Annotated in this window: 50 protein-coding genes; 34 read left to right on the top strand and 16 right to left on the bottom strand. The window is 48.5% G+C overall.

The features are described from left to right. Positions 1–604 precede the first annotated feature (604 nt). Positions 605–1,543 carry an ABC transporter substrate-binding protein gene (locus PMI05_RS24145; protein ID WP_007727533.1) on the bottom strand — a complete coding sequence of 313 codons (939 nt, stop codon included), beginning with the start codon at positions 1,541–1,543 and terminating at the stop codon, positions 605–607. A gap of 219 nt (positions 1,544–1,762) precedes the next feature. Between PMI05_RS24145 and PMI05_RS24140 the strand changes: the two genes are divergently transcribed. Beyond that, positions 1,763–2,305: an RNA polymerase sigma factor gene (locus PMI05_RS24140; RefSeq protein ID WP_007727532.1), complete on the top strand. Its 543-nt coding sequence runs from the start codon at positions 1,763–1,765 to the stop codon at positions 2,303–2,305. Then, on the top strand, positions 2,289–3,671 hold the full coding sequence (locus tag PMI05_RS24135) for a hypothetical protein (RefSeq protein ID WP_007727531.1): 1,383 nt from the start codon (positions 2,289–2,291) through the stop codon (positions 3,669–3,671). The genes PMI05_RS24140 and PMI05_RS24135 overlap by 17 nt, the downstream gene beginning before the upstream one ends. Before the next feature lie 49 nt (positions 3,672–3,720). Here the strand turns inward: PMI05_RS24135 and PMI05_RS24130 are convergent, their stop codons facing one another. Together PMI05_RS24130 and PMI05_RS24125 are read right to left on the bottom strand one after the other, a co-directional pair. Continuing rightward, the gene (locus PMI05_RS24130; protein WP_007727529.1) at positions 3,721–4,212 is read right to left on the bottom strand and encodes a GyrI-like domain-containing protein; all 492 of its coding nucleotides are present in this window, start codon (positions 4,210–4,212) and stop codon (positions 3,721–3,723) included. A 51-nt stretch (positions 4,213–4,263) separates the two neighbouring features. Then, positions 4,264–5,523: a hypothetical protein gene (locus PMI05_RS24125; RefSeq protein ID WP_039961293.1), complete on the bottom strand. Its 1,260-nt coding sequence runs from the start codon at positions 5,521–5,523 to the stop codon at positions 4,264–4,266. A gap of 249 nt (positions 5,524–5,772) precedes the next feature. Between PMI05_RS24125 and PMI05_RS24120 the strand changes: the two genes are divergently transcribed. Further along, positions 5,773–6,189, top strand: a complete 417-nt coding sequence (locus tag PMI05_RS24120) for a VOC family protein (protein ID WP_007727527.1) — start codon at positions 5,773–5,775, stop codon at positions 6,187–6,189. 77 nt (positions 6,190–6,266) lie between these two features. Here PMI05_RS24120 and PMI05_RS24115 read toward each other — a convergent pair whose 3' ends face one another. Next, a complete protein-coding gene (locus PMI05_RS24115) occupies positions 6,267–6,647 on the bottom strand; it encodes a VOC family protein (RefSeq protein ID WP_007727525.1) in 381 nt (126 codons plus the stop codon). 158 nt (positions 6,648–6,805) lie between these two features. Between PMI05_RS24115 and PMI05_RS24110 the strand changes: the two genes are divergently transcribed. Next, the gene (locus PMI05_RS24110; RefSeq protein ID WP_039961291.1) at positions 6,806–8,536 is read left to right on the top strand and encodes an ABC transporter ATP-binding protein; all 1,731 of its coding nucleotides are present in this window, start codon (positions 6,806–6,808) and stop codon (positions 8,534–8,536) included. 1 nt (position 8,537) lies between these two features. After that, positions 8,538–10,379 (top strand): ABC transporter ATP-binding protein, encoded by a 1,842-nt coding sequence (locus tag PMI05_RS24105; protein ID WP_007727522.1) that lies wholly within the window; start codon positions 8,538–8,540, stop codon positions 10,377–10,379. Between the two features lie 57 nt (positions 10,380–10,436). On the opposite strand, the gene PMI05_RS24100 is transcribed toward PMI05_RS24105, so the two are convergent. The 3 genes from PMI05_RS24100 to PMI05_RS24090 all read right to left on the bottom strand — a co-directional run bounded on the left by PMI05_RS24100 (position 10,437) and on the right by PMI05_RS24090 (position 12,279). Continuing rightward, entirely contained in the window at positions 10,437–11,174 is a 738-nt protein-coding gene (locus PMI05_RS24100) for a bifunctional 2-polyprenyl-6-hydroxyphenol methylase/3-demethylubiquinol 3-O-methyltransferase UbiG (protein ID WP_007727520.1), read from the bottom strand. Continuing rightward, positions 11,171–11,929: an MBL fold metallo-hydrolase gene (locus tag PMI05_RS24095; protein ID WP_007727519.1), complete on the bottom strand. Its 759-nt coding sequence runs from the start codon at positions 11,927–11,929 to the stop codon at positions 11,171–11,173. The genes PMI05_RS24100 and PMI05_RS24095 overlap by 4 nt, the downstream gene beginning before the upstream one ends. Before the next feature lie 83 nt (positions 11,930–12,012). After that, the gene (locus tag PMI05_RS24090; RefSeq protein ID WP_007727518.1) at positions 12,013–12,279 is read right to left on the bottom strand and encodes a CD3324 family protein; all 267 of its coding nucleotides are present in this window, start codon (positions 12,277–12,279) and stop codon (positions 12,013–12,015) included. A 273-nt stretch (positions 12,280–12,552) separates the two neighbouring features. On the opposite strand from PMI05_RS24090, the gene PMI05_RS31685 reads away from it, so the two are divergent. The 4 genes from PMI05_RS31685 to PMI05_RS24080 all read left to right on the top strand — a co-directional run bounded on the left by PMI05_RS31685 (position 12,553) and on the right by PMI05_RS24080 (position 14,003). Next, on the top strand, positions 12,553–12,675 hold the full coding sequence (locus PMI05_RS31685; protein WP_255344521.1) for a hypothetical protein: 123 nt from the start codon (positions 12,553–12,555) through the stop codon (positions 12,673–12,675). Positions 12,676–12,707: 32 nt separating this feature from the next. Continuing rightward, entirely contained in the window at positions 12,708–12,857 is a 150-nt protein-coding gene (locus PMI05_RS31450; protein ID WP_238543350.1) for a zinc ribbon domain-containing protein, read from the top strand. A 13-nt stretch (positions 12,858–12,870) separates the two neighbouring features. Next, complete coding sequence (locus tag PMI05_RS24085) at positions 12,871–13,086, top strand: hypothetical protein (RefSeq protein WP_007727516.1); 216 nt, start codon at positions 12,871–12,873, stop codon at positions 13,084–13,086. 86 nt (positions 13,087–13,172) lie between these two features. Then, positions 13,173–14,003, top strand: a complete 831-nt coding sequence (locus PMI05_RS24080) for a prohibitin family protein (protein WP_007727515.1) — start codon at positions 13,173–13,175, stop codon at positions 14,001–14,003. A 47-nt stretch (positions 14,004–14,050) separates the two neighbouring features. Here PMI05_RS24080 and ahpF read toward each other — a convergent pair whose 3' ends face one another. After that, positions 14,051–15,580 carry an alkyl hydroperoxide reductase subunit F gene (gene ahpF / locus PMI05_RS24075; protein WP_007727514.1) on the bottom strand — a complete coding sequence of 510 codons (1,530 nt, stop codon included), beginning with the start codon at positions 15,578–15,580 and terminating at the stop codon, positions 14,051–14,053. 13 nt (positions 15,581–15,593) lie between these two features. Beyond that, complete coding sequence (gene ahpC, locus PMI05_RS24070; RefSeq protein WP_007727513.1) at positions 15,594–16,157, bottom strand: alkyl hydroperoxide reductase subunit C; 564 nt, start codon at positions 16,155–16,157, stop codon at positions 15,594–15,596. Positions 16,158–16,466: 309 nt separating this feature from the next. Between ahpC and PMI05_RS24065 the strand changes: the two genes are divergently transcribed. Next, a complete protein-coding gene (locus PMI05_RS24065; RefSeq protein WP_007727512.1) occupies positions 16,467–16,958 on the top strand; it encodes a PH domain-containing protein in 492 nt (163 codons plus the stop codon). 2 nt (positions 16,959–16,960) lie between these two features. Continuing rightward, positions 16,961–18,475 carry a PH domain-containing protein gene (locus PMI05_RS24060; RefSeq protein ID WP_007727509.1) on the top strand — a complete coding sequence of 505 codons (1,515 nt, stop codon included), beginning with the start codon at positions 16,961–16,963 and terminating at the stop codon, positions 18,473–18,475. A 41-nt stretch (positions 18,476–18,516) separates the two neighbouring features. Here PMI05_RS24060 and PMI05_RS24055 read toward each other — a convergent pair whose 3' ends face one another. Continuing rightward, on the bottom strand, positions 18,517–18,909 hold the full coding sequence (locus PMI05_RS24055) for a VOC family protein (protein ID WP_007727508.1): 393 nt from the start codon (positions 18,907–18,909) through the stop codon (positions 18,517–18,519). Between the two features lie 155 nt (positions 18,910–19,064). On the opposite strand from PMI05_RS24055, the gene PMI05_RS24050 reads away from it, so the two are divergent. Continuing rightward, positions 19,065–19,775 carry a DUF421 domain-containing protein gene (locus PMI05_RS24050; protein WP_039961286.1) on the top strand — a complete coding sequence of 237 codons (711 nt, stop codon included), beginning with the start codon at positions 19,065–19,067 and terminating at the stop codon, positions 19,773–19,775. A gap of 34 nt (positions 19,776–19,809) precedes the next feature. On the opposite strand, the gene PMI05_RS24045 is transcribed toward PMI05_RS24050, so the two are convergent. Both PMI05_RS24045 and PMI05_RS24040 read right to left on the bottom strand, forming a co-directional pair. Then, positions 19,810–20,670 carry an S-layer homology domain-containing protein gene (locus PMI05_RS24045; RefSeq protein ID WP_007727504.1) on the bottom strand — a complete coding sequence of 287 codons (861 nt, stop codon included), beginning with the start codon at positions 20,668–20,670 and terminating at the stop codon, positions 19,810–19,812. Positions 20,671–20,706: 36 nt separating this feature from the next. Next, complete coding sequence (locus PMI05_RS24040) at positions 20,707–21,537, bottom strand: MBL fold metallo-hydrolase (protein ID WP_007727502.1); 831 nt, start codon at positions 21,535–21,537, stop codon at positions 20,707–20,709. Between the two features lie 139 nt (positions 21,538–21,676). Between PMI05_RS24040 and hrpB the strand changes: the two genes are divergently transcribed. Further along, entirely contained in the window at positions 21,677–24,181 is a 2,505-nt protein-coding gene (gene hrpB, locus PMI05_RS24035) for an ATP-dependent helicase HrpB (RefSeq protein WP_007727499.1), read from the top strand. Between the two features lie 254 nt (positions 24,182–24,435). Here the strand turns inward: hrpB and bluB are convergent, their stop codons facing one another. Beyond that, positions 24,436–25,089 carry a 5,6-dimethylbenzimidazole synthase gene (gene bluB / locus PMI05_RS24030; RefSeq protein WP_007727497.1) on the bottom strand — a complete coding sequence of 218 codons (654 nt, stop codon included), beginning with the start codon at positions 25,087–25,089 and terminating at the stop codon, positions 24,436–24,438. A gap of 137 nt (positions 25,090–25,226) precedes the next feature. Between bluB and PMI05_RS24025 the strand changes: the two genes are divergently transcribed. Beyond that, a complete protein-coding gene (locus PMI05_RS24025; protein ID WP_007727496.1) occupies positions 25,227–25,910 on the top strand; it encodes a response regulator transcription factor in 684 nt (227 codons plus the stop codon). 271 nt (positions 25,911–26,181) lie between these two features. On the opposite strand, the gene PMI05_RS31835 is transcribed toward PMI05_RS24025, so the two are convergent. Then, on the bottom strand, positions 26,182–26,256 hold the full coding sequence (locus tag PMI05_RS31835; protein WP_369751244.1) for a hypothetical protein: 75 nt from the start codon (positions 26,254–26,256) through the stop codon (positions 26,182–26,184). A gap of 108 nt (positions 26,257–26,364) precedes the next feature. On the opposite strand from PMI05_RS31835, the gene PMI05_RS24020 reads away from it, so the two are divergent. The 5 genes from PMI05_RS24020 to PMI05_RS24000 all read left to right on the top strand — a co-directional run bounded on the left by PMI05_RS24020 (position 26,365) and on the right by PMI05_RS24000 (position 31,250). Then, a complete protein-coding gene (locus tag PMI05_RS24020; RefSeq protein WP_369751243.1) occupies positions 26,365–27,309 on the top strand; it encodes an ATP-binding protein in 945 nt (314 codons plus the stop codon). Between the two features lie 143 nt (positions 27,310–27,452). After that, entirely contained in the window at positions 27,453–29,048 is a 1,596-nt protein-coding gene (locus PMI05_RS24015; RefSeq protein WP_007727493.1) for an efflux RND transporter periplasmic adaptor subunit, read from the top strand. A 4-nt stretch (positions 29,049–29,052) separates the two neighbouring features. After that, positions 29,053–29,784, top strand: coding sequence for an ABC transporter ATP-binding protein (locus tag PMI05_RS24010; protein ID WP_007727492.1), 732 nt, complete (start codon positions 29,053–29,055; stop codon positions 29,782–29,784). Further along, positions 29,771–30,982: an ABC transporter permease gene (locus tag PMI05_RS24005; protein WP_007727490.1), complete on the top strand. Its 1,212-nt coding sequence runs from the start codon at positions 29,771–29,773 to the stop codon at positions 30,980–30,982. Before PMI05_RS24010 ends, PMI05_RS24005 begins: the two co-directional genes overlap by 14 nt. A 52-nt stretch (positions 30,983–31,034) precedes the next feature. Beyond that, the gene (locus PMI05_RS24000; protein ID WP_007727488.1) at positions 31,035–31,250 is read left to right on the top strand and encodes a hypothetical protein; all 216 of its coding nucleotides are present in this window, start codon (positions 31,035–31,037) and stop codon (positions 31,248–31,250) included. A gap of 370 nt (positions 31,251–31,620) precedes the next feature. Here PMI05_RS24000 and PMI05_RS23995 read toward each other — a convergent pair whose 3' ends face one another. Next, positions 31,621–31,962: a hypothetical protein gene (locus tag PMI05_RS23995; RefSeq protein WP_007727486.1), complete on the bottom strand. Its 342-nt coding sequence runs from the start codon at positions 31,960–31,962 to the stop codon at positions 31,621–31,623. Between the two features lie 216 nt (positions 31,963–32,178). Here PMI05_RS23995 and PMI05_RS23990 point away from each other — a divergent pair, with 216 nt between their 5' ends. Genes PMI05_RS23990 through mscL form a run of 3 tightly spaced genes read left to right on the top strand, consistent with a single transcriptional unit; the run spans position 32,179 to position 34,442 of the window. After that, positions 32,179–33,027 carry a nucleoside hydrolase gene (locus tag PMI05_RS23990; RefSeq protein WP_007727484.1) on the top strand — a complete coding sequence of 283 codons (849 nt, stop codon included), beginning with the start codon at positions 32,179–32,181 and terminating at the stop codon, positions 33,025–33,027. A 4-nt stretch (positions 33,028–33,031) separates the two neighbouring features. Further along, positions 33,032–33,994, top strand: coding sequence for a nucleoside hydrolase (locus PMI05_RS23985; RefSeq protein WP_007727482.1), 963 nt, complete (start codon positions 33,032–33,034; stop codon positions 33,992–33,994). Next, entirely contained in the window at positions 33,978–34,442 is a 465-nt protein-coding gene (gene mscL, locus PMI05_RS23980) for a large-conductance mechanosensitive channel protein MscL (RefSeq protein WP_007727479.1), read from the top strand. The genes PMI05_RS23985 and mscL overlap by 17 nt, the downstream gene beginning before the upstream one ends. A 36-nt stretch (positions 34,443–34,478) precedes the next feature. Here mscL and PMI05_RS23975 read toward each other — a convergent pair whose 3' ends face one another. Continuing rightward, positions 34,479–35,252 carry a YheC/YheD family protein gene (locus tag PMI05_RS23975; RefSeq protein ID WP_007727477.1) on the bottom strand — a complete coding sequence of 258 codons (774 nt, stop codon included), beginning with the start codon at positions 35,250–35,252 and terminating at the stop codon, positions 34,479–34,481. Between the two features lie 161 nt (positions 35,253–35,413). Between PMI05_RS23975 and PMI05_RS23970 the strand changes: the two genes are divergently transcribed. From PMI05_RS23970 to PMI05_RS23915, 12 genes are all read left to right on the top strand, one after another. Next, complete coding sequence (locus tag PMI05_RS23970) at positions 35,414–36,250, top strand: helix-turn-helix domain-containing protein (RefSeq protein ID WP_039961280.1); 837 nt, start codon at positions 35,414–35,416, stop codon at positions 36,248–36,250. 76 nt (positions 36,251–36,326) lie between these two features. Further along, positions 36,327–36,692: an MmcQ/YjbR family DNA-binding protein gene (locus tag PMI05_RS23965; RefSeq protein ID WP_007727474.1), complete on the top strand. Its 366-nt coding sequence runs from the start codon at positions 36,327–36,329 to the stop codon at positions 36,690–36,692. Between the two features lie 5 nt (positions 36,693–36,697). Next, positions 36,698–37,075, top strand: a complete 378-nt coding sequence (locus PMI05_RS23960) for a VOC family protein (RefSeq protein ID WP_007727472.1) — start codon at positions 36,698–36,700, stop codon at positions 37,073–37,075. Between the two features lie 316 nt (positions 37,076–37,391). After that, positions 37,392–38,612, top strand: coding sequence for an anhydro-N-acetylmuramic acid kinase (locus PMI05_RS23955; protein ID WP_007727470.1), 1,221 nt, complete (start codon positions 37,392–37,394; stop codon positions 38,610–38,612). Positions 38,613–38,639: 27 nt separating this feature from the next. Further along, entirely contained in the window at positions 38,640–40,175 is a 1,536-nt protein-coding gene (locus PMI05_RS23950; protein ID WP_007727468.1) for an ABC transporter substrate-binding protein, read from the top strand. Between the two features lie 72 nt (positions 40,176–40,247). Continuing rightward, positions 40,248–41,189, top strand: a complete 942-nt coding sequence (locus PMI05_RS23945; RefSeq protein WP_007727465.1) for an ABC transporter permease — start codon at positions 40,248–40,250, stop codon at positions 41,187–41,189. Between the two features lie 15 nt (positions 41,190–41,204). After that, entirely contained in the window at positions 41,205–42,038 is an 834-nt protein-coding gene (locus PMI05_RS23940) for an ABC transporter permease (RefSeq protein ID WP_007727463.1), read from the top strand. 25 nt (positions 42,039–42,063) lie between these two features. Further along, positions 42,064–43,284: a serine hydrolase gene (locus PMI05_RS23935; protein ID WP_007727462.1), complete on the top strand. Its 1,221-nt coding sequence runs from the start codon at positions 42,064–42,066 to the stop codon at positions 43,282–43,284. Between the two features lie 18 nt (positions 43,285–43,302). Continuing rightward, positions 43,303–44,277, top strand: a complete 975-nt coding sequence (locus tag PMI05_RS23930; protein ID WP_007727460.1) for an ABC transporter ATP-binding protein — start codon at positions 43,303–43,305, stop codon at positions 44,275–44,277. Then, positions 44,274–45,242: an ABC transporter ATP-binding protein gene (locus PMI05_RS23925; RefSeq protein WP_007727458.1), complete on the top strand. Its 969-nt coding sequence runs from the start codon at positions 44,274–44,276 to the stop codon at positions 45,240–45,242. Before PMI05_RS23930 ends, PMI05_RS23925 begins: the two co-directional genes overlap by 4 nt. Before the next feature lie 44 nt (positions 45,243–45,286). After that, positions 45,287–46,195, top strand: coding sequence for an N-acetylmuramic acid 6-phosphate etherase (murQ, locus tag PMI05_RS23920; protein WP_007727456.1), 909 nt, complete (start codon positions 45,287–45,289; stop codon positions 46,193–46,195). A gap of 27 nt (positions 46,196–46,222) precedes the next feature. Further along, positions 46,223–46,927: FAD-binding oxidoreductase (locus PMI05_RS23915; protein ID WP_007727453.1), on the top strand; the 705-nt coding region annotated here is incomplete at its 3' end.

Here is a 46,927-nt window from a genome sequence, read left to right as displayed (position 1 = left end):
CTCCGCTCGGTAGGACTCCACAAGTCGCTACGTCTGGAAATATTCTTCTCTGTCGTGACTGATTAGATTCTTCCATCTTTTAAGGCTTTTAAAACCCGTCTAACACGGAAAGCTCGTAGAGGAAACAGGAGAAAAAAGCGAAGATCTTTGGTACACCGACCGAGGCGCAATGAAAAAAAGGGAAACAAGCTTTTAGCGTCCACCTCTGAGAAACCTCCTGAATAGACGACTTTGGACGCGGGTTTCGCTTTTTTTCATGGAGCCGGGCAGTGAATCCCCCAGCGGGTGGGACAAGAAGCTGAGCGTTTTCTCCTGTTTCCTCCCCCCACTACAGCCCGATAAACGTGTTTTAAAAGAAATAAAACCGCCTCCATAAAGGAGACGGCATATATCGAGCTCGTTAGTTTTGAGGTGTTACCGATCATCACGTGCGACGCATCTACCTCCAGTATGAAGTTAGAAGCTTAAAGCAGTGTACGGTTTCCCTTACTCACTAGGTGATCGTGTAAATCATCCATGGCACATCGCCTCCGTAAAGGACTACAGCCTGATTGAGAACACACCACCGAGCTCGATGAGTATAGTATGAGCAAAGCCCATCTTTTTATTCACTCATCTTTAGCATCTGTTTTCGAATCGCATTTAAAAACGATTGGTTGCTGTAGGCCGTGCCACCAGCCAATCCTGGTTCAACTGCATTCATGTACATTTGACCTGCTTTGACTGCGCGTAGGTTTGTCCATGCAGGCTGCTCTTGCAACTGCTTGAAAGCGGGCTGGTCTTCTTTGTTGACCATCACAAACAAGTAGTTGGGATCTTCTTTTGCCAAAGCATCCATAGAGAGTGCGGTACGCTCCTGTATATTCGCGACGACATCTGGGACAGGCAGGGCCAAGTCTGTATATAACAGGTAATTGTACCGTTCATCTTTCGGATAGGCGTAGAAGGAGCCTTCTTGGAACCACAACGTTAGCACTTTCTTCTCTGGAAGTGGAGTGAGCTTGTCGCGGAGTTCCAATGCGTTTTGCTTCACTTTACCTACGAAAGTATCCAAATTAGCATCTTTTCCACGAACATCAGCGAGCAGACGCAAGTTTTCTTGCCAATAAGCTCCGTTCGTAGAGACGGGAATGACGGATGCAGCGGTTTGCAATTTAGCCAAGTCTTCCTTGGAGGTCTTGTCGGTTGTCATGATGACGTCAGGTTCGAGGGCAACCAGCTCACCTAGGTTATCTGCAATATTATAAGGGAGATGCTTGGCGTTTCTGGTCATGGCTTGATATTCCGCCGGAAACTTTCCGTTTTTATCCATCGTAGCTGCGACAGGCGGGATTCCCAGCAAGAAAGAGTCTTCATACGAAGCAGGGAAGCCTACGAAAACAATATCTTTGGTTCTGGCCGGAATTGTATAAGTGTTACCCAAGTAATTGATCGATCTGGTCGGTTTCGATGCCGCTGAATCGCCCGTTTGTCCACTATTGCCGCAGGCTGCCAGGACGAGGAGCAAAGCGGCAATCGGGATAGCTAATAGCCGTTTATACATACAGGTCACTCCGTTCTTACGTCTTGTGTTATCAGGAAAGTAGCAGGACTCATGTAAATTATAGGCTACCCGATCCGTCCGTCGCTGTTGCATTCCTGAACATTTTCAAACATTCTGCTGTAACCTTTTTCCTGCTCAAGACACTAATTGGTATCCGAGAAAATTTTCGCTATAGGAAAGTAGTCGATCAGCCGACAGCAAGAGAATGGAGGAGCTTTTTTGTATGAAGAAATGAAACATCAGGTCATGGCCATCTATGAGCGGCATTATCATGATGTGTATCAATTTTTGCTGTACTTTGCCGGCAGTCAGAATGATGCAGAAGATTTGACGCAGGAGGTTTTTTTGCGAGTGATTCGATCGCTTGAACGATTTGAAGAGCGATCTGACGTGAAGACATGGCTGTTTGCGATCGCGAAGCATACAGCGATGAATTACTATCGAAAACGCAAGTGGCAAAAGCTGTTGTCAGGGGACTGGCTGTCTGTCGTGATGCCAGCCTCGGAAGGGAATCCGGCACACGAAGCGGAAAGCCGGGAGGACGAGCAGGAATTGATTGCCGCGATTAAGGGACTGCCACCGCATTACCGCATGGTTGCCATTCTGCGTGGTATTAAAGAGTACAGCGTCAAAGAGACAGCCGAAATACTGGGTTGTTCAGAATCAAATGTGAAAACGACGATGCACCGGGCACTGAAGTTGCTGCATGGCAAACTGACGCATACGAAGAAGGGGGAGTTGTACAGTGGATTGGCAAAATGAACGAGATATGCTGGAACGGTTAGCGACTCTGCAAAAAAGTACACCCCCACGTAAGGAGTTTGTACAGAGTTTACGTACAGTGCTGGAAGAAGAAACAATTCGGGTCGGCAAGAGGAGACGGCTGTTCATGAATCCGTTGAAAGCGGGGATGACAGCAGTCGTGATCGCTTCTGGCTTTGGGCTGTACATCATGGCCGGGTTGGGGCAAAACGAACGCGTGGACCCTCAGGTGACGGCAACAAGTAGTCCGCAGCTTCCCGCTCATCCTGTATACGAACAGGCGAAGAAGCTGCTGCAAGAATTGGCAGGTCGAGATGCAAGCCAATATGCGGTAAACGGCATGCTGTCCAATACAGAAACAGGTCATGTCGTGATGAACAAGACGGTTAACAACATACCGGTTCTGGAAGACCAATACACATTTACGATAGACAAGGCGGGCAGGCATCATATAAAAGAGATACAGACAGACGATACGACACGCATGGTCTTTCCTGATCCCAAAAAGGCAATGCCAGTGAAACAGGCTGAGCAAATTTTTGGGCAAAGTGCCCGGCTCCTCTATTCAGAGGGAGAAGGGCGATTGCAGTACGAGTTTCCATTTTCAGGTTTTATCGATGCCATCACAGGAGAAATTTACCCCACAGAACGCTATCATCCCGATTATAGTCTCGTAGAAATGCCGCCAATTCCGGTGAAACCGGGAGGCATAAAGCTGGTAGCTCCGGACATGGAAGAAGCAGATAGACTTTTTCGGGAGTGGGGATTCGAGCCTCCGTTTTCCTTCGTAGTTCATCAAGGCTCAGGCGTACATACGTACAAAATAGAGACGCGAATTAAACAAAAAATGGAACTGACCGTGGTGACAGAAACAGGCGATATTCTCGACTATCGGTATGGTAATATCCCTGAGAAAGAGGAGAAACTCCCTCATCCGAAGCAGGAAAACGTTCAAGAAGCAGCTAAGCAGTTTCAGAAATACCTTCCGTTAGACACCAAAGAACTACTACTTGGTCCTGCCACTAAAAAAGGCAACATCGAAACATATCAATTCTTCAAGTCCCATCAGGGAGTACCGATTATGGGGGGGTATACGGTTCATTTTGATGTGGACAGGAAACAGGTGATCGGAATCATTCCCCCGTATGCCGAGGAGTCTAAACCGCTTCCTGACAAAAGCAACGCAATGTCACGGGAAGACGCGACTAGCGTATACGTCACCAATCGCCCGCTCCGATTGGTCTACAAGCTGATGGAGAACCCAACTACAGGAAGATTAGAGCCGCGTCTCGTCTATCATATTTATTATCACGATAACCCGCTTTATATGGTAGATGCGCTGACAGGGGAGTGGGTGCGTAGATAATAACATCGTAACAACAGAAAAACCAGGGAGAGAAATCCCTGGTTTTTCACTATATCTCATATTTGAATAGAGGAACGTAAATATCAATTTCATTGTCTTCTTGCTCTGGCTTGTAGCGCTCGTCCCAATACTCAAAATCAAATCCGGCATAATCATATCCCGATTCGCAGAGCCAAGACCCGTAAAGAAAACCATACGTCTCGCCCAAGTTTGTCTCGGGCCCCTTGTGTGTTACTTTTGCAAATTTCCCCGCAGGAATCGTGTGACTGACCATCCCTTCAGGAATATCGGCCAGGCTGGAAACTTCGACGCCAATTAGGGTGGTAAAAGGATCTACCGCCGCATCGAAGTCAGCTTTGTCAGGATAGATTTGGATCAGATATTCGCCCTCACCAACCTGATGGTGAATCTCGCTTTTTCTAGCTCGCAAAGCTTCAGTCGTAGTAGCGGAGAGTTTTTTGCCCAAGTCTTCTGTCACATTCGCCGTAAAAGTGATACCAATTACGTGCGTTTCCTCACGGGAGAGAATAGTTGGCTCCATGAAACAACGTCCTTTCGTGTAGAAGAATAGGGAACAGAGCTAATCCAGCAGCTATTTCAGTTCTCTGGCATATATCTTCGTCCCATCATGCGTAAACGTACCGATATATTTCTTGCCGCCTACCGTGTATTGCATGGAGACGGTTTCCTTGCGCGGGGGTGTGAGCAGCTTGTGCGGAAACGGGAATGGTTGCTTATTCGCCACGTCTGCAACGATTTGTGTGTCTGTGTGAAAGAGTTTGCCAGTCTGTTTCAAATGCTTGAGTTGCTCTGGTTTATCCAGCTTGTAAGGAAGGGTTGTGGTTGGTTTGTCCATCGCATTGATTTTCTGGAAGAAATACCCATCCTTAGTTTTCGACACGGCAATAAATTGTCCGTCACTCGTCTCTTTCAGAAAGGCATACTTTTTCGAAGCGAATGTCCCTTTTTTATTCATCAATAAGTAAAATTCTTCATTGTCTTTTTTGCCTGACACGATAAAAACACCGGAATGGAAGTTGGATTCCACTTTGTAATTTCGGGATGGCTTCAGCACGACTTTTCCTTCGTGCGTAATAAAGTGGGTCATGCCATTTATTTTCACGCGATGCAATCCTTCGCTGTATCCCATGTACTCATCAAAGAACGGCTTCGCGTGTATTTTTCCATTCATGTCTTTTAAACCGAATTTGTAGGATAATATTGCGCCATCCTTTTTGTTGTATTGGACAAAAGGGTAGTGCTGAATATCGAAAGTTGTAGCTCCCGTATATTCACTTGGGATCGTGAATAGTTCCTCATCTGTGATCTGCTTGGATGTTTTCGTACGAGCATTATACAGATAAGACGTATAGCTCGTAGGGGAGTACAAAAACCATTCTCCGTCAATTTGCGTAAAATAATTGTTGTAAGCACCTAATTCCTGTGTGTTGCCTTGTTGATCGAAAATAATAAACGAGCTGTTGCCATAGAACGTAATAATATGAAAAAAACCGTATCCGTCTTGCAACGGACTCGTGTACCCCGGATATGCTAACGATTCCTGCTGATCGATTACTTTCCCGGTAGGAGAAACAAGGGCAAAATGAGGGAACCATTGCTGCTTGAACTCTTTGTAAAAGGGATCGTTTGGACTCGATCCTGCAAATGGTACGAAAAATGGTTCCGTTAGACCAGGTGGTACCTGAATCTCTTTTTCTGTCGGAACGTACTTGAGTACTGTCGTTTCTGGTCTGTCTGAACGGATGGCCGTTTCGGAATGTGCGACAGAAGGAACGATTGATAGAGTAAGGCTTAGAGCTAGCAGGATGTTGAGGTATTTGGCCTTTTTCATAGGTAGAATCACTTTCTCTTTCCATTTTTGTGTGTAGAAGGTAGACGTTTCTTGAAAGATGAATGTCACGCATGTGTTTATCTTACAAGATTTGGATGTAGTAGAATAGGGATTGCTTTGGCTCATTTCGCTGTCCTCGGTCTAAAGCCACATACCTTCGTGGCAAAATAGCAATCCAGAAGAAGCCTCGCGCAATCGGGAATGATAGGATATAGACATCAAGGAAAACCCCCTGAGGAGGAATCACACATGGCTTTGCAATCCAATCAAATTTTCGTCAATTTACCGGTGAAGGACCTCAACAAATCGATCGACTTCTTTACGGCGATCGGCTATGAATTTAACCCGCAATTTACAGATCAAAATGCAGCATGCCTGGTGATCGGCGAAAACATTTTTGCCATGCTGCTCGTTGAAGAGTTTTTCCAAACGTTTACGAAAAAAGAGCTGACGGATTCAACCAGAAGCACCGAGGTCATTGTCGCGTTGTCTGCGGACAGCAGAGCGCAAGTCGATGAGATCGTAAACAAAGCATTTGCTGCGGGTGCAACTCCATCGAAAGACAAGGTTGACCATGGCTTTATGTACAGCTGGAGCTTTCAAGATTTGGATGGCCATCTGTGGGAGTTCTTGTATATGGATCAAGGCGCTGTTCCACAGGAATAAAAGACGGAGTAAACGAACTGAGGGCAAAAAGCATGGGATCGAAGTGGTGATTCCAGCTTTTTGCCCTTTTTGTCAATTCAATACTGGCACATCCCAAGTGGATTCCCGTCTGGGTCAAAAAACGTCAGCACCTTCGTAGACCCAAATTCATCAATCTGGGTTACCCTTACTCCACGCTCTGTTAACAGCTGATGTGCCGCCTCAATGTCCGAGGGAAGAAAATTATAGTATTTGTCGACACCAAAATGATTTTCCGGAAATGTCATCGGTTGATGGTTCTCTACGCGGACGAGACAGATCACGGTGCTTGATTCATCGGAAATCCGCATCGTAATCGCTTCCTCTTCCACAAACAAAGGTCTGCACCCAAGCTTTTCTTCATACCATTTTGCAGACGCACCCGGGTCCGTCACAGGTATAAAAACCCCTTCCATGCCTTTTAACAGTGATTGAGCCATCCTTTCATCTCCCATTCGAACAAAAATCTATCACCTAATATTTCGACGACGATGATAGGAAAAACCTGTAAGCCCCACGCTTTCGTTTTGACAATCCCTCGTGACATTTCGCTAGCTAAGCGTTATCTTGTACGTAAGAACACAGATGGGGTGAACGGATGCGCTTCTACACAACCTACATAAAAAAATACGGCGTAGTCGCCGGGATTTCCATGTTTTTCTTAGCCTTGGAGGCGATATGTGATCTTTTGCAGCCGACGCTCCTGTCACACATTATCGATGCGGGTGTAGCAAACCGGGATATGGACTACGTGCTCAAGACAGGCGGGCTGATGCTGCTCGTTACGGCGTTGGGGGCAGTCGCGGCATCGATCCGCAATTTGCTAGCCACATATGTTTCGCAAAACTTTGGTGCGCAGCTGCGTGCAGATTTGTTTTCAAAAGTGCAGTCCTTATCCTTTGAAAACTTGAACAAGTTCGACAGAGCCTCGCTCGTGACACGCCTGACCAATGACGTCAATCAAGTGCAGATGTTTGTGAACGGCATGATGCGAATATTCGTCAAGGCGCCGTTGATGTGCATTGGCGGGTTGTTTATGGCAACCCAATTGAACGTGAATTTGGCTGTGATTCTCGCAATCGTTGTACCCATTGTGGGCCTATTTATTCTCTTGAACATGAAAATCGGTTTCCCGTTCTTTCTGAAAGTACAGCAGGCGCTCGACAGAGTGAACGGTGCGATGCGTGAGTATTTATCTGGCGTACGAGTCGTTAAGGCATTCAATCGTTTTGATTTTGAACGTGGCAAATTTACACGGGCAAACGAAGAGCTGCAATCCAAATCGGTATCGGCTACGCGGGTAATGTCTATCTTCAGTCCCGCGATCATGCTGACGATGAACCTCGGAATTGTCGCGGTCCTTTGGCTTGGGGGGCTTGGCGTAGAACAAGGTAGCATCGAAGTCGGTCATATTATCGCGTTTACGAACTACATGACGCAAATTTTGTTTTCACTCATGATGATTTCGCTGGTATTTAACATGTTTGTGCGAGCCAAAGCATCGGCAGGACGTATCGAAGAAGTATTTGCTGAAGAAAACCAAATGAGCTGGAAAGAGGTACAATCTCACGAGCTTCCAGGCAAAAAGGGACGTATCGACTTCGAGCAGGTCAGCTTCTCGTATGACGAAGGTGGCGGTCAGCCAGTACTCAAGCAGATTTCGTTTACTTGTCTGCCTGGGGAGACCATCGGGATTATCGGATCGACAGGCGCTGGAAAAAGCAGTTTGGTTGGCTTGATTCCACGGTTTTATGATGTAACGGAAGGCACGATTCGGGTAGATGGCATAGATGTACGAGACATTGAACCCAAGCGATTACGTGAAAAAATGGCGATCGTACCGCAAAAAACAATGCTGTTTACAGGCACGGTGATGGAAAACATTCGTTGGGGCAAGGCAGAGGCGACCCACGAGGAGGTCGAGCAAGCGGCACGTATGGCGCAGGCTCACGAGTTCATCTCCGCCACTCCTGAAGGCTATGAGACACGCGTAGGGCAGGGAGGAGTCAACTTCTCTGGGGGACAGAAGCAGCGTATTTCCATAGCTAGAGCCTTGGTGAAAAAGCCGGAAATCCTCATTCTCGATGACAGTACCAGCGCGGTAGATGTGGCGACAGAAGCGAAGATTAAGGATGCGCTTCGAGCCTATGCGGCTGGCCTCACCTGCATCTTGATCGCACAGCGGATTACGTCTGTCATGGATGCGGATAAAATCATCGTGCTCGACAATGGAGAAGTCGCGGGCATCGGTACGCATGATGAATTGATAACCTCTTGCCACGTATATCAGGAAATCTTTCAGTCACAAATCGGCCGGGAGGTGAAGTAAGGTGAGTCAACAGAAGCAACAATCTGTCTTTTCACCGAGACCTGGCAGAGGCTTTGGACATGGTGCTGCCAGAGGTCCAGTGAGTAAGCCCAAGAATTTTTCGGGTACGCTAAAAAGGCTCTGGCAAGCTTTTGGGAAAGAAAAAAAGCTGCTGCCGATTGTATTCGGCATAGTATTTGTCGATGCACTACTCATGCTGTCTGCGCCTTATTTGATCGGAAAGTCGATTGATGCGATGACAGGTGGCGAGGAAGCTCTTAGCTTTTTGTCTATCATCATTCTTGCCCTGCTCGGCTCGTACATTTTGGATGGGGCACTGACGTTTTTGCAAAGCTGGTTGATGGCAGGCATCTCGCAACGGATCGTCACGAATCTGAGGCAAGCCCTTTTTGACAAGCTGCAAAAGCTGCCGATTGCTTATTTCGATGGGCGTACGCACGGGGAGTTGATGAGCAGGCTCACGAATGATATCGACAACGTCAGCAACTCCATCTCTCAATCCACAACGCAATTGATGTCAGGCGGGATCGTGATACTTGGTTCGCTGGTGATGATGCTCGTCTTGTCTCCGATCCTGACACTCGCATGCCTGATCACGGTGCCACTCGTGTTTCTGCTCACACGCACGATTGCCAAACGAACGAGTGTACTGTTCAAAAATCAGCAGATGGAGCTGGGCAAGCTGAACGGGCACATTGAAGAGACGATTTCAGGTATTCAGGTGGTGCAGGCCTTCAATTATGAGCAAAAGGCCATTGAGGACTTTACGACGATCAATGACCGGCTCTGCAAGATCGGGATGAAGGCACAGGTATGGACAGGCTTTCTCATGCCGATCATGAACGTGATCAACAACCTCGGCTTTGCCATGGTGGCGATTGTCGGAGGCGTTCTCGCTATAAAAGGATTGATCACAGTAGGTGTTATTGCGAGCTTTCTCAGTTATTCCCGACAGTTTGTCCGTCCGCTGAACGACCTCGCGAACATTTTCAATGTGCTTCAATCCGGTGTTGCTGGCGCGGAGCGTGTGTTTGAGGTATTGGATGAACAAGAGGAGCCATTGGATTCTCCGGGTGCCACTGTGCTTGCACAGCCCAATGGTCACGTCGTCTTTGATCAGGTCAGCTTCGGCTATCGTCCGGATCAATTGATTTTGAAAAATATCAGCTTCGAGGCACAGGCAGGCAGCACCATCGCGTTAGTCGGACCAACGGGTGCAGGCAAGACCACCATCGTGAATTTGCTCACGCGGTTTTACGATGTGACCTCAGGAACGATTTATTTGGATGGAAAAGACATTCGAGAGTATTCGCGCGACAGCTTGCGGCGCAGCTTTGGCTTTGTTTTGCAGGATACGTACTTGTTTTCCGGTACCATCAAGGAGAATATTATGTACGGCAAGCCGGATGCAACAGATACGGAGGTAGTAGCCGCTGCGAAAATGGCAAATGCGGACGTGTTCATCAATCGACTCCCGATGCGTTATGATACGATGCTGACGGAAAATGGAGGCAACCTGAGTCAGGGACAGCGCCAGCTTTTGGCGATTGCCCGCGTCATACTCGCCAAGCCTTCGCTGCTCATACTCGACGAAGCGACAAGCAGCATCGATACACGGACAGAGCTGAATATCCAGGATGCGCTCCTCACTATTATGGAGGGGCGTACGAGCTTTGTGATTGCACACAGACTTAATACAATTCGGGATGCCGACACGATTATGGTTGTGGATCGGGGAGAGATCGTGGAAAAAGGCAGTCATGACGAACTTATCGAACAAAAAGGTACCTACTATCAATTGTTTTACAACCAGTTTAAAAATCTGGAGGCTGCTGGGAAATAACAGAGCACCCCGTCCAAACACGGTAATGACGTGGAGGACGGGGTGCTTTTTTTATAGTTAGGATGCTGGTTTGCTGGCGGCGATCAACAAGAAGAGCGGCCGACGGATTTCGTCTCGCATCCCGGGTATATCCAGCATTTCTTCAGGAGGACCAGGTTCAGCGACTTTTGTAAGGTGAAATCTGGCAGCAAGGAGATCGTTCATATAGCTTGAAAGCGTTCGGTGATACTTGACGACTTCATGATCCAGAAAAGTGGTTTGCCGGATGCCTTCCTGCTGATAGTTGTCCACTGGCCAGTGCAAGCGTTCGCCCCCGGGTCCGTAATGCCAGTCCTGTTCAGCCAGAGCAGTGAAGACGGGATGCTCCACGGAGAAAACGAAGGAACCTCCAGGAGCAAGACAGTGATAAACACGTTGGCAAAGCAAGTCAAAGCGCTCCACATAATGGATGGCCAAGGAGCTGATGACGACGTCGAAATCCGCTGGAGCAAAATCAATGTCTTCAATCGGAAGACGGAGATACTCGATGGCGGGATCAGTTGTCGTCTCTCTGGCACGAGCCAACATTTTTTCGGAAAGGTCGACACCTACAACGGAGCGGGCCTGCTGCTCACGCGCATATCGGCAGTGCCAGCCGAAGCCACAGCCTAGATCGAGCACTTTTTTCTCGCGAAGGGAAGGCAGTAGCTCCCGGAACGCGTGCCATTCTCCTGCGGCGTTCAGTCCCTCAACCAAACGAGCCATTTGACTGTATGTGGTGAAAAAACCTTGCTCATCGTATTTGTTCTGTTTCATCCGTTCAAAACCTCCTGGGTCGGGTCGTAGGCCTGGATCAGTTCCCGCAGCGCTTGCTTGACGTCCCCACGAAACGATCCACCGTGATAGCAAATCAACTGCTCGATGTCATAATCAAGCAAGCGGCGGACAGAGCGAATTGCTTCCTGCATATCCAGCGTATAGGACGGATTGGCGATTTCGAGTCTACTGTTCTCGATCACAACAGCATCTCCGGCAATCAGCGTTTTGCTTGCGATCAAATACAACGAAATATGTCCCGGCATATGTCCAGGTGTATGAATGACCTCGATGCCGCCACACCAAGGCAGGCGTTCGTGATTCGTTACGGTTCGATCAACCGCAGTGGGCTCGATGGACTGCAAAAAGCGAATAAATTCCTTAGCATTCTGCTTTTCACCCGGCGACAGATGGTCCAGTGTTGATTGCGCCTGTTCCAATCGCAAAGATGTTTTTTGTCCAGCGATGTATGGTGCTTCGGATTCGTAGGCGATGATTTCGAGGTGCGGATAGGTTCTTTTTAACGCTGCCAAAGAACCGATGTGATCCATATCGTGATGCGTCACAATGACCTTCGTAAGGGCGTCGAGCGTAAGCTGTTGCTTGTGTACGGCCTCCTGAAGCAGTGGCAAAAAGTCCGGATAACCACAGTCCACAAGGATTATTTCATGCTCATCCTGCAATAGCACCGGGGTAATGACCTGTGCAGATCCATTGTACATAAACGAAATGTCGAGAAAGTGAATCTGGTTCATACGTTGTGCCTCCTGACCAACTGATCTTAAAAAGGAGTGTAACGCAATTGGGGAACAGACACACGGCCGACCTTTTCTCTGTCTCATTTATGTCCACGAATAATGCGCCGAATACTGTGTTTGGTCAAGTAATGTTTCTCGGCGAGCATTTTGACAGAAGCCCCTTCGCGATAGGCCTGCCAAATCGCTTGATTGCGCTCGCTTAGCCATTGCTTTGTGTCTGTGGAAGCGCCCCATTGTCTTTTGTTTTCATGGTGGATCGGGATGTACAAGTAACTTCCTTGTACATAATGCTGAACCTGCCGCAGCAGATCGTCTGGCAATAGGTCTTGTGCATTTTTGTATTTCATATGCTTTGCTCCTGTCTATATAGCGTGATGTGCGTATATAGATGAGCAAAGAGATCCTCAACTCAATATCGGGAAGGCTCTGAACCAAGAGAAAGGGGAACTCTTTGCTCAGAGCCGTAATCAGCTCTTCGTACATAAGGGTCTCGCATATGAATCATCTCCCTTCTTGTCTCTATAGTAGTGAGAATGGGGAGTTCCTTCAACAATCTTCTTTGCCTCCCTTTCCAAATAAAGGGTATGATGAGGGGGCTGTGGATAATCGAATGAGTTGAGGTGGTAAGATGTTGGGAGCATGCGGAATATGCAACGAAAATCTGGATCAAAACAACCAGTGCAGATGTACAAGGCAAGAGAGGACTTCGTCAGATCGGAACAGTGGACGCAGAGGATGTATAAAATGCGGCTGCACGCGTACAACGGTGACACAGATGTCAGCTACAGGCGGTGGCTTATCGCGCATGTTGAATGTTCAGTATCAGGTATATGATGTAATCAGTTGCGTGAATTGCGGTTATAGTGAAATGTATAAACAAAATTCTTCGTCAACGATGAATATTGTAGATTTGTTTTTCGGATAGGAGATGCAATGACATGAGTCTTGGTGGCTTTCAAAGCGGCTTTTCCGCCCGCAAGGTTCCACGATCGGAAGTGCGTTGGGGGCAGTTTTTAATATGCAATCACGGGTGTGAGGAAGTAATTCAATTGATTTCGCATGTATCTGGTGAAGTTGAATTTGAGCTATGCAAAATCGAGGCAGAGCGTATGGCACATGTTCTTTTAGAAGCATCGAAAGCAGAGCGCTCATGACATGTATTTTTCATAAATTTCTTGAAACTTATAGCCCACTCCCTCGTATAAATGAATGAGCATGTATAGATAGAGGGAGGACGAGTATGAGCGACAAAAATGTTGTAAAAATGAGTCCCTTTCAAGCAGGAGGAAAGCTGATCGCAACGATTGTGATACTGGTCGCGTTGGTCTTGCTTGGCACGCAATCTTTTACGATTATTTCCGCAGGGCACAGTGGAGTTGTGCTGCAACTGGGAGCGGTACAGCCAAAAGTGCTGCAAGAGGGCATGCATTTTAAAATTCCGTTTATCCAAACCGTGGTGCCGATGGAAGTGCGGGTACAAAAATCAGAAATGAGTCAGACGTCTGCTTCACGTGATCTGCAAACCGTATCTACGACAATTGCCGTTAACCATCATTTGGATGCAGAAAGTGTCAACAAACTGTATCAACAAGTGGGATTGGAGTACAGTAGCCGAATTGTTGATCCTGCCATTGCGGAATCATTTAAAGCCGTGACCGCTCAATACACAGCAGAAGAACTGGTATCCAAGCGTTCCGAGGTCAGCCAAAAGGTAAAAGAAGTTCTGCATAAAAAGCTGTCAAACTATAACATCATCCTCGACGAAATCAATATTCGCGAGTTTACTTTCAGTGATGAATTCAACCGCGCCATTGAATCCAAGCAGGTAGCCGAGCAGCAAGCGCTCAAATCGAAGCTGGATCTGGAGCGGATCAAGATCGAGAAAGAGCAAGAAATTACGAGAGCAGAAGCACAGGCACAAGCGCTGCGACTGCAAAAGCAAGAGGTTACGCCAGAGCTGATTCAGCTCAGACAGATTGAGGCGCAACTCGAAGCGATCCGCAAATGGGATGGAAAGTTGCCGAACGTAACGGGTGGAGCTGCTCCGTTTATCAACGTGGGTACCCAATAACCGAATAAATGAACAAAGCCACTCCTTGTTAAGGAGTGGCTTTGTTTTTAGTTGCGGATGAGATAATCGAAAGCTCCCAAAGCCGCAGTAGCACCAGATCCCATCGAAATGATGATCTGTTTATAAGCACTATTCGTGCAATCACCGGCTGCAAAAACACCAGGGATGTTTGTAGAACCATGGCTGTCTACCACGATCTCACCAAAGCGAGTGCGCTCAATCGTTTCGCCCAACCAATCTGTATTCGGTACCAGACCGATCTGTACAAACACACCTTGCAATTCAATGTGCTTGGTTTCACCTGTCTCACGTTCGATGTAAGAAATGCCGTTTACTTTATCCGTACCCGTAATTTCTTTGGTTTGAACGTTTTTGAGTACAGTGACATTTGGCAGACTGTAAAGACGATCTTGCAATACCGCGTCAGCTTTCAGTTCTGGCGAGAATTCCAGAACCGTTACATGTTTCACAATACCTGCGAGATCAATCGCTGCTTCCACACCTGAATTACCGCCACCAACAACTGCAACATCTTTACCTATGAACAAAGGACCATCGCAGTGAGGGCAATAAGCTACACCCTTGTTCTTGAACTCTGCTTCACCTGGTACACCCAGATTCCGCCAACGAGCACCTGTCGACAAGATGACTGTCTTACTCTTCAGAACAGCGCCGTTTTCAAGTTCAATTTCGATTAAATCCTTCTTCTCTAAACGCTTGGCACGTTGCAGCTTCATGACATCAATGCCATACTCTTTCACTTGCTTCTCCAAGTTGGCAGCGAGCTGAGGACCTTCAATGTATTTCACACTGATGAAGTTCTCAATGCCCAATGTGTCATTGACTTGACCGCCAAGGCGTTCAGCAACGAGACCAGTACGAATCCCTTTGCGTGCTGCATAGATCGCCGCACTAGCACCTGCTGGGCCACCGCCGACAACAAGCACATCATAAGGGTCTTTATTGTCAAACTCAGATGCGTCTGGAGCAGAACCCAGCTTGGCAAGAATTTCTTCCACAGTCATACGACCGCTTTCGAAAAATTCACCATTGAGGAAAACGCTTGGCACAGCCATCACGTTTTTGCTCTCTACCTCGTCCTTGAAAACGGCACCGTCAATCATTGTATGAGTAATACCAGGATTGAAGATACTCATCAAGTTCAGAGCTTGGACAACATCTGGACAATTGTGGCAACTCAAGCTGATGTAAGTTTCGAACTTATATTCACCACGAAGGTCTTTGATTTGATCAATGACACTTTGCTCGACCTTTGGAGCTCTTCCGCTAACTTGCAAGAGAGCCAATACCAAGGAAGTAAATTCGTGACCCAGTGGAGTACCAGCAAAAACGACGCCAGTATCTTCACCGACACGGTTTACGCTAAAGCTAGGTGTGCGAGTTAGTTCTGCTTTCTCCACACTGATCCTCAAAGACATGCTGGCTAACTCATCAATCAGTGCAAGCATCTCAGAAGATGCCTCATCGGTGCCTGCACTGACTTTGAGTACAATATCGCCTTCCAAGAGCTCGAGATATTGTTCTAGTTGCGCTTTGATTTCTTGGTCAAGGGCCATTTTATATCACACCTTAAATTTTGCCTACGAGATCAAGGCTTGGTTTCAGTGTTTTGCCACCTTCTTGCCATTTTGCTGGGCAAACTTCACCTGGATTGTTGCGAACGTATTGTGCTGCTTTGATTTTGTTGATCAGAGCACTTGCATCACGGCCAATGCCACCTGCAGTAATCTCAACAGCTTGAACTACACCGTCTGGGTCGATGATGAATGTACCGCGATCTGCCAGACCTTCAGCCTCGATCAATACATCGAAGTTGCGTGAGATAACATGGGAAGGATCGCCGATCATGATGTATTCTACTTTACCGATTGCTTCAGAGCTTGAGTGCCATGCTTTATGAGTGAAGTGAGTATCTGTAGAAACGGAGTATACTTCAACACCGAGTTCTTTCAAAGTTGCATATTGGTTTTGCAGATCTTCGAGTTCAGTAGGGCAAACGAAAGTAAAGTCTGCTGGGTAGAAGCATACTACGCTCCATTGACCTTTGAAGTTTGCTTCTGTTACTTCGAGGAATTTACCTTTTTGGAATGCTTGTGCTTTAAACGGCAATACTTCAGTTCCGATGAGTGACATAGTGTTAGCTCCTTTATATGGTTTTTTGTATAGTACATATTCAGGACATGCGTTACGAGGCATGCTTGAATATAATTTACAATGATTATTATTTAATAAATGATTCAGTAAGTCAAGTTTTTTATAATGATTATAATGTGATAATTTTTACAAGCCGTTTTCTCCATTATTTAGTATGATTCGAACGGCATAAGAGTATTCGTTTGCTGCATGAAAAATTGACGATTCGTCCGTAGAAACCTGGCGGATTGTTTTACGTATGAATGAAAGAGCGAATTGATAGCGTGATTAACATACAGGAGTGATGATATGCCATCTCCAATTAACGCACCGCAGAAGAGCTTGTCCAAGGATGCGTTCAAGGTACAGCTTATTACCCAGGGGATTACAGCTGTAATCGGACTTGTTATTTTGGTCGTACTTTATTATCTAGATAACCGTTTTCTATGGAAGGAATGGATCGGATGGAGTCTGCACGGATTGCTCGTTATCGGTGTGATCGCGACGATTTGGTCTTTTGTCGAGCCGTATTTTTTATATAAAAGCTGGCGGTATGATATCGACGAAGACTTCCTGCAAATGAAATTCGGGGTGATCATAGAGCGACATTTCCTTGTCCCCATGACGAAAATCCAAGCAGTCTCAACGAAACAAGGACCGATTTTACGAAGGTACGGGCTGTACACTATCTCGATAAAAACAATGGGCTCCTCGCACGAGATTCCAGGACTGCCGGGAGATGTCGCTTCTCAATTAAGAGAACAGATTGCTCACTACGCCAAATTAAAGGAAGTGGAGTAGTGATGGAAGCAAAACGATATCATCCTCTAAATATCCTTTTTGATCTCATTATCCAAGTAAAGCATCTGTTTTTTCCAGCGTTGATTTTGTTTGTGTTCAATTATGACTCGACGAATGCATTCATTACGTACGGGAGAATTGTTTTTTACATCTATGTAGGAGGGATGCTGGTCTATCTGGTTTTGAAATGGGTTTCGTACAAGTATAGGCTGGATGATACGGCTTTTCATCTTTACGAAGGAATTTTTACGAAGACAAAGCAAACGATCCCCTTTACCAAAATCCAAAACGTCAATCGACATACGACGTTGCTGCACCGGATTTTTCAAGTGACATCTATCCGCTTTGAGACAGGGATGGTTGGGGATGATTCGACCGTGGAATTCGCGGTGATTTCGCTGAACGAAGCGGATCGACTGGAGGCTTACACGAAACAGGCAGTGCGATTAGAGAAAGAGCCTGTAGCTAAAGGGAAAGAAGGAGACGCGACCTTTTCGGAGGAAATCAGTACGCCGTATACCACTCCTGAGCGAATCATTCACTTTACACCAACGAAAAAAGAGATTATCAAGGCTTCCTTCACTTCTCTCAGCTTCCTCGGGATGATTACGTTACTGGTATGGGCGTATTTCAAGCTCACCGAATATATCGACGTGGAGGAGCAGGTAGTAGGTATTTATTCGCTTATTACGAGCTCGTGGACATGGATCACGCTGACAGCCGTTGGACTTCTTGTCCTATCCATCGTATTTGGCATGGTCACGACCTATATTCGTTACGGAAAATATGAGATTTCGTCCGATCACGAACGGATTTACATTGCCAAAGGAGTCATCGAAGAAACAGCTTTTTCGATCGCAAAAGAGAGAGTACAAGCGATTAAAATCAAACAATCCTTGTTAAAGCGCATGTTGGGCCTCGCAGAAGTCAAGCTGACAGTTGTCGGCGGAGATAATGATTCGGATAAAGATAAACAGGATGTCAGCTCCCTCTATCCATTTTTACCGGTAAAACGGGCGTATGAGATGATCTCAGAAATATTGCCCGCGTATGAAGTGACGGAAGAAATGACGAGCCTCCCTCAAAAATCGTTATGGGTTCGCTTGCTCAGATCGAGCTGGATTTGGATCATAGGCATTGGTGCGCTTTCATACTTCAAGCCGAATATTTGGGGGTGGGAGCAAGCGTGGTGGGTTATATCCATTGCGTTGATACTGGTCGTCCTGGCCTTCGAGGTCATTGAATTTACCAACACGCGATACACCTTGAATGATCACTTTATTCAGTTCCAAACAGGGAGCCTAACCAAGACTTTATTTGTGTCAAAACGAGAGAAGATCATAGAGGTCAACGTCAAAAGAGGTCTCCTGCAAAAGAAGCTGGGGCTTGCTTCGATCAAAACGGTCAATCGCGCCAAACCCGTGAGTCATAAAGGGGTAACAGATGTGCCGATTGAGTTGGCGGAAGGGTTTTATCAGTGGTATATGGGACGTAGAAAAGAGATCAAAGTAGAATAGAAAAAGAAGGGACGTAGAAGGAAAAGATGAATCTTTTCCCTCTACGTTCTTGTGCTTTCGAACAGCTCCAGCCATTCCCCATCCGGACCTTTGAAGAACATATAACGCGAACCGTTCGGCAAGGTGGTTATTTCCTGATCGATAAAGGATACATGTAGCTGCTTCAAACGGTCGATTTCAGCTTCGAGGTTGTCCACAGCAAACGCCAGATGGTGGACCTTGCCCTCTACTGGCAGTGAATCGCTGTATCCGTGTATGAGCTCCAACTCTGTCTCAGTGCTTCCCGGAAATCCAAGAAAAGCAAGGGTAATGACTCCGTTAGAATGAGCGAGCTTTCCTTTTAGCTCCATCCCAATCACTTCGGTGTAAAAGGCAACTGAGGCGTCCAAATCTTTTACCATCAAGCCCACATGCTCCAGTTTTTTGATCGCCATATGACTTCATTCCTTTCTACGTGTATGATTTTTTCTATTGTAGAAGATTTTGTAGAAAAAGTCTGTATGACCAAGCAGTCATGACAGGTTTTCCAATGATAAACATGGCTATAATTGGGGGTATGGTGCAAATTTCGTCATCCCCGGGGTGGAGCATGGAGTCTATTGTGGAAATGGTTGCGAGAGCAGTGCTCGCTTTTGCTATCATGATGATGATTACAAGGATGTTGGGCAAGCAGACGATTGCGCAAATGACGTATCATGACTTTGTCGCGGCAATTACTTTGGGGGCGCTGACAGCAAATCTTGCCTTTAACAACATGGCCAAAATATCGCACATGCTCGTAACGCTACTCACTTTTGGTGGTATCGCCTATTTGTTGATGATCCTCTCCCTGAAAAGCCGGAAGATGCGAAAATGGTTTTCGGGCCAGCCGACGGTGATCATCCAGGATGGAAGAATTCTCGAAGATAACATGCGCAAGCTGAAGCTGTCTTTGGATACGCTGAATCAAGAGCTGAGGGAGAGAAACATTTTTAATATCGAAGAAGTTCAATATGCTGTGCTGGAGTTGAACGGAGAGGTATCGATTCTGCGAAAACCGCAGTTTCTGCCTGTCACTCGCGGAGACTTGAAACTGAAAATGGGGAAGAGGCAGACATTCCCGATTGAATTGATCATGGATGGCCAAATCATCCAGAGCAATTTACGCCAACATAGCTTGACCATCGAGTGGCTACTCTCACAGGTGGGCAAAAAAGGCTTGAGCGTCGCGGAAGTGAATTACGCCGTGATTAGCTCCAATGGACATATTTATTTCGATCCGTATGATGATCGTATCAGCAATCCGATCGACAAAGAATAAGGATTCGCAAAAAAACCTCCGAGATGGAGGTTTTTCATTTGCTCGAGTATTGGCTGAGTGTCCCTGTTTGCTTCAAATAGTTATAAAATCTGTGCAAAATAGTGACAGCTTCCGCGCGAGTCAGCATTTCTCCACCCTCGAACTTACCGTTCCATGCAGTCATGATCCCTGTTTTTTGCAAGAGGGCGAGGTTGGTTCCAATGATTCCACTGTAGTCATCTGTAAACAATATTTCATCGCCATCTTGGCCAAAGAGAAGCGGATACAGGATGTTCGTTTGGTCTCTTCCATCTTCGTTGTACCGACCATCCTCCTGAAAAAAGTCTTCAGGCGAGTTTGGGTCAAGCGAATACTGACTCAAGACGATGGGAATATCCCGCATGCCAGAAAGGATTTGTAAGACCTCTGCCGCTGGAATGTCTTGGTTTTCTAACATAAAGACGGGCAGGACGTTTGCCGCACCAATTCGATTTAGTTTCGTGTCTGGGAAATAAAGGTAGCCATGGGACGAATAGCGGACAGCGTTCCACCAGTCTCTTGTGACAATTGAGCTAATCTCTGTGTACGCCCAGTGATGTTTAGGCACGTCGGCAAATTTCTCGATGTGATAGTCGCCGTAATTTGTCTTTTGGTTAGCTTTGTACGGTCTGTAACGATCAAACAGACGATAAATCATAACAGTCATTTCTGCCTTGTCTACCAATCTTTCAGGCTGGAAGCGACCGTCAGGATAACCGCTCACGACTCCCTTATCTACCATGAAGGAGATCGAATTCATGGCCCAGCCGTATTTCTTTGGATCGACATCATTAAATTTCGGTGCAGCATGAGAAACCGCAGGATAAATACCGGATAATCCCAGAATGAGTGCAAGTAACACCGTGATGACTTTCATATGTTCTCCTCTCTTTTTTCTATGAAATTGTAAGGATTATCCTTCTAGTATACTATCCGGTGCTGGAAAAGGAAGATGTTCTGCAAGGACAGATGTGACGATATGCAACGAGTCAAACTCGCCAGACGAAGCCGTAATGATCGGCGGTTTAGAAGGAAACAGTTGCTTGTTTATTTCATGGGGAGAAAGCCCTTTGCTATGCAAATGCAGGATTTCACCAGACAGATTCTCCAAATGCTCCAGCTTTTGTTGCAAGCGTGTTTTCCCGTCAGGATGATATCCGGAATGGGCGCAAAAGATCGATTGGAAGTCACAAGCGAGAACCGTACGAAGGGAATTCATCAAGGTGGGGATCGATTCTTCTCGTAATATGACCTTCGTTTTCACACCCATAAAAAGATCGCCACAGAACAAGCGACCGGTCCTTTCGTCCAATAAGGCTATATGGTCATGGGCATGACCGGGGGTATCAAGTACTTTCCATTCGATGGAGCGAGAGTGATGGACGTCACCCAAAGGTTGGGCCACAAAAGGATCACGAATCCCCCAAGTAAGCTTACGGTAGAAAGGGTACTGTGCTTTTTGGGAGCAAATGTCCACTCCTTTTTCGTGAATGAAAAGAGGGACCTGTTTATGCTGGGCAATCCACGCGGCGGTACCGACATGGTCTTCATGGCTGTGCGTCAGTACGACCGAATCAAACGAGGCTTCCTGAAACCGGTGAACGAGAGCTTGCTCGAGTACTTTCGGGCCAGTATCAACCAGCATGCCATCCGTCACGTAAACAGTAATCCCTGATTCCCAATCCCCTACGCGAACAATCCCTTCTAGACATGCCACGTCTTCATGATGATGAATGTGAATCATACCGCACACCTCCCATAGTGATGGGCTCATTATACTATTGAATGATTATTCAGTCATTTTTTGTTTGCGATCCACACTCAACCTACATCCCTGTATCATGTATGATGAATAGGGATGATTGCTCGTATGAGGTGAAAACATGAATGCATTGCCGATAAATGAAGTATTGCCAGAGCTGGTAAACACGCTGCGCAAAGAGACAAACGCAGTGCTGGTCGCTGCTCCGGGTGCGGGGAAGACGACGCGGGTACCACTGGCCTTGCGTGAAGAAGCTTGGTTACACAATCAACGAATTGTAATGCTAGTCCCACGCAGACTGGCCGCACGTCAAGCTGCTACCTACATGGCTACCTTGCTGGGGGAAGAAGTTGGACAAACGGTCGGATACCGGGTCAAGCGTGAATCTAGAGTAGGTCCAGACACACGGATTGAAGTGATTACAGAAGGAATTTTAACGAGAATGCTACAGGATGATCCGGAGCTATCTGATGTCGGTCTTGTTATTTTCGACGAGTTCCACGAACGGAATTTGCACGCAGATTTAGGGCTCGCCCTTAGTCTTCAGGCACAAAGCTTGTTTCGGGAAGACCTGCGAATTCTCGTGATGTCCGCTACGCTCGATGCTGAGCCTGTGTCAGCCTTGCTGGGAAATGCTCCTGTTATCAGTAGTAAAGGCAGGATGTTTCCAGTGGAGACGCACTTTTTGACTTCCCCGATGGAGGGGCGTCTGGAGGAAGCGGTTGTCCAGATGATCTTCCAAGCGTTGAGACAAGAAGAGGGAGATATGCTCGTCTTTTTACCAGGAGCCAAAGAAATTCACCGGGTGCAAGAGTTGCTTGAACAAAGTGGTGTGGGCACGAATATACGGATTGCGCCTCTTTATGGAAATTTGTCGCAGGAGGAACAAGATAAGGCGATCCAGCCCGGGAAAACAGGGGAGCGCAAAATTGTTCTCGCAACTACTATTGCCGAGACGAGCTTGACTGTCGAGGGTGTGCGCATCGTGATTGATAGTGGATTAAAACGGGTCCCGCGCTTTTCTCCACGAACAGGGATGACGAGACTGGAGACTGCAAAGGTATCAAGGGCGTCTGCAGACCAACGTCGAGGAAGGGCTGGACGGCTTGCACCCGGGGTCTGCTTTCGACTGTGGACAGAGCAAGAAGATCGTATGCTCATTCCACAGCAGGCCCCTGAAATCATGGAAGCGGATCTGGCTGTGCTCGCTTTGGAGCTGGCTCTGTGGGGAGTCGGGGCGCCGGAAGAGCTGGATTGGCTGAATCCCCCGCCGAAGCCAGCGATGGCGCAGGCTCAAGAGCTGCTGCTTCAGTTGGGCGCATTAGATGAGCGGAAGCAAATCACACCACATGGACGAGTGCTAACTGGGATGGGGGTGCATCCGAGATTAGGCCACATGATTCAGCAAGCGAATGAACTGGGGCAAGGTGAACTGGCTTGCGAGCTAGCTGTCCTCTTGGAAGAACGAGATATTGTGAGGGGGCGTCAAGCGTCAGCAGATGCGGATATGCGTACACGTGTTGAACTGCTTCGTCAGGTAGCAAACAAACAGAGTGGGGCAGTGGAGCTGCCGATTGATGTAGGAGCATGCAAAAGACTTTGGAAAGAGGCGGCTCACTTCAAGCGGGTTTGGGCAAAAAATCAGTCTGCTGACACTTCCATTCGTAAAGAAGCGACGGGAAGACTGCTGGCGTTTGCGTACCCGGACCGGATTGCCCAGCGAAGGGCAGATGGTCGTTATTTGCTTCGCAATGGGCGTGGGGCGGCTTTTTCGGTGCAACAACCACTGACTGCTTCGCCGTATATTGTAGCAGCAGAACTCGATGACCAAGGCGCAGACAGTCGGATATTACTGGCGGCTAGTGTGGAAGAAAGCGATCTGTTGAATGATTGTGCGATGCAGATTGCCGAACGAATGAATGTATGGTGGGAGCATGCAGTAGGGGCAGTTCGCAGCCGCAAGCAAAAACGGTTGGGGGCGATCCTGCTGGCGGATATACCTGCGGAGGCTTCGCCAGATGAGGTTTTAACAGCGTTTTTGGAAGGAATAAAGGAAGAAGGCTTGGAGATTTTGCCGTGGAATCGACAGGCGAGACAGTATCGCGATCGTTTGCTGTTTATGCATCGTCTGGAGGAAGGCTGGGCGAATATGGAAGATGAGGCACTGCTTGCTTCCTTGGAGGAATGGCTCGCACCCCATGTGTATGGTTTCAAAAGAAAGGAAGACCTGCAGTCGCTGTCAGTGACGACGTTGCTGGAGAGTATGCTGTCATGGGAGCAGCGCAGACAACTAGACGAATACGCTCCGACTCATGTGATCGTCCCGAGCGGTTCCAAAATTCCTGTCGATTACAGCGATCCAGTGGCACCGGTGCTCTCCGTCCGGCTACAGGAGTTGTTTGGTTGGCAAGACTCTCCGAGGATAGGTAGAGGCAGAGTACCACTGACATTGCACCTGCTTTCACCAGCTCATCGTCCGGTACAAGTGACACGGGACTTGGCGAGCTTTTGGGCACATGCGTATTTTGAAGTGAAAAAAGATTTAAAGGGCCGTTATCCCAAGCATTATTGGCCAGATGATCCGCTAGCGGCCATTCCGACTAACCGGACCCGTCCACGTATATAAATCGATTAGCTAGGTATATTCGGGCATAGAGGAAGAGCTCGGTGTCAGGTGAAATTTCCCATTTTGCTAGTTCCATGTTCGTGAGTCACGTCAATTGTGAAACCTTCTTCGTGTTCGGACACGTCAGGAAGATACCGTGAATCACGTACTACCCCTCTATTTCTCAGGGCTGCCTGTTGATCAGGCGGTCTTTTTTTTGTAAAAGAAAAGGGTGCCGCAGTTGCAGCGCCCTTACTTTCGTATAAGATCAAAGCTTACGCCTTGCTCCCCCACTGTTCCCGATAAATCAACTGTTGCAGGTCCTCGCGTTGTCTCCATTGGTGCAGCTCCAGGAGTGGACGTTCCGGATAATGATCCGTGTACCCGATCGACAGCAATGCGACAGGATCGATATGCGGCGGTATGTTCAGGATACGACGCACGTCAGCCTTCTTGTAAAAGCTGACCCAGCCCATCGCCAAATCTTCTGCGTAGGCTGCTAGCCACATGTTTTGGATCGCACAGCTTACAGACATAATATCTGTTTCCGGGATGGAATTGCGTCCGAGTACATGGTCTCCCCCACGTGTAGGATCACAAGTGACACAGATGGTGACAGGTGCTTCCTTGATCCCTTGAATTTTCAACTCTAAAAAGGTCGACTCTCGTCCCGTACCTTCGTAGTGGATGGCAAGTGCCCGGCGTTCTTTATCCGCACATTCTGCGAGAGCTTGTTTGGTTGCGTCGTCTTCCACCAGGACAAAATTCCAAGGCTGCATGAATCCGACAGAAGGAGCATGGTGGGCAGCAGCCAAAATCATGGCGAGCTTTTCCGGGGCGACAGGGTCTTGACGAAAGCTACGAATATCGCGACGATTGCTGATGGCTTTATACAAACCGTTTTTTTCTTCCGCGGTTAAGCGTTTCATGAGAAAAACCTCCCTATTTGCATTCAGGTCTCTTTATTTTACTTACAAAGTATGCTTCCTTCCAGACATCTGCTTGACATATTCATGTCCTACGCTAAAGGGGAGATTCGTCCGAGCAGAGGGGAGAGAGTACGAGCATGCAAAACATCTTAATCGTGGAAGACGAGTTACCCATCTCTCGGGTATTGAAGGCGTATTTGGAAAAAAATAACTTTCGGGTTGAACAGGCATTTAACGGCGAGGAAGCAGAGCAGAAGTTTGATTCACTTAATCCTGCGCTGGTCTTGCTGGATGTGATGCTGCCTGGACGAAGCGGATGGAGTATTCTTGAATATATTCGGGCGAAAAGCTCGTGTCCTGTCATCATGCTGACAGCGTTGGGACAAATCGATAAAAAGCTGGCGGGCTTGAACAAAGGCGCCGATGACTATATCACCAAGCCCTTTATTGCCGACGAAGTGGTAGCTCGCGTACATGCAGTATTACGTCGCTCGAAACAATTGATAGAAGGCAATCATGTCAAGCAGTTTGGCAGTTTGAAAGTCGACTTCAAGGCTTATTCTGTCATGCTGCACGGCATCGAACTGGCGTTTACGCCAAAGGACTTGTGCCTGTTTCTATTTTTGGCACAGTACAAAAACCAGACATTCACCAGAGAACAGCTCATCGAGCAGGTGTGGGGGATGGATTACGAAGGAAGTGATCGCGCAGTAGACCTCGCGATCAAACGCATCCGGCGATCTTTGGAGAATTGGCCGACATCCGAAGGGGAAATCCGTACCTATCGTGGCTTGGGCTACAAGCTGTGCGTATATGAGTGAGAAAAAACGAACCTCTTTGTTTCGCTATTGGACGACGCGATACTTGATCATCTTGTGTATCGGCCTTTTCGTGATCGGGATTGCATCCAGCTACTGGATTTCTTATAGCGAGACACAAAAACGTCTTGATTTTATGAGGCTGATGGCAGCGGAAGTAGCAGATCGGATCGTTGATGTGGAAGGCAAGGTAAAAATGGCTCCGTTCTTGTTTCGTATTGTGGACAGTCGCCAGGAATCACTCGGAGTCAATTACAAGCCAATTATGATGATTTTAGATGAACATAAACAACCAGTGTTTGGCGTACCCGGTCCTTTTTCTGGGGAACTGAAGCGCATCGCACCAGATCTGGTGGAAGCGGATGACAGCCTGTCACAGTTTGAGCTTGCGCGGGGCGACGAAGTTCTTTTCGTGAAGGAAAGCATTAAGGTTGATGAGCGAGTGGTTGGATGGGTCATGCTGTTCACCCCACAAAAACAGGTGATACGCAGCATGACCGAATTCCAATTGCTCGCGATCATGCTTCTGGGTCTCGGTTTGCTTGGCTGGCTCGTCATTTATTTACTGACGAAAAAGCTATCTCAGCCGATCAAGGATGTGGCAGACGCTGCCAAGCAAATCGTGCTGGGAAACTACGAGATTCAATTGGATAAAAACAAGCGCGAACATGAAGTGTATGAGCTGATCCATTCCTTTGAAGAAATGGCAGAACGACTGAAGCAGCTGGAAATGATGCGTACGGAGCTATTGGCAGGGGTGACCCATGAACTCAAAACACCTGTAACGTCCATCAGTGGGCTGGTACAAGCCGTGAGGGAAGAGGTTGTGAGCGGTGAGGAAGCCAAGGAGTTTTTGGATATTTGTACGAAGGAAACGACACGTCTGCAAAAGATGGTAGAGGATTTGCTCGATTTTAACTCTTTTGCTGTGGGTGATATTCGCATTCGCCGGCAACCTCAAAACATGCAGGAGCTGATCCGGGAAATTACGCACCAATGGAAAATTGTGCAGGAAGAAGAGAAGCTCAGCTTGCACATCGAAAGTACATCTGATCCGATCATGATAGATACCGACCCGCTACGTGTGCAGCAAATCATGTACAATCTCCTAAACAATGCAGCACAAGCGATGGAATCGGAGGGGCGGATCGTCGTGTCACTATCTGCATCAGCTGATGAGGTTCGCATTGACGTGAAGGACAGTGGACGTGGGATACCGATAGAGGAACAGTCTTTGATTTTCGAACGATTCTACCGAGGCGAGGACAAGAAGCACATCGTCCGTGGGCTGGGGCTAGGTCTGTCTTTTAGCAGAATGATTGCCCAAGCGTTAGGAGGTATGTTGATTCTGACGGAGAGTACAGCGTCAGGCAGCACCTTCACGTTGATTTTGCGCAAATAAACCATGATTGATCCAAAAACGACCTGGTTCTCTGGTCGTTTTTTTGTGTCTTCATCTGACTTTTCCCTGACGTATTCGTTCCGTATAGTGGTCGCAACCAAAAAGACAAGTCTTCAATCAAGTATACGGTAGGAGGACTGAGCGTGACTCACAAGGAGAAAAAGAGAGAGTTGTTTTCTAAGGTAGGAAGCAACAAGAAAAGGTGGATGGTTGGAGTTTTGGCTGTCGGGGCTGTGATCGTTTCAGGTGGTATATTCGGCTACCAGTCGTTTTTTACCCCACAAACGGCGCAGGCCGCTTTTCAAGTGGAGACGGTAAAAAGGGGAGACATCTCAGAAGTCGTGCAGGCATCAGGCACTGTCCAGGCTTCCAAGCGCTCGTCTCTCTCGTTTTCTGATGCAGAAGAAGCCAAGGATGCGATCTCTACCATTCAGGTCGACGTTGGTGATGCCGTGAAGGCAGGGCAAGTTCTGGCGACGATGGACGATTCCGTAGCGAGAATCCAGGTGACAAATGCGGAAGCAAATCTTTTATCGGCACAAGCCAGGCTAGAGGAGGCACAAAAGCGCAAGAGCCCTGCTGAAATCACTTCTTTGCAAGCCGCCGTCAATCAGAGCAAGAACGAATGGGAGCTCGCAAAGCAAAACATTGACGGGAAAAAAGCGGCGAATGACGTAGAGAAGGCGAAGGCAAACCTGGAAAGTGCTCAGAAGACGTACACTTCCCAGCAGGCCTTGTTCGCGGCAGGTGCGATTGCCAAGAGTGAATTCGACAGTGCCCAGTCCTCGTTGGATCAGGCCCAACGCGATTACAACTCAGCAGTATTGACAGCCGGACAGACCACAGGGCAGGCCAGTGTGAAGGTAGAGCAGGCATTGGCTGCGTATCAAACAGCGCAAGAAGCGTTACAGGAAGCGAATGAAGGCCCAGATGCCGCCACAGTTTTATCGGCTAAAGCAGCGGTGGAACAGGCTAAAGCGGGGTTACAACAAGCACAAAAAGCATTGAGAGCGGTCACCTTGAAAGCACCGATGGACGGAGTGATCGTTCAGGTGAATGGCAATGTAGGCGAAATACCCGGCAATGATTTCATTATCATGGATAATTCGAATAGCGGAGATTTAGAGGTGTTGGCCCAGATTAGCCAGAGTGACATCGGAAAAGTGCAGGAAGGCTTGCCTGTGACGTTTACGACGAGTTCTTATGCGGACGAGACGTTCCATGGAAAGGTAAAGCTGATCTATCCAGAAGCGAAAACTGACGCTGGAGTCACCACTTACGATGTGCTTTTGTCTGTGGCAAACCAGGATAACAAATTGAAGATCGGCATGACGATGAACGTCGCTATCGAACGAGGAACCCATAAAAATGTGCTCGTGGTACCTGCGCAAGCGCTGCAAACGCAAAATGGCAAGGATGGCGTGTATGTACTAAAGGATGCTGCACAACAAGCTGGTGAAGCAGCTGAAGGGAATCAGGCACAGACGAAGCAAGCGAATAACCGCAGTGGAGGCAAAGAGGGCAGAGTGAATATGCCGTATCGATTTGTTCCGATCAAAATGGGATACTTCACTGCCGATCAGGTAGAGGTGACGGAGGGGCTTACCGAAGGAGAGCGTGTTGTCATCCTCGTGAATACACAGACCTCATCTGGAACGAGTAGTCAAAATGGAAATCGAATGGGCGGCGGCGGTATGCCGGGATTCGGCGGAATGGGCGTCCAGATAAGGGGACGGTAGGCAGATGAAACCGGTCATTCAAATAGAAGAGCTGAGAAAACAGTACGTCATCGGAGATCAGGAGATTTATGCGCTCAGGGGTGTCAGCTTGTCGATTGAGGAAGGGGATTTCGTGGCAATCATGGGGCCCTCCGGTTCAGGTAAATCTTCCATGATGAATGTGATTGGCTGTCTGGATAAGCCCACCTCTGGGGAATTTTTTTTGGACGGCTATCCCGTATCACATGCACATGATGATGAATTGGCGGTCATCCGCAATCAGAAAATCGGCTTTGTTTTTCAAAATTTCAATCTGTTGCCACGTACGACCGCAGTTGAAAATGTAGAGCTGCCTCTATTATATGGAGGTAAGCCTGCACGGGAACGAAGAGAAAAAGCCATCCGGGCATTAACGAGTGTCGGTTTGGCAGAGCGATTGAACAACAAGCCCAATGAGCTGTCAGGTGGGCAGCAGCAGCGCGTGTCGATCGCGCGAGCTCTCGTCAATGATCCCGTCATCCTGCTGGCAGATGAGCCGACAGGAGCGCTGGACACGAAGACGAGTGAAGAGATCATGAGTATCTTTCAAAAGCTGAACGATGAGGGCAAAACGGTTATTTTGGTGACACATGAACCTGATATTGCGGAGTATGCGAAGAGGATCATCCGGTTTCGTGATGGGCAAATCATCGCGGATGAAGTGGTGGAGGATCGCAGGAGGATGTCGATGGAGGGGAGAGCAGATGAGCTTTATTGAATGTGTACGCATTTCATTTCGCAGCATCAGGGCAAATGGCTTGCGCTCCGTTCTCACGATGCTGGGAATTATCATCGGTGTGGCAGCTGTTATCGCGATGGTAGCGATCGGAGAAGGGACTTCCACGTCTGTTGCTTCGCAGATCAATGGTTTAGGGAGCAACCTGCTGATTGTCACACCTGGTCAGGCGACACAAGGCAGGGTAAGCCTTGGGGCTGGCTCTCTGAATACGCTGACGATGGCAGATGTAGAGACCCTTATGGAAAAAGAGTCCATTTCGGGTGTGGCTCCGAGCGTCAATGCGCGGGGGCAGATTGTCTGGGGAAGCAACAACTATTCCAGTATGCTCGAGGGGACGTCAGCTGATTTCCCTCAGGTGAGGAATGTGGAAGTAGGACAAGGGCGTTTCTTTAGCAACTTTGAAGTGAAGATGCAATACAACGTGGCTGTGGTGGGGACAGAGGTGGTAAGCAACCTGTTTAAAGGAGCGAACCCAGTGGGGCAAACCGTTCAGATCAACCGGATTCCGTTTACCATCATTGGCGTATTGCAGAGCCAGGGAAGTTCAGGCATGACTAACAACGACGATCGGATCATCATTCCGATTACTACTGCGATGAACAGGTTGACCGGAGGCAAAAACGTGGGCTCGATCTACGTCTCGGCAGCATCGTCGGACTTGATGGAAAAGGCGCAACAAGATATTCAGCAAGCCCTTCGTGCCAATCACAAACTACGACCACAAGCTGCCGATGACTTTCGCATTACGTCTCAATCTGACATTTTAAGCACGGCACAGTCAGTATCCAGCTCGATGACCGCGCTTTTATCTGGCATTGCTGCCATTTCGCTGATTGTTGGCGGGATAGGCGTAATGAACATTATGCTTGTATCCGTCACGGAGCGGACACGGGAGATCGGGATTCGTAAGGCGATTGGAGCCAAGCGGGGAGATATTCTCCGTCAGTTTTTGATCGAAGCGGTTACGCTTAGCCTGATTGGCGGGGTGATTGGTATTGCCTTAGGGGTAGGGGCGGCGTTTTTGGTTAGCAAGCTCGGTCAGATGGCGACCTCAATTAGTCTGTCGCCGATCATGTATGCATTTTTGACATCTACATTGGTTGGTGTCATTTTTGGTGTGTATCCGGCGAGAAAAGCAGCACAGCTCAAACCAATTGACGCACTGCGTTATGAGTGAGTGTGTAATTTTACCAATCCGGGCATACTAGCCGTGAGAGGTGTTAGTGCTGATGGAAAAAAGCGTTCAATTTTCCGTACCATGGCGAGAAGCGACACGCATTGTGAAAAGGATCAAAACAAGCAAATTGCGTTATTTTGTCAAACAACAAGAGGGCAAGACCAGTGTTGCGTTCGTCTTTCCTCGAGTTAGCGTCAGCCAATATGTCTATTTGTATATCATTTTTGGACCGAGAGCTGCTGATGTGCTCAACAACGATAGCAAATAGAAAGATCCCTGATGGCCCGAGCAGGCGTCAGGGATTTGTAATATTTCACAGGAAAACAAAACCTGACACTTTTCGATAGGACTGTTTCATAGTACAATTCCAATATGAACGAACTTGGGGAAGTTCGGGATGGCGGCACCCAATCTGTGCAGAAGGGCCGCCTCTTTTTTTTAATATTGTACAAATGTTCGTTTTCGACAGCATTTTTACCCAGAGGATATAATAGGTACAATTACCTGAATATACAGATGGAATGAGTGAGTAGTTGGATATAAAATAAGCTTATTCACGTAAATACAACGTACTACTCCCTCCCAAGATTTGATCTTGGGGCTTTTTTTGTTCAAAATGCATGAAAAAAAGCCGTTTCTCATGACGGCTTTGTAATCGATAAAGTAGGTTGAAAGCTTCCTTTCAGCAAGGCATCAATAAATTGCTCCTGTGTGAGAGAAATCGTGATGCCCATCCCAGGTAGATCGACAGAAAAAACATTCTCTCGGTACAAATACCAGAGATCGCCTATCGGCTCAATGGAATAGACGTGTATATTTTTCTGTGAATGCTGGCCTGCCTTTTGGATTTCCCGCAACGCTGTAAACAGTTCTCCCCAAACAGGCAGATAAGGCTTCGTTTGGTGCTGCACAATCGCTTGGATCAGTTGGTTTTTCACGAGAGAAATAGCATCCATGGTTGAGTGGTTCAACGAAAGCATGACCGTTATACTCCTTTTGCATGGCTTGGCGCATTAGTCTTGTGTGATGGCGATTTTTGTCGAAGTTATGAATAAGTGTAAGATAGTTATCCGTTCGATGCAAGAGAAGAGAAGGTAGAGATGAGCATTTGGATATTTGACGGTTGCTGCTGATTTGGATAGCATAGGAAAAGCGGTTTTGACAAATGGCAATAGCGAGAAGCGGGAGATGAGATTGTGGCAAAAAAACACCGGTTGATCATCGAGTTTTGCGGTGGATTTGGTCAAGGGCTGGCCTTGCTGTATGCTTTGCGGTCGCCTGATGTTCAAGTGGCAGGAATCATTTGCAGAGACACGCAGTCAAGCTTGGTTAGCAAGCTGATTAATTTTGCACAGCCAGGCTATGAAATTCCAATCGTTACAGGTGCCAAGCAACCGCTTTTCTCAGGAACGATAGAGACGACCACCTCGGAAGGTGTACGGCTCCTTGCAGAAAGCACGCAAGATAAGGAAAGCGATTTGACGCTCGTGACGTTTGATCGTTTGACGACGGTAGCTTTGGCTGTCGCGCGTGATCCACTGTTGGCGCATACATTTACGAGAATCGTGGTGCAGGGTGGAGCCATACGTGTACCAGGAGATGTTACGGCCATTGCTGAAACAAACATGCATGGTGATCCGGAAGCTGCTGCGCTCGTTTTGGCAGCCCGCTTGCCGCTTGTGCTTGTTCCATTAGATACAACCAGCTCGTTTCGTTTGACGGAAGAGCAAGTACATACGCTGGGCAGTCTCGCACAAGCAGTGGGCCTGATCGATAGAATGACGATGTCAGACATGCAGTTCGCCGCTTCTGCTCGTACGCTACATGCATGGGTAGCGATGCTCGCGGCTCTCTCGCCTGAAAAGATGCGGACGGAGCAGATGAAGCTCTCAGTCGAATGCAAAAGTGAATTGTCACGCGGTGCCATTCTAGCCGATCTACGGGCGAAACCGAGTGTAGGAACCGATACGACCGTATGCGTTGAGGTTGAGATGGCAGAGGCAGAGCGCTGGCTGCAAACCGTTTTGGATCAGGGAGGGGTATAAGCGCATGGAAAAAATCATTTTGGATGTAGATACCGGGATTGATGATGCGCTGGCGATTGCTTATGCCGTTCACTCACCTGCTCTTGAAGTGTGTGGGATTACCACGACTTTTGGCAATATTACGGTGGAGGAAGCAACACGCAATACCTTACAGGTGCTAGAGCTGCTGGATGCCTCTACGATTCCTGTCTATCAGGGGGCATCGAAGCCGATTGTTCGCGACCTCACAGGAAAAGCAAGGCTGTTCCACGGTGAAAACGGGCTAGGCAATGTCGTCCTTCCAGAACCATCGACAACGGCTCAGCCACAGTGTGCCACACAATTTCTCATCTCTGCGATAAAGGAATATCCTCACGAATTGACACTCGTGACCGTCGGGAGCATGACCAATCTGGCGCAGGCGATTATGGCTGCTCCAGAAATCATAACCCTTGTCAAACGAGTGGTCGTGATGGGAGGCGCTGTAACGGTGCCGGGGAATCGCACGCCTGTAGCGGAGGCGAATATTTGCGCCGATCCGGAAGCGGCAGCGTATGTCTTCCAGTCCGGTATTCCAGTGACACTGGTAGGCCTGGATGTGACGATGCAAACGCTGCTTACCCGCGAACACTTGCAAGAATGGAGAGCGAAGGATACACGCTTGAGCCATGTTTTCGCAGATATGTGCGAGGTGTACATGAATGCCTATGCTACAGTGGGCAATTTGCGCGGCTGCGGTCTGCATGATCCGTTAGCGGTAGGTGTTGTCATTGATCCGACGTTTGTGAAGTCAGTCCCAATGCATGTTGCAGTAGATACGGCCGGGGGAGCCAGTGATGCCCGTACGATTGGAGACAGACGGGAACATCCAGCGCAGACGCCGAATGTGGACGTGTGCTTGGAGGTTGACCATGAGCGCTTTGTCGGTCATTTTTTGAAACATGTTTTAGGAAATGAAGGAGGAAATCATTGTGTTAAAAGAGTTTAAAGAGTTTGCGTTAAAAGGAAATGTGATGGATCTCGCTGTCGGTGTCGTGATCGGTGGGGCTTTCGGGAAGATTGTGACCTCGCTTGTCAATGACATCATTACTCCCATGATCGGAATGCTTCTGGGTAAGGTGGATTTCTCCGGATTGTTCATCAATTTGAGCGGAGTTCCTTATAAGACGATCGCTGAAGCAAAATTAGCTAAAGCTGCGACACTGAACTACGGGTTGTTCATCAATTCCGTCCTTGATTTTGTCATTATCGCCTTTTCCATTTTTATCGTTATCAAGCAGCTCAACCGTTTCAAACGCAAGCAAGAAGTGGAGAAAGCACCTGAGACAACGAAAGAGTGCCCGCATTGCATCTCCGCGATTCCGCTCAAGGCTACACGCTGCCCGAACTGCACCTCCATGCTGGACACAAAAGGAACAGCATTGGCACACGAATAAGACAAATACACGAATCAGACGAACAGAGGAGGGCGATTATGCCTTCCTCTGTTTTCGTTTCACGCGGTTTTTATACTGATAGTGAAGTCTTTTAATCGTATGGTAATAAGTCTTGTCTTTGAGCTTGGCAAACAGCCCGTGGGAAGGAAAGTCGTAATTGACCTCAATAATGGAGAGGTTTCCCGCTTTATCAATAGCAAAATCAACGCCGATTTGCGCACTGTGCCGATATTTATTAAAGTGGGCACATACACGGTGACTGATTTGGATCAACTGAGAGACGACACTTTTTATTTTGTCGGGTGCGACTGCCTCTGATTTCTTCAAGGCATGCGGGACTGTGACGGCATATCCGCCGCCGCGAGCGACATTGGTAATAATACTGTCGGCACCGGCTACCTTGGCTAGCATGCCGGCATATTGCCATTTGCCCAAGCCATTGCGCATCATCATGACGCGAATATCAAAAGGGCGACCGTCAATTTCAGCTAAATCTAGCCCTTTTTGAATCACGTAATTTTTTTCCGTACACTGCGCGGAGAGCTGCTGCTTCAAGTCAGCCAAAGAATCTGCATGCATAGGTTCTCCGCGCTCCTTGACAAATTGATAGCCCCCGCCATCCGTTTTCCAGACACGAATAATGCCTTTCCCCATATGGGTTCGAGTCGGTTTGATATAGACGGTAGAATACTTCGCTACATACGAGTCCAAACTTGCGGGCTGATATAAAGAAGTAGGTGGTAGGTAAGGGCGAATGTAAGGACTTTTTGAAAAGAACTGATGAAGACTCCACTTGGAGGAGGAGATCACATCATGCACCTCACTTTACGAAAAATCCATTCGTCCCAGCATATGCAGAAGCGATCGTGACCGTTTTTATTTTGAAAGGGGACGTTTTTCAAAAATTGCAAAGGACTTAAGAAGGAGTTAACGGATTGTGGGGGAATATGTGTTCTAATCAGAGGAGAAGGATGGCGAAAATTATGCGGCAATTCCGTCCGGTGCAAACTCCGACTCTGCAACGAGCAAGCGCCCAAAATGCCTATTGCTACCAAGAGTACATGCCCAGCAAATGCCTGGCGAACTATATAGCCTGCTACTGGACCTCAGAGTACGACGGCAAAGGGATAGCACCTACAAGCCGAGTCATACCCGATGGATGCGTCGATATCATTTTCAATCTCGGTGCCACTTCCTATCAGAAGGGGGCATTTCTAACGGGACTGATGAGGACGTACGAGGTTATCCCATTGACCGAACCACAATCCTTGATCGGCATTCGGTTTTACGCTGAGGGAGCAGCTCGCTTTTTACGCTACCCGGTCGCCATGATCAACGGGCATCATCCCAATCTGGAAGACATCTGGGGCAAAGAGGCGGATCAGGTGATAGAAGGCTTGCTCGAGGCTTCCGACACGGCGGAGCGGATCGCTTGGTTGGAGCAGGAGCTTATCAAACGATTGTGGATAGATGATCCCGCAGACCAGTTGCTTTTGACAAGCATGAACTATTTATATGAATACAGAGGAAATCTTTCCATGGCCGAGCTTGCCGAGAAAGTGAATTATAGCGAGAGAACCTTGCGCAGGACGTTTCAACACCAGTTGGGAATGAGCCCGAAGGAACTGGGACGAATCATTCAATTTCAAGGGCTGCTGCAAATGCTGGCTAAGGGAACACGGACTTCGTTTACAGATGTAGCTCTCCAATGTGGCTATTACGATCAGTCGCACTTGATCAAGAGCTTCCACACTTTTTACGGTGAAGCTCCAAGTAAAATTGTCTCGCCAGATCGTGCGAATCGATAATCTTGAAAAGTTGTCCGTTTTTTACAATCTTCTTTTTGCGAGACGCGTTACCCTAAAGAAAGGATGGTGAATTCATGTGAATGAACAAACATTAGATACATATTGTCGGAAGCAGCCCGGTACCACCCATGACTATCAGATGGATTGGGAATGCGATCGCTACCATGTCGGAGGCAAAATATTTGCCATGATCGGAGGCGATTCCAAAGGTGTTCGCATCCTCACCTTGAAATGCGATCCGATGCGTGCGGAGGAATTGCGCGAGACCTACGAAGGGATCGTACCTGGCTATCACATGAATAAATCCCATTGGAATTCTGTCTACTTGGACGCTGACATTCCCGAAGGCTTATGGGAAAAGATGATCGAGCATGCGTACGAAACGGTGCTCCAAAAGCTGCCCAAGCGCGTCCAGCAAGAAATCAAGAGCGAACAGGAGTGAGTGATGTGGGAATCAAGCTTGATATGGTAGGGATAGTCGTACAGGACATGAAAAAAGCGTTGGATTTCTATCGAGTACTCGGTTTCGATATTCCCGAGGGAGCAAATGACGAGCCGCATGTGGAGGTAGCGCAGGACGGTGTTCGTCTGGCCTTTGATACAATGGAAGTTGCCAAGAGTGTGTATGGAGGATGGGAAGCACCTGTCGGGCATCGGATTGAGCTGGCTTTTTTGTGTGAGGATGCTGCGGCGCTTGATGCGTTGTATACGAAAATCGTTTCACATGGCTACGAGAGTCACCGTGAGCCGTGGGATGCTTTTTGGGGCCAGCGGTATGCCATTGTGAAAGACCCGGATGGGAACCTGATCAGTTTGTTTGCGTAATACGATCCTTATATAAGAAGACAAGCCGAACCTATGTGAAAAAGGTTCGGCTTGTTTGCGTTTGTGGACGGAATCATTGGCTGATATATAAAACTTTTTAATAGGAAAACATACCCATAACATCGCGGTTTTTTCTCAATAGAACGGGCTCGTGCTGTGACAGCTTGAACGGGGTGAGACTTGTGCATGGTTGTTGTTTTAGGAAATAAAATTTACTAATAATCGATTGACGTGCGTAATTTTACTACATATAATGAAAGCGATAACAGGAACGAATTTTTCAACGATTCTCGATTCTCAAATGGGGGCTTTTGACATGGATCAACCTGCAAAATTGCTCGATTATCGTGCGAAAAATGAGCATGTACTCATCGGCCTCATGTCGGGTACTTCGCTGGATGGCATTGATGCCGCACTCGTAGCGATCCGCACAGATGAACAGGGCGAGATTGAAAAGGTGACTCTCCGCGATTTTTTTTATATGCCTTACTCCGATGACTTGCGTGAGTGGGTCATGAATCTGTGCAGTGTAGAGACAGCGAGAGTGGATCAGTTGACTGCGGTTCATTACGGCTTATCTGAATGGTATGCCTATGCGGTACAGCAATTGATGGAGAAAGCTGGTGTCATGACAGCCGAAGTTGATGCAGTCTGTATGCACGGACAAACCATTTGGCATATTGCCGGGCGCACGCCATTTCCTGGACCACAAGGAATGACAGAGGTCAGAGCGTCCTTGCAAATCGGCGAGCTATCCACACTGGCAGAACGTACGGGTATTCCGGTAGTGGGAAACTTCCGCGCTCGAGACTTGGCTGCTGATGGAGAAGGAGCACCGCTTGTTCCGTATGCGGACTATATTTTGTTCCGCCATCCGCAAAAAGGCAGACTGCTACAAAACATCGGTGGAATTGCCAATGTCACATTACTTCCTGCGAGCGCAGCTATCGATCAAGTCGTCGCTTTTGACACAGGCCCTGGCAATATGATCATGGATCAAATCGTTCAGCTCATGACCAACGGACAGATGAGATATGACGAGGGTGGCAAGCTGGCCGCAGGTGGCACCGTATCTTCGGTGCTACTGGAAAAATGGATGCAGGACCCTTATTACCAGATCAAGCCACCGAAAAGCACAGGTCGCGAAGTATACGGCAAAGCTTTTGCCCAAGAGCTGTTTCATGATGCGAATCAACTCGGGATTAGTCAGACGGATCTGCTAGCAACCGTGACAGCATTGACTGCCACGACAATTGCGAATGCCTATATGCAATTCGTATTACCCACAACCAAAGTGGAGGAAGTGATCGTCTCAGGGGGAGGCGCTCATAACCAGACGCTTCTCACCATGCTGCAGCGTCAATTGCCGACAGGAATGACCGTGATGACGGCGCAGCAGTTTGGGATGCCTGACGATGCGAAGGAAGCCGTCGCTTTTGCCATTTTGGGTCATGAGACACTAATGGGACGACCATCCAATGTGCCATCTGTAACAGGGGCGAAGAGGGCTGTACCGTTAGGAAATATATGCTTCTAACATGAGATCAACAGAGGGGGTAACATCGTGAAAAAACGAGTATTGGCAGGCTTTTTCCTATCATTGTCTCTCATGCTTTCCGCTTGTTCTGGTGGAGGAACAGCACCGGCAGAGCAAGGCAAGTCAGCAGAAGGACAAGCAAAAACAGAATTGATCGTGGCAGCCGAGCAAGAGCCAGTGGGCTATGACCCGCACAAGGTTCCAGCGGCATCCAGTTTGCGGGTCTATGCGCTCATTTACGATAGCCTGACCAAGTTGGACGAGAACATGAACATCGTACCGAACCTGGCAGAGAAATGGGAGATTGCGCCAGACGGAAAAACGGTCACCATGTTCCTGCAAAAAGGCGTCAAATTCCACAATGGCAAAGACATGACGGCAGAGGACGTAAAATTCAGCTTTGAGCGAATCATGAATCCAGACACGGGTTCGATCGCGAAATCGTATTTTTCCAGCGTAGAAGCAATTGAAGTGAAAGATCCAACGACGGTTGTTTTCAAGCTGAAAAATGCGGATGCCTCGTTCGTTGCAAATACGGCAAGCGCCTATGCTTCCATCGTGCCAGCAGGCTCCACTGACCTGACCAAGGAAGCAATCGGTACGGGTCCATTCAAAATGGAAAAAAGTGAGTCAGGACAATATGTCCTGCTGAAGAAAAATGCGGATTACTTCAATAAAGAACTGCCAAAGGTAGAGTCCATCAAGTTCCAAATCATGAAGGACGAAGCTGAGCGTCTCGCTGCGATTCGCTCTGGTAAAGTCGACATCAGCATGGTGTCTGCTGATTCTGCGAAGCTCTTGGAAGGCAAGCCAGGCGTACAGATCAAGAACTACCAATCCTTGGAGTACAGTTACCTGGGCATTAACGTAAACAAAAAGCCTTTTGACAATCCAAAAGTGCGCGAAGCGATTAGTTATGCCGTTGACCGTAACCAAATTATCCAGACTGTTTGGAAAGGGGAAGCGACTCTGACTGGTCCGATCGCGCCTGCGTTGACCAACTCGGCTTTGGACCCTACTACTTATCCGACCTACAAAACAGATGTAGAAAAAGCGAAGCAATTGCTGGCGGAAGCGGGCTATCCAAACGGTTTCGAGACCCAAATCGAGACAGCAGCAACTTATCCAGACATGGTAGAAACGGCACAAGTGATTCAACAACAGCTCAAAGCAATTGGCATCAATGCGAAGATCAACCAGCTTGAGTGGGGGAACTACATCGATACGTGGAAATCCAAGGACATGAACCTGATGGTAGGCCGCAACACTTCTGGTGTAGATGCTGACCGTTCTATGCGCTTCTTCTTCTCGACAACTGGTTCTGCTAACGTGTGGAACTATTCCAACCCTGCCTACGATGAACTGGTGCAAAAAGCACTGACAACAGTAGATCAGGCAGAGCGCAAAAAGCTGTATGACGAAGCACAAACCATGCTGGTAGCAGATGCACCAAACCTGTTCCTGGCATCACCGAAAAACTACTACGCCGTGCGTGACAACGTCGATTTCACACCGACCGCAGCGGGCGAAGTATACTCGCTGATCAAAACTTCGATCAAGTAATGTAGCATACGTGTGATGAAGGCTCCGCCAGAGGATAGGCGGAGCCAAGTTTCTAAATATGGAGGGAAACTCGTGGGATCTTATCTAATCAAACGTGTCGCCAGCCTGATTCCCATCCTGTTTGGCATATCCGTCTTGATCTTCACGATCCTGCATCTGGTGCCGGGCGATCCAGCTTCCATCATGCTAGGAACGAGTGCCACACCGGAAGCAATTGCGGCGTTGAATAAAAGCATGGGGCTGGATCAGCCGCTGATTAACCAGTACCTGCATTGGGTTACAGGAATCCTGCAAGGGAATTTTGGCGTATCGGTCCATACAGGAGAAGAGATTTTGCCTCAAATTCTCAAGCGATTTGCCATTACCATGCAACTGACTGTATTTGGCGTTCTGATTGGGTGGGTACTCGCGATTCCGTTCGGGATTCTCTCAGCGATTCGCGCTCATTCCAAAACAGATATCGTGGTTCGTGTGTTTACACTGCTAGGCATTTCTGTGCCGAACTTTGCCATCGGGACACTGCTTTTGCTCGGCTTTTCGCTTTATTTCAACTGGTTCCCGCCTATTGATGTGGTGAACTTCTGGGATGATCCGATCGAGGCATTCAAGGTATTCATACTGCCTGCAACAACGATGGGGATTGTGGTGGCTGCTGGCGTGATGCGGATGACTCGTTCTGCGTTTTTGGAAACCATGGACAAAGATTTTATTCGGACAGCACGGGCCAAGGGTAACAGTAAATGGACAATCGTCATGGGCCATGCGTTCCGCAACTCTTCGATTCCGATCGTCACGATCGCAGGTATGCAGATTGGTTACCTGCTGGGTGGGTCTGTTATCGTCGAGCAGCTGTTCTCGATTCCTGGTTTGGGCCAGTACATTCTGGAGGGAATTTATCAGCGGGATTATCCGGTTGTACAGGGAGGCGTTTTGTTCGTCGCTCTGGTGTTTGTCCTGGTCAATCTGCTCATCGACCTGATCTATACCTGGATTGATCCGCGTATCAAGTATTGACAAGGGGAATGCGACATGAGCACATTTCGAAAGCGTTTTTTGGCGAATAAGACAGCCGTCTTCTGCTCCATTTTGCTGGCGTTGCTCTGTTTGACGGCAGTGCTGGCTCCGGTGTTGGCTCCGCATGACCCGACACAGATGTTTCAGGATCATCGGATGGAAGGCAGCTCGGGTGAGTTTTTGTTAGGTACGGACCAGTTTGGTCGTGATATTTTGAGCCGCATCATCCACGGTGCGCGCGTATCGCTGGTGGTCGGGCTTTCTGCCGTTCTTGTCAGCGCCGTTTTCGGTACGCTGTTTGGCTTGATCGCTGGCTACTTCGGGCGCTGGATTGACGGTTTTATCATGCGCTGTATGGACGTTTTGTTTGCTTTTCCGGAAATTTTGCTGGCGCTGGCGATTGTCGCCGCATTAGGGCCGGGAACCTTCAACACGATCATGGCTATCGGGATCGTGAATATTCCGATCTTCACCCGGACGGTGAGGGGAGCGGTTCTCTCTATCAAAAATCTGGAGTACGTAGAAAGCGCTCGTGCCATCGGTGCGAGTACACCGCGTATCTTGTTTCAGGAAATTTTTCCGAATGTAACGGCACCGCTGCTGGTTCAATCCTCCCTGGCGATTTCAGGTGCGATCCTGACAGAATCGGCTCTCAGCTTTTTGGGCTTGGGGATTCAGCCGCCAGACCCGTCATGGGGCGGAATGATTTCAGAGGCGCGCCGCTACATGGAGCTGGCTCCGGGCATGATCATCTGGCCATGCATTGCCATGACGGTGACGATTCTTGCTTGCAACATGTTTGGGGATGCTGTCCGCGATATTCTCGACCCGCGTCATCGTGGGAAATAGGAACGATAGGCAGGGGTGAGAACGAATGAACGTGCAACAGATCAGAGAACGAATGGAGTCCAGTCTGACGCAAGGGATTCATCAGGGCATTTTTCCGGGAGGCGCTGTCAGCATACTGCGAAAAGGTGCGCCTGCTGTGACAGTTTGCATGGGAAAAACAAGCTATGGACACGATGGAAGGCCAGTTCATAGTCAAACGCTGTACGATATGGCCTCTTTGACCAAGGTGATGGTGACCTTGCCACTCATCCTCATCAGTGTGCAGGAAGGTAAGCTCTCGTTGACTGACTCCGTGACGACCTACTTGCCAGAATTGGCGAGCGCCCACGATCAGGAACGCAAAGGGCAGATCAAAATTATTCACCTGCTCACACATACATCGGGACTTCCTGCATGGCGTCCGTACTTTTTGCTGGGGAAAAATCGGGAGGACTATTTGCGGCTCATCGCAAACGAGTCGATGCTGGATGACCCTGCACGTAACGTTGTGTACAGTGATCTGGGATTCATGCTGTTGGGCTTTTTACTGGAGCGCATCTGGGACGAGGAACTGGACGCGCTGGCGAAGCGACTGATTTTTCAACCGAGCCGAATGCTTCATACGAGCTACTTGCCGCTGGAACAAACACGTCTGCAAGGAATGGACATTGCTGCTACGGAGAAGGGAAATGCCTTTGAACAAGAGATGGCTGTGAATTTTTTGTCGGAGCTAGCAGAAGCCAGACTTCCTTTGGCGTTGGAATGGCAGCAAGCTTTGACTGGATACGTTTGGCGAGAAGGAGTGATTAGTGGCACTGTTCACGATTGCAACGCCCACTATGGCTTGGAAGGTGTCAGTGGGCACGCCGGACTTTTTTCCACCTTGGCTGATACAGAGCGCTACATGCACATTTGGACGAGTGGGAAGGCTTCCGTACAGCTTGATCCGACACTGTGTGCCTTGGCTACTCGCTCACTCACAGACCATTCGATCCATCGCAGAGGATTGGGATGGATCATTTCCCCGACAGGCGGCTCCCTAGAACAGCTTGCCGCAGGTTGCAGTGGGGGAGATCTTGTTTCGGAGCGCGCCTTTGGGCATACCGGCTTTACAGGAACGTCGATCTGGTCGGACCCAGCGAGAGACGTGACACTGATTACATTGACAAACCGCGTGCATCCTGTCGCGAACCCGTTGATCGGGACGTGGCGGACCGCTCACCATAACCGATTATTTTCTGTAATCAAACCTGACCACACATCCTGATGAAAAGGGGGAGTACTCATGGCAGCCATGCTTACAATTGATGATTTGCGAACTTCTTTTATCCAAGCAGGCAAAAAGCTGACCGTGATCGAGGGTGTCAGTCTCTCTGTAGAGCCTGGTGAAACCGTCGGTGTGGTCGGTGAATCCGGATGTGGAAAAAGCGTGACCAGCATGTCCATCATGCAGCTCTTGGGACGGAATGTAGAGATGACCGGGAGCATCCGTTTTCAAGACAAGGAGCTGCTCTCACTCACGGATAAACAAATGCAGACGATTCGCGGCAATCAGATCGCGATGATTTTTCAGGAGCCGATGACTTCGCTCAATCCATTGCATTCGATCGGCAAACAGATCAGCGAGCCGCTTCGTCGGCATCTCGGATTGTCCAAACAGGAAGCCAAGCGACGGACGATCGAGCTTTTGAACGAAGTCGGAATTCCGCGAGCCAATGAAATCATTTCCGACTATCCGCACCAATTGTCAGGCGGGATGCGTCAACGTGTGATGATTGCGATGGCGATGTCTTGTGCGCCCAAGCTACTGATTGCCGACGAACCGACGACGGCGTTGGACGTGACGATTCAGGCGCAAATATTGGAACTCATGAAAAAAGTCCGGCAAGAGCAAGGCACTTCCATCCTGCTTATCACACATGACTTGGGAGTCGTGGCGGAGATGTGTCATCGCGTCATCGTCATGTATGCAGGTCAAATCGTAGAGGAAGCCGACGTCAAGCAGCTGTTTGACGAGCCGAAGCATCCGTATACGAGAGGGCTTTTGAAATCGATGCCTTCTGTCAGTGTCAACCAAGAGCGTTTGGATGCGATTCCGGGCTCGGTGCCCCTTTTGAGCGAAATGCCTGTGGGATGTCGTTTTGCACCGCGCTGCTCACAAGTCATGGATATTTGCCGCGAGAAAAATCCAGAGCTTATGCCTGTCGCAGACAACCAAAATTGCCGCTGCTGGCTGTATCGCGAGGAGGACGTGCAATGAGGCAACCACTGCTGGAAGTCAAATCTTTGACCAAGCATTTCACGAGCAAGCAAGGATTCTTCAGCAAGGAGAAAATCGTCCGTGCCGTCGATGGAGTCAACCTGACTGTTTATCCGGGTGAGACTGTCAGCATCGTAGGCGAATCAGGTTGTGGGAAGTCCACGACAGGACGATGCATCCTGCGCCTGATTGAGCCGACTGATGGAGAAGTCTTTTTTGAAGGACAGGATATCCGCAAGCTCAATGAATCAGAGCTGCGCAGAGCCAGACGCAACATGCAGCTCGTGTTTCAGGACCCGTTTGCCTCGCTGAACCCACGAAAAACAATCGGGCAGCTGTTGGAGGACCCACTCATCATCCACGGCATCGGCAATTCAGCAGAACGCCGCAAGCAAGTCGAGGAGATGATCCAGATCGTCGGCCTCTCCAAGCAGCAGCTGGATCGCTTTCCGCATGAGTTTTCCGGTGGTCAGCGCCAGCGGATTGGCATAGCAAGGGCACTGATTTTGCGCCCGAAGCTGATTGTGGCCGATGAGCCGGTGTCTGCTCTGGACGTGTCGATTCAGGCGCAAATTTTGAACCTAATGCAAGATTTGCAAAAGGAGTTCAATCTGACGTATTTGTTTATCTCGCATGATTTGAGTGTCGTCCGCCATATTTCGGACCGGGTAGCGGTCATGTATCTCGGAAAAGTGGTGGAGGTAGCGGATAAACAATCGTTGTACGAGAAACCAACACATCCCTATACACAAGCACTGTTATCAGCGGTGCCTGTACCGAATCCCCATTTGACTACACAGCGGATCATTTTGGAGGGAGACCTGCCTAGTCCAGCGAATCCGCCGTCTGGCTGCACATTTCATCCGCGTTGCCGCTACTGTATGGACATTTGCAAAACAGTCGCGCCCGTGGCTAGCGAGGTTTCAGCAGGGCACTTTGTCACTTGCCATCTGGATCAGTCATGAAGTGAGCATGGGGCAGTAAGATTGAAAAGGAGGTTCGATAGAGCATGAATCTGGAGAACTTGCAAGCATTGACGACTGAAGGAAAAAACGAAGGCAGCAGTGATTTGGATCAATTGAGTGCCCGAGGCATCGTACAAATGATGAACGATGAGGACAAAAAGGTTCCTTATGCAGTTGAGCGCGTCCTCGATCAAGTATCCGATGCGGTAGATGTCATCACACACGCATTGGAAAAGGGCGGAAGACTGTTTTACTTTGGTGCTGGAACGAGTGGACGTTTAGGGATCTTGGATGCGTCCGAGTGTCCGCCGACCTTTGGTACCCAGCCTGAGCTCGTTCAGGGTGTGATTGCAGGCGGACCATCCGCAATGGTACGCGCGGTAGAAGGTGCAGAGGATTCTTTTGTATTAGGCCAAGAAGATGTGCATAAATACGGCGTGACCAAAAAGGATGTGGTCGTAGGGATCGCAGCCAGTGGACGGACTCCGTATGTTCTCGGTGTTTTGGCGGAGGCACAGAAGATCGAAGCCAAGACGATTGCTGTCTCTTGCAACAAGCCTTCGTACATCAATGAAGGCGTAGATGTCGCGATTAATGTCGTCGTAGGACCGGAAGTATTAACCGGATCGACGAGGCTCAAGGCAGGAACGGCCCAAAAGCTGGTGCTGAACATGCTGACGACAGCGACCATGATTCGTTTGGGCAAAGTGTACGGAAATCTGATGGTTAGTGTGCAGGCGACCAACCTCAAGCTGAGGGAACGAGTAAAGCGGATCATCATGGAAGTGACCGGGGCGAGTTACGAGGAGGCGGAGCAACTGGCTGATCAGGCAGACGGTGATGCGAAGACAGCCATTATTATGAAGCTGACCGGATCGAGCAGGGAAGAGGCCACTCGTCTGTTGAATGTTACCAATGGAAGAATCAGGGAAGCTATTCAGCAGTTGGACTAAGTTTTTGGGAAAGGATGGAGAGATTCCATGTTGCCAGAATCCATTCGCGAAGAACTGCGTGCCATCGTCGGAGAGAAAAACTGTCTCGACAAACAGGAAGCATTAGTCGCCTATTCGTATGACGCAACGCCGATGCAGCAAGCATTGCCGGATGTGGTCGTCATACCGAAGAGCACAGCCGAGGTCCAACAGGTCATGCGAGTTGCAGCACGACATCACATCCCGATTGTGACGCGTGGAGCAGGCTCCAATCTATGCGGCGGTACGATACCTGTCGGTGGTGGAATTGTCTTAGTATTGAGTCGGATGAATCAGATCGTAGAGATTGACGAGCAAAATTTGACGATAACGGTACAGCCGGGAGTTCGAACGGTCGACATCCATCAGGCGGTAGAGGCACTCGGTTTGTTTTACCCACCAGATCCAGGCAGCATGGTCATCTCCACGATTGGCGGGAATATTGCGCTTAATTCGGGTGGACTGCGCGGGTTGAAGTACGGGACAACCAAGGATTACGTGCTGGGTCTCGAAGCTGTGTTGCCGAACGGAGAGGTCATCCGTACCGGGGGCAAGCTGATGAAGGATGTGGCGGGCTATGATCTGACCAAGCTCTTGGTCGGCAGCGAGGGCACATTGGCGATCATTACCGAGGCTATTCTCAAGCTGATTCCGAAGCCGCAGACACAGCGAGTTATGCTCGCGATGTTCGCAGATATGGCACAGGCGGCGAGG

This window comes from Brevibacillus sp. BC25, assembly GCF_000282075.1.
Lineage (GTDB): Bacteria > Bacillota > Bacilli > Brevibacillales > Brevibacillaceae > Brevibacillus.
This window is presented reverse-complemented; position numbering and strand designations above follow the sequence as displayed.

Coding starts and splice junctions, on each gene's coding strand:
- PMI05_RS24145 (WP_007727533.1), bottom strand. CDS start 1,543: ATGTATAAACGGCTATTAGCTATCCCGATTGCCGCTTTGCTCCTCGTC.
- PMI05_RS24130 (WP_007727529.1), bottom strand. CDS start 4,212: ATGGAGCCAACTATTCTCTCCCGTGAGGAAACGCACGTAATTGGTATC.
- PMI05_RS24125 (WP_039961293.1), bottom strand. CDS start 5,523: ATGAAAAAGGCCAAATACCTCAACATCCTGCTAGCTCTAAGCCTTACT.
- PMI05_RS24120 (WP_007727527.1), top strand. CDS start 5,773: ATGGCTTTGCAATCCAATCAAATTTTCGTCAATTTACCGGTGAAGGAC.
- PMI05_RS24115 (WP_007727525.1), bottom strand. CDS start 6,647: ATGGCTCAATCACTGTTAAAAGGCATGGAAGGGGTTTTTATACCTGTG.
- PMI05_RS24110 (WP_039961291.1), top strand. CDS start 6,806: ATGCGCTTCTACACAACCTACATAAAAAAATACGGCGTAGTCGCCGGG.
- PMI05_RS24100 (WP_007727520.1), bottom strand. CDS start 11,174: ATGAAACAGAACAAATACGATGAGCAAGGTTTTTTCACCACATACAGT.
- PMI05_RS24095 (WP_007727519.1), bottom strand. CDS start 11,929: ATGAACCAGATTCACTTTCTCGACATTTCGTTTATGTACAATGGATCT.
- PMI05_RS24090 (WP_007727518.1), bottom strand. CDS start 12,279: ATGAAATACAAAAATGCACAAGACCTATTGCCAGACGATCTGCTGCGG.
- PMI05_RS31450 (WP_238543350.1), top strand. CDS start 12,708: ATGTCAGCTACAGGCGGTGGCTTATCGCGCATGTTGAATGTTCAGTAT.
- PMI05_RS24085 (WP_007727516.1), top strand. CDS start 12,871: ATGAGTCTTGGTGGCTTTCAAAGCGGCTTTTCCGCCCGCAAGGTTCCA.
- PMI05_RS24080 (WP_007727515.1), top strand. CDS start 13,173: ATGAGCGACAAAAATGTTGTAAAAATGAGTCCCTTTCAAGCAGGAGGA.
- ahpF (WP_007727514.1), bottom strand. CDS start 15,580: ATGGCCCTTGACCAAGAAATCAAAGCGCAACTAGAACAATATCTCGAG.
- ahpC (WP_007727513.1), bottom strand. CDS start 16,157: ATGTCACTCATCGGAACTGAAGTATTGCCGTTTAAAGCACAAGCATTC.
- PMI05_RS24065 (WP_007727512.1), top strand. CDS start 16,467: ATGCCATCTCCAATTAACGCACCGCAGAAGAGCTTGTCCAAGGATGCG.
- PMI05_RS24060 (WP_007727509.1), top strand. CDS start 16,961: ATGGAAGCAAAACGATATCATCCTCTAAATATCCTTTTTGATCTCATT.
- PMI05_RS24055 (WP_007727508.1), bottom strand. CDS start 18,909: ATGGCGATCAAAAAACTGGAGCATGTGGGCTTGATGGTAAAAGATTTG.
- PMI05_RS24050 (WP_039961286.1), top strand. CDS start 19,065: ATGGAGTCTATTGTGGAAATGGTTGCGAGAGCAGTGCTCGCTTTTGCT.
- PMI05_RS24045 (WP_007727504.1), bottom strand. CDS start 20,670: ATGAAAGTCATCACGGTGTTACTTGCACTCATTCTGGGATTATCCGGT.
- PMI05_RS24040 (WP_007727502.1), bottom strand. CDS start 21,537: ATGATTCACATTCATCATCATGAAGACGTGGCATGTCTAGAAGGGATT.
- hrpB (WP_007727499.1), top strand. CDS start 21,677: ATGAATGCATTGCCGATAAATGAAGTATTGCCAGAGCTGGTAAACACG.
- bluB (WP_007727497.1), bottom strand. CDS start 25,089: ATGAAACGCTTAACCGCGGAAGAAAAAAACGGTTTGTATAAAGCCATC.
- PMI05_RS24025 (WP_007727496.1), top strand. CDS start 25,227: ATGCAAAACATCTTAATCGTGGAAGACGAGTTACCCATCTCTCGGGTA.
- PMI05_RS24020 (WP_369751243.1), top strand. CDS start 26,365: ATGCTGTTCACCCCACAAAAACAGGTGATACGCAGCATGACCGAATTC.
- PMI05_RS24010 (WP_007727492.1), top strand. CDS start 29,053: ATGAAACCGGTCATTCAAATAGAAGAGCTGAGAAAACAGTACGTCATC.
- PMI05_RS24005 (WP_007727490.1), top strand. CDS start 29,771: ATGAGCTTTATTGAATGTGTACGCATTTCATTTCGCAGCATCAGGGCA.
- PMI05_RS24000 (WP_007727488.1), top strand. CDS start 31,035: ATGGAAAAAAGCGTTCAATTTTCCGTACCATGGCGAGAAGCGACACGC.
- PMI05_RS23995 (WP_007727486.1), bottom strand. CDS start 31,962: ATGCTTTCGTTGAACCACTCAACCATGGATGCTATTTCTCTCGTGAAA.
- PMI05_RS23985 (WP_007727482.1), top strand. CDS start 33,032: ATGGAAAAAATCATTTTGGATGTAGATACCGGGATTGATGATGCGCTG.
- PMI05_RS23970 (WP_039961280.1), top strand. CDS start 35,414: ATGGCGAAAATTATGCGGCAATTCCGTCCGGTGCAAACTCCGACTCTG.
- PMI05_RS23955 (WP_007727470.1), top strand. CDS start 37,392: ATGGATCAACCTGCAAAATTGCTCGATTATCGTGCGAAAAATGAGCAT.
- PMI05_RS23940 (WP_007727463.1), top strand. CDS start 41,205: ATGAGCACATTTCGAAAGCGTTTTTTGGCGAATAAGACAGCCGTCTTC.
- PMI05_RS23935 (WP_007727462.1), top strand. CDS start 42,064: ATGAACGTGCAACAGATCAGAGAACGAATGGAGTCCAGTCTGACGCAA.
- PMI05_RS23930 (WP_007727460.1), top strand. CDS start 43,303: ATGGCAGCCATGCTTACAATTGATGATTTGCGAACTTCTTTTATCCAA.
- PMI05_RS23925 (WP_007727458.1), top strand. CDS start 44,274: ATGAGGCAACCACTGCTGGAAGTCAAATCTTTGACCAAGCATTTCACG.
- murQ (WP_007727456.1), top strand. CDS start 45,287: ATGAATCTGGAGAACTTGCAAGCATTGACGACTGAAGGAAAAAACGAA.